We start from the raw sequence: 40,609 nt of genomic DNA, 5'->3' as shown, positions 1-40,609 counted from the left end.
CGAAGCTGGTGCCGGAGCCGAGGTGGGTGGCGATCGTGCCGTCGGTGCCCTGGATGACGAGGTCGGCCTTGCCGTCTCCGTTGATGTCGGGGAAGGAGAGGCGGCCCTGGCCGGGCTGGCTGAGGTAGTTCTGCCAGCCGGCGGAGAGGGGGAGGTTGGCGCCGAAGCTGGTGCCGGAGCCGAGGTGGGTGGCGATCGTGCCGTCGGTGCCCTGGATGACGAGGTCGGCCTTGCCGTCTCCGTTGATGTCGGGGAAGGAGAGGCGGCCTTGGCCGGCCTGGCCGAGGTAGTTCTGCCAGCCGGCGGAGATCGGTACGTTCGCGCCGAAGCTGGTACCGGATCCGTTGTTGAAGTGGACGCCGATCGCGCCGTCGGTGCCGTGGACGAGCAGGTCCTTCCTGCCGTCTCCGTTGATGTCGGCGTAGTACAGCCGGCCCTGACCGGCCCCGCCGAGGAAGTTCTGCCAGCCAGCGCTGACTGTGGTGCTGGCACCGAAACTTGTCCCCGAACCCGGACGGAGCCCGATCGTGCCGTCGGTGCTCAGCACCATCAGATCGGCCTTGCCGTCACCGGTGATGTCCGCGCGGGTGCTGGTGTCCTGGATGTTGTCGTAGCGGCGGGGGCTGAAGGTGCCGTGGCCGCTGTAATAGGGGTAGGGGATGCTGTGGTGGATGGCACCGCTGCTGCCGGACTCCTCCAACGCGTCGTACGTGGAGTGATCGGAGCTGGTCCATCCGTTGAAGATGACGACATGGCCGCTGGCGCCCGAGTCGGGGTTGAGGAGGATGTCGCCCGGCTTGAGGGACTCCTTGGCTATGGAGGAGGTGTAGTTCAGCAGGGTGCCGGTGGTCTCTCCCCAGTTGTTCCCGCTGGAGGAGCCCAGGTGCCAGGCCATGGAGACGAAGCCGGAGCAGTCCGTCCGGTACTTGCCGTTGGAGTCCGTGCGGTAGCTGGTCATGCTGTACGGCACGCCTGCGTCGACCCACGACTGGGCCCGGTCGATGACCTCCGCCCGGCTGATGCTGCCGCCTGCCGAGGAATCCGCGGCCAGAGTGGCGAACGCGCCGGCCGCCCCGGGTGCTGCGGCCAACTGCGCCGCTGAGGCGGTAGTCGGGTTGGGCACGGTCGGGGTGAAGCGGGTCAGGAAACCCGGGCCCGCCGTGCTGGATGCGGCGGTCGGCGGCGTTGGGGTGTCGGCGATGGCCTGACCGAGGGTCGTAACGGTGACCGCGCCGGCGACCGCGATGGATACGGCCAGACGAGTGATCATGTTCATGACAGGACTCCTTGTGAGGTGAAGCAGCAGAGGTTCTCCGGGTCCGGAGAAACCGCGAAGAGAGCGGGAGGGATCGCCGTCGTGCAGGTGCGGCGATCCGGAGGATCGAGGAGATCCGAGAAGAGGGGCGACGCGCTCTCTGGAACGAGGCGGTGCCCGGGGCATGGCCTTCAACACCAGCCCTGGGAGCGTCAGTCGGCAGTGAGCCCGCCGAAGCATCCGAGACAGGTGATGGGCGTTACCGCGTAGGTCAGGAGGCTGCAGGCCCAGTTCACTGCGACGGCTCAGGTGCCGGCACGCGAGCCCGAAGCGGTGCGGCGCGACGCGGGCGCAGGTCTGCCCGGATGAGGTCCTGGGCGTGGGTGCCCGCACTACCCGCCGCGTCGGGAAGGCGGGCTTGGGCAGTCGCGACAGCCTCAGTCCCAACCGGTGCGGTCGCCGAGGGATGTGCTGGCTGGTGAAACGCCCGACGCCCCGACGCTGTCCCAGTCGATGGCTCTGAGCGGCTGGCCGGTTGCGGAACCGGTTGCGGAACCGGTTGCCGCCATGGTGGACACCGGCTTGCGGCCCTGGTGGATTCCCGTGAGGCCGGTGGCGAGCGCTCCGTTCAATGCGACGGGCACCGTGGGCGCGGACGGGGTCAGCGGAAGGGCGTCAGAAGCGAGCAAGCGAATGGGCCTGGGCATGAGGGTCCCCCGTGATGGCATGCTGCGAGTGGGTGGAGAGCGGCAACTGCGGATCAGGGTCTGGTAGACAGGCAGACGGCCAGGTGGCTCGTACTCCCCGCCGTTTACGGTCCGTCCGTGTCCCAGCCTGCGGTGAGTGTGTACGGCAGGGCCGTCTCGAGAAGTGCCGGGGTGCGGCTGGCGTGCCGGACGAGGTGGGTGTTGGCCGGGCCTGCGGTGAGGTCGCGCCACCCTGGTTGTCGTTGGCGCGGGCCCTGCGGGTGAAGCTGATGGTGCGCGCCCGGCAGTTGCGGTACGAGCGGGCCGGTCCCCTCCAGCCGGACCCCGTGGGCCATGCCGTCGCCAGGGAACGAGTGCCGGCGGGCGGCGGCGGCCGGGTGGGGCCCGTTACGCAGGTACCAGCCGCGCGGCCCGTCCGGGACCTGCCCGGTGGCGGCGAGGTCGTGTGCGGTGATCTCCTCGCCGGGTGGAACGAGTTGTCCGGGAAGTGCCGGGGGTGCTCACCGGGTACGGGCTTTGGCTTTGGCCTGGGCGGCGGCGACGTAGCGGACGGTGAAGAGCATCGGGATGGCGAACCCCGCGGCCTGGACGAGTGTCGCCGCTGTGGAGTGGCCGTACCCGGCGTGGGCGAGGGCCGCGAGTGCGCCCGCCGTTACGGCGAAGGCAGCGGTCCACGCGGCGGTGATGACGACGTTGATCCGGACGAAGGGCTTGAGGCCCCAGACCTCGCGGGGGGTGGTGCGCTTGGCGATGCCCAGGGTGAATGGTTTGCGCACGAGCAGTGAGGCCCCGGCGATGAGGGCCAGGGTGGCCGAGGAGAGGGCCGCCGAGTAGGTGTGCACGGCCGAGTGGGGGTCGGCGTAGGCGATGGCCGTCAAGGCGGCGAAGAAGACCGCTGAGCCGGTCTCCATGATCAACGCGTCGAAGCCGGCCCCGGTACGGCGCTGCTGGACGGTCACCGCCACCGCCACCAGCAGACCGGCGAGCGCGCCCCACTGCCATTGGGCGGACGGGAACACCGCGAAGACGATCCACGGAAGAAAGGTGCGGACGTACGACATCGGGGCCCCCTGGTTGCTTTCATCCCTGCTCTGACATGTCAAAACTAGAAGGTCCACCATCGACATGTCAAGAGTGGAAGGTACAGTGGAGGCATGAGCCTTCGACATGCCCTCCTCGGACTCCTGTCAGAACACCCGGCCAGTGGCTACGACCTGCTGAAACGCTTCGAGACTTCGCTGGCCAACGTCTGGCCCGCCACCCAGAGCCAGATGTACACAGAGCTGTCCAAGCTCGCCGAAGCCGAGTTGATCAGCGTTTCGGCGCAGGGCCCGCGCGGCCGCAAGGAGTACACCCTCACCGACGAGGGGCTGACGGAACTGCGCCACTGGCTGACCGAGACCAAGCCTCAGCGCAACACCCGCAACGACATCCTCCTGCGGGTCTTCTTCCTGAACGTGATCACCCCCGACCAGGCGCGGGGCTACCTTACGGAGCTCATGGAAATGTCGGAGCACGAATACGAGGGCCTGTGCCGGCTGGCCGACTCCATCGACTGGGGCGACGACCCGCTGTCGGTGAACGGCAAGATCGCCCTCGAGTACGGCCGCCGCTTCAACGCGATGCGCCGCGAGTGGGCCGCCTGGGCAGCCGACCAAATCCGCTGAATCAGACACCCCTTCCGCGGGCAACTCGGAGCCGATGCAACAGGCGGCCGGCACGCCCCTGCCCCTGCGACCGGGCGGAGCCCTGAACCACCCCGCTACCCCCTGGGCTACGCCCGGCAGGGACTCACCCGGCCGCCCAGTCGATGCCGAGGTGCGCGAGCGCGTGCTACGCCCGCGCGACATTCTGACGTCTCACGTAGTCATGAGGGGTATGCACGGGGATCGCAGAACAAGAGAACAGGCGGGGACCGAGTGAAATCAGCACAGGAGGGTGAGTACCTGGAGTTCGTGACCGCGAGGGCGAAGGCGCTGTACCGCTCGGCGTACGTACTCGCGGCCGGCGACACGCATCTTGCCGAGGACCTGGTCCAGGAAGTCTTCAGCCGGGTGTACGTGCACTGGAACCGGGTGGCCGGTGCGGACAGCCCGGCGGCCTACGCCCAGACGGTTCTGGTCCGCACCTTCCTCAGCCTGCGGCGTCGGCGAAGCACCGGCGAGCGCCCCATCGCGAACATGCCCGACAGCGCGGCGTCGTCCGGCCCGGACGCCGCACTGCGGCTGACCCTGCTGGACGCGCTCGGCCAACTGCCGCCCCGCGACCGGGCAGTGCTGCTTCTGCGCTACTGGGAGGACCGCAGCATCGAGGAGACCGCCCAGATGCTCAAGCTGAGCAGCAGCGCGGTCCGTTCCCAGGGCACCCGTGCACTCGGCAAGCTGCGCGCGTTGCTCGGCGACAGCCTGTCCGACCTGGTTCCGCACTGAGCGCCGGTGTACGCAAGTCAAAACCGCAGCAAAGCCCTCATCAGCGACAGAAAAGGTGACGCCAGCATGCCGTTCGAAGCAGACCTCGCACATGCCCTGGACCGCACGACCGACTCCCTCGAACCCGATCTCACCGCGCTCCTGAGCGGAGCCGTCGAGCGCGGGCGGAGCCGTCGGCGTCGGCGCAGCGCCGGCGCCATCGCCGGGGTCGGCGCCTGCGCCGTGATCGCGGCAGCCGGCCTGGTGATCCCCGGCGCGCTCGCCGGGACCCGCTCCGCAGGCTCCGACATCGAGCCGGTGGCGCTGGCGATGCCCCGTTCTGCGATCACCGGCACCCAGATGATCCAGGCCCTGGAGATGACGTTCCCCGGGGGCCGGTTCAGCCAGGTGACCGGGCAGAGCAACAACCCCTCGGATCCGTCAGGCGGGTACGTCGCCAACGGTGTACTGGTCGTCGACGACGGGCACGGCGCCGCAAGTGTCGGCGTCTCGGCCGTGCGGCTCAAGCTGCCGCTCAGGGACGGCGACGGGCTGAGCTGCGAGCAGACGCCCGCGCGTGCCGCAGGCGACACCTGCACGCTGAGCGAGCTGCCGAGCAGTGCCTCGATTCCCGGCGGGGCCGTGGTGATGTCGGAGCAGAACGCGGCCAAGCACCCGGCTCGTGCCGACACCGCCCGCCGCTGGACGGTGACGGTGACCCTGAAGTCGACCGGCGCGCAGCTTCAGCTGGTGCAGTGGAACAGCACCGGCGGCGGCAGCGGCTCCGACACACCGAAGCCGACCCGTGCCGCTCCCCCTCTGTCCGAGCAGCAGGCGGTGGCCGCCCTCACCGGTGCCGCCTGGGCGCCTATCCTCAGCGCCGTCGGCTGACCGTTGCCTTGCCGAAAATGGCGGCAGAACAGGCCCTGACCCCGGATTTGGACACCGGGAGAGACTTGGATCTTGATGGTCCAGGAGAACGGAGTCCCCGTGGGGATGATTCCTCATGCTGTTTGTCAAGCCTCGAGAGTCGTTGGCGGCATGAGCTCGTAGCACCGACCGTCGCGCAACAGTGCCCGGAGAGCGTTGACGCGGCGAAGCGCAAGAGCGAGGACAGCCTGGGTATGGCGTTTACCCTCGGCACGTTTGCGATCGTAGAAGCGGACAGATTCGACGAACTCCAAATCGACCACATATGCGGGCAGTTGATGGCTGGACACCTGTCCCCTCGGCTGAGCACTCCCCGCGCTGGAGAACCTGGGCGCAGCGGCTCGGACCGCCCCGGCTTTTGTCCGCGGACAAAAGTCTGTCCCTCGACGTTCCAGGTCATGGCAGCATGTTTCCCATGACGATCATCAGAAAGGTCCATGCCGCGTAGGCGGCCAGGACACCTCCGGGCAGCGTTCCCGCAGCAGCGCCGGCCACATGCTGGAAGGTCTGGCATCGACGGTCTCTCCGGGCGCGCGGTGGCGGAGATCGCCCGCCTCGAATACATCCGGAACTACCTGGAGCCAGGAGACATCATCCTGGCCCTGGACCGGTGGAAGCAGTACGTGCACAGCCCCAAGCGCCGGCTGTGGGACGAATGCGAGTGGGGCAACGTGCACTGGTACTGCTGCGGCAACCCCTTGGAAGGCCGTGCGCTCCTCGACCGCGTGCTCCTGGCCATGACACCTCGGAGCGCCCGCGAACTCCGGGCAGTCCTCACCACGTACGACGCTCTCTGGATCACCCCGTACCCCCATCTCGCGGATCGGGGCTGAGGAGACGCTCCCCCGCGAGGATCCCCGGCTCTTGTCCGCGGACAAAAGCCGGGGCCCTTCCGGTGTCAGCAGCCGGGCTCCTCACGTTGTCGGCAAATGAGCTCGTCCGGCTACCCGCTCGAGGGCGTCGTAGTGTGCGCACGTCAGATGCCTCATGCTGACCGCCAGGCCGAGGCATCGAGGAACGGGATGTCCCCGACTGAGCCCTCCTACCGGGTACTCGCTCACGCTGGCGTGGCAGCGCTGTCGGGTCTTGCCTCGTTGGGTGGGTTCAGCCAGGGTGAGGACTGGTGCGGGGGTTGGCCTTGGTGTACCGGGATTGATCACGGGGGTGTCATGGGTTCCGAAACAGCTCGATCGGGTGGCCGAGTGGTAAAGATGCGGGTGCGCGATGTGGTCCGTGACGTGGTGGCTGAGGTGGCCCCGGAGGAATTGCCGCTGGTGGCGGCGTTGGCCGGATTCGACGATGCCACCGTCGTACGGCGGCTGAGCGGCCGTGGCCGGCGGCGCGAGACGTTGGGCTTTGGCCTCGGTGAGGTCGCAGCGCTGGTGACTCCCGTGGTGTGGCTGGTGGTGGACCAGACGGCGCAGCGGGTTGTGAGCGCCGGGGTGGACAGCGCGGCGAGCGGGGCGAGGTCCGCGATGCGCAGGCTTCTACGCAGGCCGACCGAAGCTGTGACGGTTCCGCCGCTGAACCGTGAGCAGCTGGCCGAGGTACGGAAGGCGGTTCTGGAGACGGCGGTACAGCGTGGCTTGGGAGAGGAGCACGCCTCGATGATCGCGGATGCCGTGGTGGCCAGGCTCGTACTCGCGGGGCCAGAGGAACCCGAGCCGGAGGACCCGGAGCCCGGGCCCGGGGCGGGCAGTCCGGCAGCTGGGCCGGACAGCCCCCCGATAGCAGGGGCTGGTGGCCCTGCCGGGCCGGATGGTCTGGCAGGTCCGGTCGGCGAGACCGGCGGTCCCGCGTGATGGTCGGCTTATCTGACGGGGCGGATCCTGAGGCCGGCGAGCGGCCCGCCGCCGTACGGATGGACGAGCGGGTCCTCGCGGCTGGTACGGGCCTGCGGTTCGTGCTGCTTCTGCTGCTGTTGGCGGGGGCTGGCGCGAGCATGGTCCCCAGGACCGTCCGGCACCTCCTCGCGTCGCCCGAGACGGCGGACAAGGAGGCGGCCTGCTGGCTGGCGGCAGGTATCGATCCTGCCCTGTCCAGGAACGTGAGCTTCATCCAGTACACCCAGAACGCCTCCGCGCTCAAGGCATGTACGGCGCAGTACCGGCAGGATTTCGATGGGGTGTCGCTCGGCGTGGGGGCCGTGGCGGTCGCTGCGGCATTCGCGGTGTACTGGCTGCTGCCGGTGTGGAAGACGCGGCGTTCCAGGGTCACACCCCTGGACGCGATGGATGTGCACGGCGAGCTGCGACCGCTGCTCGACGAGCTCGTGGGTGTTGCCGGGCTCAGCCGGCCACCCCGTTTCGTCGTCGATCCGTCGGCGTGGACGGTCAGCGCGGTCACGTTCGGCCGCTGGCGCGCGCCTACGGTCTGCCTGGACGTCGGTCTGGCTGTCACGAGTGGGACTCACCGGGACCGGTTCCGTGCCGTGGTACTGCACGAGCTCGCACACCTCCACAACCGGGACGTCGGGGTCACCTACGCCACCATCGCCCTGTGGCGGGTGTTCCTGCTGCTGGTCCTGATTCCTTGGGCCGCTGTGGGGGTGGACATCCTCTTCTTCGACGGCACGCCAGAGGCCCGGGACACCTTCGCACCGTTCAACACCCACGAACGGGTCCTCGGTGTTCTGATCGTGCTGGCGGTCTACCTCACCCGCGCGGGGATCCTGCGCAACCGGGAGGTCTACGCCGACCTCATGGCGGCGCGCTGGGGCGCGAGCCGGGCGCCCTGGGAGAGGACCGCCCCGCAGCCCGCCGGTGCGGGCCGGTGGCTGTTCACCGGGTTCGTCGAACTGTGGCGCACGCACCCGTCCTGGGCCCTGCGCCGGACATCGCTCACCGACCCGAGAGCGCTGTTCGCGCTGGAGGGGCTTCCCCTGTTCCTCACCGGCCTCGCGGCTGACATCCTCGTGTGGAACCTGGGGAGCCTGCCGGACCGTGCTCTTGCGGCCAAGGCAGTACTGATCGCGGTACTCGTCGTGGGCATCGGGGGCGTCGCGTTGTGGCGTGCCGTGCTGTACGCGCTCCTTACCGGTCAGCCGACGCCTGCGGGATGGCCCGTCGGGCTATGGCTCGGCTCCGGCATCGTCGCGGGTGAGTTGACCGGTCCGGGAGCTGCCTACAACCGATGGCTGCCGGCGCACCCAGAGGCCTTGTTGATCCTCGTGGCCGCTCTGGTGCTGGTGATGACGTGGACCGGGCAGAACGCCGCGTTATGGCTGCGGACGTGGCGTGGGCGCTCGCTCGCCCCGGCCATGCTCGTGGGTCTGGCGGCGCCCTCACTGGTGTTGGCCTCCGTGCTGTACTGGTGGTACGTGCAAGGCGAGGTCCTGACCGAGGGCTGGCCGTTCACCACGGCCGGACTTCTGGGCTCGTACGGTATGCCCGGCCTGCCACCAGCGCGCATCGGCCCGCTGCTGGAAGTCGTGGCGGTGGTAGGTGTCCTTCCAGGTACCTTTGCCTCGGCTGAGAGCCTGTGGTGGGCCGGGGTGCTGTTCTGGGTACTCCCACTACTTGTTCTTGCAATCCGCCCGACGGCGCGCCGCCCGAAGTGGCTTGCCGGAGCGCTGCCCGAGCAGGCCATGGTGCTCTCTCCGCACCCGTCCGGGCCGGGCCGGATCCTGGCCGCCGGGATGGGCGGCGGCCTCGTCTGCTGGGCCGGCCTGGCCATCGCACTGGCGCACATGCACACACCGGATCCGGCCGCGGTCCGTATGACGGGCCCATTCCAGCTCGCGCACCTGATGTGGCCCGTCCTGGTGATCTGCGGCGCGATGGCTCTCATCGCAGCCCTCGTCGCAGCCGTGACAGATTCGGGATGGCTGCTGGCCGGGCTGATCGCGGCGGGTGTCACCGCGCTGCTGGGTGCCAGTGCCACCTACCTCCTCATGAGGGTCGACGGTTGTCTTGGTCCGCTCAACACGATGACCGACACGTGCAGATGGTGGCCCGACTCGGTGTGGCCCCTGGTGAGGATTGAACTGGCTTACGTACTGACGCTGGGTACGCTGCTGGCAGGCTTGGCCGCCTTCGCGGGCCGGGGTGCCGGGCTGCTCTGGCGACTGCGCCGAAGCAAGCAGCAAGCAGCAACGCTACCCACCACGGACCGGCCGCTTCGCCCGCAGCAGCGCGGCGCCCGGGTGGCGGCCATCGCGGTCGCCGCCGTTACGGTCGCCGCGACCCTGCTCAGCGTCCAGGCTTCCGGTCCGGCCGCTCATGCCTCCCGCCCGCCGGAGCAGATGCTGGATCAGTCGACGCCTGCGCCCTCGGCGTCGATGGCCCGGCTCCAGGGCCAGGCGTGGGCGGCCGTCGGAGGCCTGGATCGCGTCAACGCACTTCGGGCAGCGGAGCGTGACTACACCACCGCGTTCAAGGCCGGAGCGAGCTCCACCTCCGATGCGGAGTTCCTCATGGCGATGGGGAAGCTGAACACCACTTGCACTGGCCTGGACCGGGCGGCGACGAGAGCCGGCACCTTCTTCTCCGTACCCGCCGTGACCGGGCAGCAGATGTGGGCCGAGATGCTGGACCGCTACCAGCAGTTGACCACCGCCTGCCGGGACCTCGCCACGAAGCCGAGCGCCGCGACCGCCCAAGCCGCCATAAATGCGCACCAGGAAGCTGTCGGATCGTCGGACGCGATGATCTACTGGCTCGCCGAATCCGGAGCAATCCGGCAAAAGTCCCCATGAACGTCCCCCACAGACGGCCGCCGAACCGTGGCGATCACGCGAAACTTCTGCCCTTCTCGCTCTCGTAGATGGCCGCTACCCTCGCCCCATGGCAAAGGGTGAAGGAAATCATGCCGGCAGGAATCGGCGCCGATTACGAGGCAGGGGCGGGCATGTGGCTGCTCTCGTGCTGAGCGGTGCACTCGCGCTGACCGCGTGTGGCAGCGACAAGAGCGGGAGCACCGAGAGCAAGGAACCGGTAGAGCGCCACACCGTCGTACTGGAGGCCATCTCCGACTACGGCCGGCCTATGGAAATCCACTACTTCGGTCACGCACAAGGCCCCAAAGGCATGGTCTTGATCGGAGAGAAGGACAAAGGACAACTGTCAGCGGAATCACCGTGGAAAGTCACGCTCACGGTGGACGGCAAGGAACCGTGGGTCAGCCTGATGGTCAACGGAACCGGCTGCATTGGCCGCGCGATCGGGGGCGATTCCTGCGAGACCGGATCCATACCTCGGCCCGGAGACTTCTCTGGGACCGGCACTTCCACCTGCCGCATCACCATCGATGGCAAAGTCGTCAAGGAAAAATCCTACACCTACCCCACGATCGTCCCCGTCAACTGCCTCGCCAGCACTGCGGACACGCCCGGTGAGGGCCAATGACCGACGACCTGACCCGGCCCATCCCACCAGAATCATCACCTCCGGCCGCAGGCGCGGACAGTGAAGGCCACGAGGAGAATGTCACCGAGCCCCCACCGCGCCGCCGTTCACGGCGGCGCGCCGTGCTCATCGCGCTGGGCGTCCTCGCCCTCATCGTCGCCCTCCTCGTGTGGTTCCTCAAGTTCATCGATACCGGGCCGGACAACCCCGCCTCCTCCGTGCGCACCGACCTGGCCCGCTCCGCAGCCCTGCTGCGCGGCGCCCCGGCCCTCCACTACAGGGGCACCATCCGTGTCAAGGACCGCGGCGATGCGCAGCTGGACCTGGTCGTCAGCAACCCAGGCGACGCACTGGGCACGTTGACGATGGCGGGGAGCCCTCCGATCGACTACGCGGCCATCGACGGCAAGTCGTTCCTGCGCGGGAACACCGAAGCGTGGCAGTCCCTCGGCATGGCCGAAAAGTCCTCGGTGGCTGCGGAGCACCCTGCGCTGGTGGCGCCCGGCCTGTTCTTCTCTCAGGACCTCGCCACGAGCTTGGCCCCGCCGGCACTGGCGAAGACCCTCCTGCTGGAGCAGGTTCCCGACGACAAGATCACCGTCGGCGCCCCGATCACCGTGGGTGATCACTCCTGCACCCCCATCCACGCCGACGACATGATCATCTGCCTGGGCAGGAAAATGGTGGGCGGCGCGCGCTTCGTCGACCGCGTCAGCTTCTCCGGCGGGTCGACCGTGATCAACATCGAGGCCATGTCTCGGGAGGAAGTGAACCGGTTCTCCGCCGACTTCCAGTCGAAGCTCACCATGACGCAGGAAGCGGTCAACCATCAGATCCGGGTGACCAATCAGATCCTGCGCGACTACACAGGTAACTGCGCGCCGACTGCCTGCACCTTCACCGCCCGGGTGAGCGTCACGTTCCTGGGCCCCACCTCGGCGGCCCAAGCCTCCGAAGCCGTCCAGGTGAAGTACGCGTGGGTCATGGACCGGGACGGAGCGCCGGTGAAAGCCAATGGGGACTGCTCGGGCACCATCCTGATCAAGCCGGGCCAGTCGACGAACCTGTCCTGCACCGCCACCGGCCCATCCGTACCGGTCGGGGGTCCCAGCAACGGCCAATACCGCGGCGAGATCCATACCTCCGATGTCGCACTCACCCAAGCCGAGTACGAACGTCTGATCCGCTTGGCAGCCGACAACAGCAAGAAGATCGCCGCCCTCCCCGATCTGCCACCGCCCAGCTGACCAAGCCTGCGCCGCTGATGCCGTCTGCCTGCAGGCAGACGGCATCACGAGCTGCAAGAGGTACTGAGTCACTCTGACTCGCACCACCGTGGCCTATTGAATCGTGCCCAGCTGGGGCTCCGGTCCGGCACTGCTCATGCGACCCGGGTGTAGCCGTGATGAGCCAGTCCTCGGCCGCCTTCTCGGCGTAGGGCCTGGAGGCCGCCCGCGCCCGGGGCCGCACCGGCGGTCAGAAGCCCAAGCTCGGCCCGCGCCAGATCCAGTTGGCACGGGAGATGTACGACTCCGGCGACTACACCGTCCAGCAGATCGCCGACGAGTTCGGCGTCACCCGCCCCACCATCTACCGGCACCTGGACAAAGCCCTGCCCCAGCAGGCCGCAGACACCCCGTAGCTCCAGGATCGCCGCAGCTCAGGGGCTGTTCCGTTGTTTTTTCGGCGAGAACTACTGGGACCCCTCCGGGGCGGGATGACGACCAGCGCACCTGGCCCCACGGTCTCCATCTCACCGTCCAGGGAAAACTGGACCGTGCCGTCCAGTACGTAGAACAGCTCCGACGACCGTGCGTGATAGTGCGGCCTGGCACCGTCGGCACCCTCGCCGAGGGCCAGGCGGTTCGCGCCCAGGGCGCCGCCGGTCGCGCCGGCGTCGGCCAGCAACCGAAAGCCACCGTCATGCGGCAAGGGGACGTACTCGGCCTCCTCGGACCGAACGATCAGTGCCCCTGCGCTCTCACCGCTGTCCCGCATCATCTTCTGGCTCCCGTCTCCCGAGTCTCTGAGGTCGGGCTCCATTCCAGCCGGGGAAGAATCCGCGCACCACAAGCAGTTGTCGCCCACAGAAATCACCAGTCGTGATCAATCGAGGGAAGAGGCGTATGGAACTGCGGCAGCTGCAGTACTTCGTGGCCGTCGCCGAGGAGGGCGGTTTCGGCCGCGCCGCAGGGAGGCTCGGCATCGTCCCCTCGGCGGTGAGCCAGCAGATCCGCCGCCTGGAGCGGGAGCTCGGGGTAACCCTGTTCGAACGCTCCACCCGCCATGTGCACCTGTCCGGTGCCGGCGAGCAGCTGCTGCCCCAAGCGCACGCCGTCCTCGCGGCGGTGAACCGCACACGGCAGGTGGCCGCCGACATCGACTCCGGGCACGAGGGCCTCCTGCGGCTGGGCACCGTGCACGGTCCCGGCGACCGGATCTACCGCCTCCTGGACACGCTTGCCGGCTCGGCCCCTCGGCTCCACGTCCGACTACGGCGCCTGCCCGTCGCCGAGCGGCTGACCGCCGTACGTTCCGGCGACCTGGATGCCGCCCTCGTACGGGCCCTTCCCGCCGCGCCGGAGCTGGAACTCCTGCCGGTGTGGACTGACCCGCTGTACGTGGCTCTGCCCGATGGCCATCCGCTGGCAACCGAGTCGGCCCTGCACCTGGAACAGCTGGCGCACCTCCCGCTGCGGCTCGCGCCGCGGGAGAACAATTCCCCGTTCCACGACCTGGTCACCGACGGCCTCCGTGCCACCGGAAGCGAACCCCTCCTGGGGCCGCCGTTTACCAACTTCCAGGAGACCCTCACCGCGATCGGGAGCAGCCCGCCCTCCTGGACGGTCTTCTACGAAGTGGCCGGCCTACCCCCAGTCCCCCGGGTAGCCCTGCGACCACTGACCGGCCTCGCGCTCACCACATCCCTGGCCGTACTCCCCGGACCACCCGCTCCGCCACTGCGTCACCTGCTCCACGCACTCGCCCATACCGACCCCGGCCGCCTCACGCACGCCGCCGGGTCAACCGGGCCTTGATCCGGGGTTTGGGTCTTACCTGATCGAGAGCTGCACCTCTGGCAGGTGCCTGCTCGGAGACCGGGCGGGCACCAGGCTCACTCCGGCGTGCGGGCCCGGTTCCAGGGCTGCCAGCACTTCGGCGGCCGGGTACCCGAACAGGTCGACGTCGTGCCGGACGACCGGTACGGCGGACGGCACGGTCGGCCTCGGCTCGCACCGGCGCAGGTGTACGGCTGCGAAACCATGCCTGTCACGATCGGTCCGGCCGAGGGGGCGGCAGCGCCGACTCGTACCGCCGCGCCGTATCGCTTCAAGCCGTACCTGCACCAGCGGTGGAACGAGGGCTGCACGAACGGCACCAAGCTCCATCGCGAGCTTCAGACGCTGGGCTGGCTCGGCAGTTCCCGCACCGTCCTCCGGTACGTGCGTGAACTCCGCGCCTCGAAGGCCCCGCCGAGCCCCGCGCCCGTACCGCCAAAACCCCGTCGGGTGGCAGGGTGGATCATGTCCAACCCGGACCACCTGCCATCAGGTGCCGCGGTGCAGCTGAAGAACATTCTCGCTCGCTGCCCGGAGCTGGAGGCCATGCACGGCCACGTGCGGAGCTTCGCCGACATGATCCAGAACCTGGGCGGAGCCCGACTGCCGCAGTGGCTCCAACAGGTCCGGGCCGATGATCTGCCGTCCCTTCACGGCTTCGCAGGCAGCCTCCAACGCGACCAAGCAGCCGTCACCGCTGGACTCACCCTGCCCTGGAGCAACGGGCCCACGGAAGGGGCCGTAAACCGGATCAAGATGTTGAAGCGCCAGATGTACGGCCGGGCCAAGCTGGATCTTCTGCGCCGTCGGATCCTATACACGTCATGAAGTCTTCACCGTCTGTCGTGAGCAGAGTAGATGTCAGTGCTGCGCTCAGTAGGTGTCAGTGACCTTTCGGCGCGCGAGGCGTTGGTCCTCGCGACAGTTACTGAGCTTTTCGGGTTGTCGTCGGGTGGTGACGGTTCATGATCCCTGCGGTATGCCGGTGGTATGCGCTATCCGGAGGGTGGGGGCCTGACCGCTGAGCGTCGGGCGTTTCGTGAGGGGATCCGGCTTGAGGCCGGCGTGCGGTTCGTGGCGGGTGAGAAGACCGCGGTGATCGCGAAGGATCTGCGGGTGAGTGTGCGGTCGGTGGAACGCTGGCGTCGTGCCTGGCGCGAGGGCGGCATGGAGGCCCTGCGTTCCACGGGCCCGGCGAACGCCCCGACCGTCACCGATGCCGAGTTCACGGTGCTCGAGGAGGAACTCGGCAGGGGTCCGTCGGCGCACGGTTTCGAGGACGAGCGCTGGACTCTGGCCCGGGTTCAGAAGGTGATCCGCCGCCGGTTGCGGGTGAGCCTGTCGGTGGCGACGGTGTGGCGGCTGCTGAAACGGCACGGCTGGTCCTGGCACCCGCCCGCAGAGCCCTCGAGCGTGACGAGCACGCGGTGGAGCTGTGGAAGAAGGAGGTGTGGCCGCGGGTAAAAACCTCGCGGCGGCCCACGGGGGCTGGATCGTCTTCGAAGACGAGGCCGGATTCTCCATGACGCCGCCCCGCGCCCGCACTTGGGGCAGGCGCGGACACACACCCGCCATCCGCGTTCGCGGCCGCTCCCGCCGCCGGACCTCAGTCGCCGCGCTGTGCTGCTACAAACCTGGCGAGCCGAGCCGTCTCATCCACCGGCCCCGCAGCCATCTCCTGCTCAAGGGCGCCCGCAAGAGCTTCTCCTGGCAGGACTACCGCGACCTGCTGGTGCGGGCCCACATCCAGCTCGGGGGTCCGATCGTCGTGGTCTGGGACAATCTCAACACCCATTTGGCCGCCGGACTCAAGCGGTATGAGGCCGAGCACGACTGGCTCACCACCGTCCGGCTTCCGCCGTATGCGCCCGATCTGAATCCCGTCGAGGCTGTCTGGTCGCTCGTGCGCAGAGCGATGGCCAACACCGCCTTCGGAACACCGACGACCTTGACCGCAAACTCCGCCGCGAGTTACGCAGGATCCAACTCCGGCCCCACCTTATCGACGGCTGCCTCACCGCCACCCGCCTGACCCACACCCCACCGACCCCACCCTGAAAACCTCAGTACACGGTCCTGACGCCCCACGCAGCCCGGGGCATCGCACGGTCCCCGGCCCCGCCGCCGCCGCAGGCCGCCGCCTTCCCGGCATGGGCGGCCCCGCTGCTGGGCCGCGTCAGATGACTGACCACCAGGACGGCGGTCGGCCGTGGAAGCAGGCGGCGGGGGCCGTGTGGGTCGTTGCCGACGTGGTGGCGACGGAGAGCGTCCGGTCTGGTCGGCGGGTCGCGGAAGACGGCCCAGTGCCGCGGCGGATCGGTGGCGCACGTGCATGCAGTCGGCCGGTGTCCCGGCAGGAGAGCTCCACGGCCTGGGTGAGGAACCCCTCGGGTTCCCGCCTTACGGGATCCGGATCCTGGTGCAGGTGGGCCCACGCTGGCTGCGTGATTCACACGCTTGATCGGTTCCGTCGCCCGCGTTGAGGGCGACGACGCTGATGCCCCCCGCCTGTGGTGGCAGTGCCATCGGCATGCTGACGCGTTGCTCGACCGCGCCTTCGTCGTCAGGTCTGAGCTCACTTGAGTAGTCGTCGACCGAGTCTCGGACGGGCGTACTCAGGTCAGCCCGCACGGCGGTCACGAACACCTGGAGAGTGGCCCACGTCTCCACGCCGTCGGCATGAACGTCGAAACTTAGTCGCAGATGGGACCGTGGGCCTTCGATCTTGACGTTGGTGATGGTGGGCCGTCCGTTCCCGCCGGCGGCCTTGGCCGCGCCGATCACTGCCACGCTGAGAGCCACCATGTAGAAGATGACTCCGAGGACGAGAACGCCGGTCTCCCACAGATTGCCCCGCCGAGTGGGGTGGACGAGCAGGGCGACGATGCTGCAGACGATGGCGAGGATGGCGCAGAGCGAGGCCACGTAGATCGGCCATGACTCGTTGTTGAGGGCGACGAACACGATGTCGCTGGACAGCCCGAGAGTTGTCATGATCCCGGCAACGGTGATCAGCGCACCGGCCAGGATCTTGGCGACGTCGTCCAGGCGCTTTCCGAGCTTGGCTTGGATTTCGTCGGGTGTCGGCGGAGCCTGTTGCTCGTCGCCCATGTTCGGCAGCCTCATTGTGGCCCTCCGCGGCGTAGGCCCACGCAGCCGAGGTCATACATGGCCGGGCGTCCCTGATGGATACGGCTCCCTCGGGAATGTACCGGGACGTTTCCCGCGGACAGCGAGGTTGGGCCGCTTGGTGGCGAGCCGTGGTTCGCTCAGGTGCCGGTGTGCAACTTGAGGGTGTGGTTGATGAAGCGGCGGCTGTGGTCGGGGCGGTTCTGTCAGCGCTCGTTGCTCAGCCGACGTCTGTGTGGTGCGCCGGGGCGCAATGCCCGGGCGGGAGCAGCCCGTGTAGCCGTCGACGTGACGGAACTGGGCCACGGATTCCCTGAAGCGGCCCTGGCGGAGCAGGAGTACCGGAGCGTGTGGCGAGCCCACGGCAGTTCCGGGTGGCCCACAGCCGCAGCGGCGTTCTCCAGCCGCGGCGTCGACCAGGGGAACAGATCGATCTCGAAGAACTCCCCGACCTCCCCGTCCGCGTCCTGCCCGAACTCGCCCAGTGCCTCGACATCAACCCCGCCGATCTGATGCCCGGCTCCGACGAACTCTTCGAGCGCCCCTGCCACCGCCAGGTCGTCGACCGCCGGCCGGTCGGCGCCGACCACCGCACGACACCGTCAGTCACCGCTTCACGCTTCCCGTGCCAGAGCCCGAGAACGTCAGTGGTGGGCGACATTGGAAATGTCGGTAGCTCGGACAATGTGAGGACAGGGGCGCTGCCGACTCAGACGGATTCCGCCCGCATGTAAGCGAAGACCCTGCCCAGCGCGGCGTCCTGATCCCTGGGCGCCCTGTCGGAGAATGCCGCCCGGGCCCGGTCGAGGTCGTCGCGCCGGAAGGGGCGGGGCACTTGGGGGGTCAGCCTGATGACCATCGGAGGGACCCCCGCCTGCTCGTACGCGGCGAGCTTGTGGTGCCCGTCGAGGAGGTAACCCACCCAGCTTTCGGCGGTAGGGAACAGCACGACCAGCGCCGGCAGGTCGCCCCCGGCGCGGATGCGGTCGCGGTAGCGGCGCACCGCCCTGTGGTCGTGGGGCGGCCACGCGTCGGTGGTCACCAGCGCGAGCTCCTCGTCGGCGTACCAGCCGTGGACCTGGAGGGCGCGCGGATGGACCACCCGCAGGTGGTGCGGAGCGACCGCGGCCGTCATCACGTACCGTCCGGAGGCGAGCAGCGACAGCAGCGGGCGCAGGCATTCCGGATCCGGTGGCTCGGCCTGGCCGGTGCGCGGATCGGGCACGAGGCCGGGGGCGCTGAGCCACTCGGTGAGGTACTTGACCTCGGAGAGCCCGGGGCCGTCCGTGCCCGCGCGGGCTGCCAGCCAGCCCACGCTGCCGCAACCGTCGTTGGCTTCCAGAAACACCGGATCGCCGGCCAGCAGGAGCAGGCTGCCACCCTCGTCGCCTGTCACTTCGATGACGCCGTGTCCGTCGGGCACGTCGAAGGACACGGAGGGGGGAGGCGGCGGTGGTCGTCTGATCATTTGCCGATCCTATGAGCGGCTGCCCGTGCCGCACCGGACAGAGAGAACGCCGGCCTTATCACCGTCACCGCCGACGGCAACACCGTCCTGGCCGACGACGTCCAGTACAGCCTCCGCGCCATCGACACCGATGACGTCAATCCCTACTGACATCCCTCGTGTCGCCGACCACTGCTGGCGGTCGAGGCAACCGACGACGATCGGCCCGACGGCTGGTACTCGTATCCATTGGTCGGTGAGCATCGACAGGTCGAGGTTCGGCTTGTCCGCGCTGTCGGCGGCGATGAGCTCATGGTGGCCGTGAAGGGAGCCTTGACGCCCGAACTGGAAGTCCGGGCGGACACCCTGCTGGCCGCATTCGCCGCTGGATGACCAAGGTCAACTTGACCCGTTACTGTAAGAGATCGCCCTTGGCTGTAACTGGCGCAGGGCCGGGCGGTTTCTAGGGTTCGCCTGGCGTTGCCGGTGACGGACTGCAACGTCTTCATTTGTGGTCGCGCAGAAAGGTAGGGACCTCGTCGCGGGTCGGGTAGTTCGGCAGGGGTGCTGGTTTGTCCTGAAGAAACGCAGTGATGACGGAGGCGGCTCGGTCGTCGTTGTCGTCCAGGCTGTTCCACATGTGATGTCCGACTCCGGGCATGTACTGCGTGCGCTGGATGGCGGGGTCATTGGCAAGGATGGCGGTCGCCCATTGACGGACCTGGGAGGAGCACTCGGCGATCATCAGCATCGCGGGGGTCCGGGACTGCCTCAGTTGCGGTGCGATGGCGGGTGAGTCCTTGACCGTCTGCTGGATGCGGAGGCTGGCGGCGGGGCTGAAGGAGAAGTTCTGTGCGGTGTCCTCGGCGGGGATGCGGTGTGCGTCGCGCGCACAGTAGGCGGATGCGGTGTCGCTGCCGAGGTCTGCGGCGGTGAAGGCGTTGTCGCCTTCGGCCTGTCCGATCAGTCCGGTGTCGGGGGTGAGGAGTCCCAGCCGCATGAGGCCGAATGCCACGGCGTACCGGGGGACGTGCGTCGATCGCGGTCCGGTCATGGCTGGGGCGAGGCCCCGTGCGGATTTTCGGCCCTTGTGCCCGGTGATGTGCGCGGTGGGGCCGTCCATGGGGCCGGGCTCGGCGATGATCGCCCGGTGCAAGCGTGCGGCGATGCTCGGGTCGGCCAGGGCTCGGGTGAGCACGACCCCGCCTGAGGAGAATCCGAGGATGTCGACCTTGCCCATGTTCAGGCGGTCGACGAAGGCGGCGAGGTCGCGGACTGACCTGGAGATCGTGTACTGGTCCATGGGGAGCAGGTCGCTTCGTCCGCCACCGGCCTGTTCGTAGGCGTAGACGTCGTAGCCCTGGCGTGCCAGGAGTTGCAGGAACCGGTGGTCGAGCACCGAGATGCCACGGACCGGTCCGCCGTTTAGGTACACGAACGGGATGGGATGCCGGGCGCCGGAGTTCGCGGGCGGGTAGTGATGCACCGCTACCCGGCTGCCTGTGGCCAGGCTCCAGTGCTGCGTGGCCACGAACGGCAGGGCGGGCGGGTACCGCCGGGCCGTCGGCACGGTCGGGATGCAGACCGCCGCCGTCAATGCTGCCGCGACAACCACCGGCAGGAACGGCACGAGCCGCGCCGGCCAAGTGCGGCGCCGACCCCGCCACATCGCGAGGACGGCCCCGGCTCCAAGGGTCGTCAACCATGCGGCGAGCCCCGAGCCTGCCCCGTCCGTGAGGGCGATCAGTGCGAGAAAGACGACGACCAGCGTCGCGACGGCGGCAAGGGCCAGCAGTAAGCGTCCGGTGAAGCGGGCGAGACGTATGGCGGACGTGGGCACGGCGAACCTCCGATAGTTTCAGAACGCTGTTTCAAAACGACGTTATCAGAGGGGGTAGGCTGCTGGTCGTGGGTAGACCGAGAACAAACGACGAGGCCGTCAAAGAGCGGCTTGTGGTGTGCGCGACCGAGATGCTCGCCACCCGTCCGCGGGAGTCGGTCACGGTCCGCGCCGTGGCCACTGCTGCCGAGGCGTCGACGGCGGCGGTGTACTCCTTGTTCGGTGGTAAGGACGGGCTGATCGGTGCGGTGCGTGACAGAGCCGTCGCTGGCCTGTTCCAGCACGTGTCGGCGGTGCAGACCTCCGCGGATCCTCTCGCCGACCTCCACGCGCTGGCCGTCGCCTACCGTCGTTGGGGGTGCGGGCACAGCCACCTGTACACGGTGCTGTTCGGTGGTGTGCAGTCCTTCGACCCGTCGGGGGAGGTCGGTGCCAGTGACCCGATCCGTCCCCTCCTCGCGGCGATCGATCGCGCCTTGACGGCGTCCGTCCTCGCCGGCGACGCAACGTCGATTGCCCTGTCGATCTGGGGAACCTTGCACGGGCTCGTGACTCTCGAACTGGCCGGGGCCCTCGACGCCACCACGGCCGAGGCCGCATTCCGCTCGACGATTCACGCCACGCTGCGCGGATGGACGACCCCGGCGGTGTTCTGCGGCCTTCGCCAAGCCGAACTCGCTCCTTGACAGGATCAGGGCCGGTATCCGGGCTCTCCCGGTCCTGGCTGGGGCGGTGGTGCGTGGTCGGTGAAGATCGGCATGCCAAGGTCAACCAGCTGCGGCGACGCGGGGGTTGAGGCCGTCGAGGTCGAGGATGTCGCGGGCGGCGGCCGGGGCGTGGAGCCGGTCGCGGACGTCCTCGATGCGGTCGGCGGCGGGCGGTACGGGGGAGCCGTCCGGGCCGGTGGGCAGGTGCAGGTAGCCGAACGAGATCAAGCGAATGGGATGCACGAGGACCTCCGGGTCACTGGCGAGAGAGCGGGAATGGGGGAGCGCCGCGCCCGGCCGGGATGGTCGGGCGCGGCGCTCCGGCGCCTGGTGGTGGTTCAGGGGGTGGGGGTTACGGCTGCGGCGAGGATGTCGGCGTGGTCGAACGCCAACTGTTCGGGCAGGTTGTCCAGGGGCCACCATCGGGCGGTGCGGGCGTCGTCTCCGGCGGTGATCGGGGTGCCGTCAGGGACGATGACCATGTACGCGAAGGTGGCGTACCGGCCACGCGGGTCGCGGTGGGGCTGGTCCCAGACGCCGATCTGGTGAAGCTCGCCGACGGCCACGTGGACACCGGTCTCTTCGGCCAGCTCGCGGGCAGCAGCCACGTGGGGCGCTTCCCCAACGTCAACATGACCGCCCGGAAGAGCCCATGCCCCTTCGAAGGGCGGCCAGCCGCGCTCAATCAGCAGGACGTCGCCGCTGCGGGTCAGGGCCACCACGTCGGCGGTGTATCGGATGATCTCGGACATCTCAGTGTCGGTCATGTTCGCCTCTCGGTCGGGCGGGGCCAGTGAGTGGTGGGGGAGTCGGGCGCGGGAAGTGCGGGCCGATCAGGGTCGTGCCCACATCCACTGGTCGAGCCCGTAGTCGGCGAGCTGGGTGACGGCGATGATGGACCGCTCGCCCCACTCGTCCTCGATGGTCAGGCGGCCGTGGTCGCCGCGCAGCCGGCGGACGACGTAGAGCATGCCGGGCCGCTCCTCGTGGTCTCGTGGACCGTCCGAGCCGTTGTCGTCGTGGGTGCTGGGGCGCAGGGCCCAGACCTGGCCTGTCTCGGCCAGGACGAACGGGTCGCTCTCGAGGACCGAGCGGCATACCGCGTCGTACGCGGCCGGCTCGGGAATGCAGTCCTCGGTGATGAGTTCGGTGACGCAGTCCGTGATGAACTGCGCGGCCCTGTGGGGGCCGATGAGCAGGTCGATAGGCAGGGCGGCATGCATGGCGATCCTCCGCTTTGGTCGGGCATGGGTGTGAGAGGTCCCCGCGTCCGCCTCGGCCCCGCAGGTGCGGGACCGAGGCAGCACGGAGATCCATCACTCGCTACGCCGTGGGCAGGGCCTTTTGCCGCTGCCCCGGCAGGGCATCGGGTCGGGGGCCGGAGTGCAGGTTCTGGGCGGAACGAGGGGAGCGGGTGCGGGGGGCGCGCAGGGCCCGGAGCAGCCGCTCGGCGTGGTGCTCGCAGAGCGCGCAGGGGCGGTCCTGCCAGCGGTCGAAGTGCTGGCTGTCACGCCAGTCGAGAAGGCCGCCGGGGGCCGGATCAGGCCCGGCTCCCACGACGGCTTCTTGCCTCGCATACGGGTCACGACCGCAAGTCGGGCAGCTGCAGGAGCACCTGCTCGACCAGGTCCTCGGTGGGCCGCCAGGGCCCGAGCTGTCCGCGTGCGGGGATCGGCAAGGCGAGAGCCTGGCCGTCGGTGAGCAGCAGATGCCAGGCGCTGGCCCCCTGCGCCCACGGTGTGCAGGGCGGGGACCCTTCGGGGTCCTGGTGGCAGTCGACCAGGCGGGCGACGCCGATCACGGCGCCGGTGGTCAGCTGCTGGACGGTGATGCCCCGGATCCAGTCGCCTTCGGGGAGGGCGGCGGTGGTCATGCTGCCCGCCCCCACGCTGCCGTGCCCGGCCAGCCCACCCGGCGGCCGTTGCTGGACGGCACCGTGGTGTGCGCGGCGGTGGCCTGGACCGCGCGGCCGGTGTGCTTGCCGTCGTACAGGGCAGCATCGGCCGCCCGCTGGAGCTTGGACAGGTCAGGGACGCCAATCGCGTCCAGAGTCGCGGCGCCGACCGAGGCGGCGACATCGATCGTGCGGCCGTCGTCCAGGACCACCGGCTTGCGCAGCAGCCGGACCAGCTGCTCCAGGCGCCACTCGCGCCGGTCGGCGGGCAGCCTCAGGACGACGGCGAACTCGTCGCCCCCGAGGCGGCCGACGGCGGCGCGAGGGCCCGCCCAGATGGTGAGCCGGTCACCGAACGCGGCGAGGACGGCGTCTCCGGCCGAGTGCCCGAAGCGGTCGTTGATCTGCTTGAAGTGGTCGGCGTCGGAAGCGCGCGGGTTCCCGGAATCCTGAACGTTGGTAAGCCGGAACCTGCGCGCCAGCTGATGGCTGCGGCGGTCCCACGCGCGGGTTCCGGCTTAGCTGACGGGACATGGTGAGCGAAGCCCGGTTCTGCCAGGAGGAATGGGAAGACCACGGCTGATCTGAAAGACACATCCCGCCTGGGACTTCCGACTTCGACAATGGCGACGAACTCACCTGGCGACTGCCATGACTGGCCGCTCTGTACGATCACCGAATACTGGGCACTGATCCGCCTGTCCTGTGCGGAGATCAGCAAGTGGTGTCCTGTCCGGATAGTTGAGGGAGCTGGCGGGTGTCCGCTTTGGACTTCTACGCTCACGTCGCCGTTTGCGGTGAGGTCCTGGGAGTTGGCCTCGATGCCGACCCGGAAGCCTGGGAGGCCGCCCTGGGGGCGACATGCCTCGATGTTCCCGGCGGTGGCCTACTGCGGCGGGACTACGGGCTCGTGGAAATCAACTTCTCGCCGGACCAGCCAGGACGGCAAGGGCAGATGTCGTGCTTCGGCTTCGGCGTGAAGATCCAACGACTGCTGTACGACCAGTCCCCGAACACCGTGCCGTCCCCGCTCTCGCGGGAGTACGGGGAATTCGCACCCAGAGTCCCCTTCAAGGAACTGCAGGCCGCCATCCTGGCCCTGGGCCACACGATCGAACTCGACAAGCACAACACGTCGAGTGACATGGACTGCTACCGCGTATCCGCGTCCGCCGCCCGCATCCACGTCGTCGCTGACCCTGACCCGTACGGGTCAGGCGACCCAGATCCAGACGGACATCAGAGGGGCGACGTCTGGTCCGTCGACGTGTGGTGACCGGCCGGCGCCCTCTCGGTAGCGTCCGCGATATCTCTTCGCTACGAGGAGCGCCGGGCAACGATCACCTGCGCGGCGGGCAACGATCTGAAGAGCGCGCGCCACCCCGCTAATCAGCCACACTCAAGCCCCCCGCGCCGCATCCAACCGGCTAGCCCGCAGGCCAATGTGGGTTCGGCATGCCGTCATCGCTCATGTGCGCCCGCTGCCAGATCCCTTTCCAGTTGAACGGGGTCTCCGGGACGAACCGGTGCCGCTGCCCGCACGGACATGGCGCCAGCACCCATGCGCATCCACGGCACAACTCCACCCAGCCGTGCCCGGTCGAGTTCAACCCCAGCGGTCTCTCGTCCCCGCAGGCGGGGCAGCCGGGGAGATCGGCGCCGTCCAGAATCACGTTCTGTCGTCGGACGTACTCGGGCAGCCGCAGCGACGGATGGCGAAACGGGTCTTCGTACCAGGCGCGGTTCGGGCCCTCCCACCAGCTCCGCAGCCACCACGGTCGCGGGTTCACTACAGCCCGCCGCCCGGTCCGCTTCTCTGCCCGGCGTTGCGCGGCGTACTCCTCCGCCCGCGCGAGCCACAGCACCCGCGCCTCATGCAGTTCCTCCACCGCCCGCACCAGGGCGTCCGGGTCCGCCTCCAGCTGCCGGGGGATCGCGGCGCTGAGCGTGAGGTGGTGGTACGTCGCCCGGAAGCCGTACGGCGCAAAGAGAGTGATACAGGTCCGCAGCGCGCTGTGCCGACGGCGAAGGGAGAGGCGGGCGTCGTGCACGCGCGTTCGATGGGTCAGGAAGCTGGTCATTGTGCAGGCCTCAGGTCCAGTGCCCGTGCCAGAGCGGCGATGACGGCGGCGGCGTGTGTCGGCAGGTGTTGTTCGGCCCAGGTTCCGGCGAGGCTAAGGAAGTCCTGCAAGTCCTGCTGGGCACCGGCCACGAGCGCGCGTACCTCGTCTACTGGCAGCTCGATCACCGGACTGCCGTCCTTTGCGTGGGCGTCGAGAGTCAGCCGGACGGTGTCGCCGACGCGTTCGGCCACCGAGGAGGGATCGTGGCCGAAGTAGGAGCAGCCGGTGCCATCGAGCGCCTCCAGCCAGTCCCGCCAGGTTTCCAAGCCGCTGCAGCAACCCGGCTCGACGAAGACGGTGTCGGTGGTGTTGTCGGTCACCCGGAACCCGCCGGCGGCGAACAGGTCGGGCATGGTGAGCAGCCCGTGCAGGAATGTGCCGAGCGGGTCGGTCGGGCACGGCCCGTGCTCCTCCTCCGGCTCGAAGTCGTTGCAGTCGGCGATCCGCATAACCGCCGTGCCGACCTGCGCCAGAGTCAGCTCCCCGTTCAGCACGAGGTAGCCATATGACTCGCGCTCGCCAACAGGCCAGAGCGCGAAGTCGTCGGCAGCGAAGATCTCCAGAACGGGTTGCATCACAATCACATGGGGATGATGCCGGACCCACTGCTACAACGCCACGGGCTTTCAGCTGCGGCATCGGGCTCGGAGCGGGCCCGCTACCTGGGCAGTTTCGCGGTGCCCTCCGGGCAGGCGGCGCCGACATAGCGCATGGCGGTCTGCGCGGTGATCCCGAAAAGCCGCATCAGCTTGAGGGGATCACCGGTGGCAAACGCCTCGTTGAGCATGCGGTCCTGCCGCAGGCCGACGAGCGTGACGTTCTTGGGGAGGGTCCTGCGAAGCAATGTTCTGCTGACCACCGGATGATCCGGGTCGAGGGCCGTCTTCTGACTGACGAGAAGATAGGGGTTCGTCGATGCTGGCCAGCGGTGGTAGCGGTAGGCGAGCCACTCGCTGGCGAGTCGGTGGCTGAATTCCTCCAGGTAGAGGGTGTGCCGCAGCAAGCCGCGGCGGACTTCGAGGGTGCCGCGGGCAAGGTCGAGATCGGTTGTCCGAACCGTGCGGAGTTCTTCACCAGGCAGAGCGTGAACGGCCACCAAGGGGATGACCAGGCGGCTTAGCGGAGACCGCGCGAGCGTCGACTTGCCTGCGCCACTGGCTCCAATAAGGACGACGAGGCAGCTGTCGGGAAGGTGAGGGTAGGTCAGCGAGGTCATGCGCGGGCTCCTTGGACATCGACGGCGGACCAGTTGAGGCGTGTGCGGGAGCGGCTGGTCACCGGGTGGTCGCCCGGGTGGTGGCGATGAGCGCGGCAACGGTCTCGCAGCCGTGATGCCACGCGCCGTCGAGGTGGAAGGCCCCGTTGAGGCCGAAGTCGGCCAGGCGGTAGAAGCCGCCCTTGCCGGTCTTGTCGGCGAGCTTCTCCAGCAGGCCCTCGCCGGGGACGCGGCGGTCCGCGGCGTAGTGGGTGCCGAAGGAAACCGCGAGCGCGGCCGCGGCCGCAGCGGGGTGGACCCGGATGCCGAGCGCGCGGGCGCCGAGCCCGGCGACGATCGCCTGCGTGGCCACATAGGTCAGGCAGTGGTGCAGGCACGCCTTGCGGCCGTCGGCGGTGCCGTGGGTGGTCTCCTTCTCGGTGAAGGGGTCCTGGTAAGTGACCGGGTGGTTGTCGGAGGCACCCTTCACGCGGGCGCAGCAGTCGTTCTGGACCCAGAAGTCGCCGATCGCGCTTCCGGCGCGGGTCAGTCCGAGCAGGGCGGCGAAGACGGCGGGGCGATGCGTCATGCTGGGGGTTCTCCTGATCTCGAATGGGTGAAGGAACGGGGCGCCGGCCTCTTGCCGATGCTGCGGTGCCCCTGATCTCGCCCCGGCCGATCCGGCCGGGGCGAGGTGCGTTCAGGCAGCCAGCCGGTGTACGGCCGGGCCCGGGGGAGCGATGTAGCTGGCGGGGTCTGCGGGCGTGCCGTCGTGGCACTCCAGGCAGCTCTTCAGGGAGGTCGGGAGCACGAAGAAGTAGCGCCGGCGGCAGGTGCCACATGTCTGCCGAGCAGCCATCGCCTTGTCGAGCGCGTACTCCTTGGCGAGGGTTCATCGGCCGCACCGGCCGGGCTTTCGCGATCTCGTACAGCAGCCCGTTCTTCGGGCCGCGGGTCTCGACTTCGGCAACCGGCTCCTGGCCGCCGGGGCGCAGCCCCATTGCCCTGAGTTGGCGCTTGGTCGCGCATCCCGAGGGCGCGCACAGGCGCTTGAACACCGAAACCAGCGGGTTCGCAGAATCTGGTGGTAGCCGTGGCAGGAACTCGCTGGTGGGTTGTGGGTTCTGTAGTGAGAGGCGCTCGGGTTCGTGCCCGACGCGTCAGGCAAGATGAGGGCTCCAATCGGTTGGGGAGGGGCCTGGGGTGGGATACGTACTGCAGGCGGTAATCGCAGGGGAGGAGCTGCTGAGTGCCGCGGCACGGGACGTTCCGGGAGCCCGAGTGGCGCCCCTTCGGCAGGGCCTGTCGCTGATGCCGATGACGGATGAGGTCTTCGACGGCGTCGCGGACGGCAGCGCCGCAGGGGATCTGGGTTTTGGGCGGCTGCCAGGTGGCTTCGAGAGACTGCTCGCTCAGTGGTCGGTCTCAGGGCCGGTTGCCTATGTGGAGGCTGAGTACTTTGGTGGCGTCGGCGAGCAACGAGCCGCCGTCTGGGCTGACGGGGCACTGGTGCTGGGGCCGCTGGATGTGCCAACGAAGAAGCGGTTCTCCCGAACGGTCAGCCCGATCTCCCAGTCGCTGGGGCGGCTGGGCGCGCGAAGGGGCCTGGGTGAGGACGAGTTCGAATCCGTGGGGCTGGACCACCACCGTGACGACGAAGGCTGGATCTCGTCCAGCGCCTGCTAGGCCGTCTCTTTCGGATCACCGACCGGCATACTGGGCGTCATCCAACGGTTGGAAGCAGACAGCGTGCAATTCGACATATTTCGCATCGGCGCAAGCCTTGCGACTGCCACCGTGATGGCATTCGCCCCGTCCGCTTGCGGGACAGCCAAACCCGCCCCCACTCCGAAGGCCGTCACTCATGCCGAATTGGTCGGCCGGTGGGACGGGGAGGGGGAATGCGGATCGCCGATCGTCCGGCTACGCGACGACTACACCTTCTCCAGCAAGGACTTTCCGGTCCAGTGGGACGGCCCCGGGCCGGACTCGCAGGTGACACGCCGTTCAAGCGACGGGAAATGGCATGGGGTCAACAACGACCCCGGCCTGACGCCTTATCTGGTGCTTAGTTTCAAGAATCACAACGACCACCAGTTTCTGTCGTTCTATCTGGAGCACGGAAAGCTGTGGATGGACGGGACTGTCTACGCGGACGGCGGGGACCCCTATCCCTACACATGTCACTACAAACGCACTTCCGCCGACCCTGAGGCCTAGTACTCCAGCCGTAGATCGTGATCTTCATGCCTGAGTGGCTTGTCGACGGTAGTGGCTGGCCTGGGATCGGGCCTGGTGGCGGCGCCGCCAGTCGGACCAACCGAGCCGGTGGGCGGCATCGTGGACGGGTCGGACAACGAGTGTGATGAACAGGCGCTGGATCTCGTTGCAGGTGAGCGGAATGAGGGCATCGGGTGTGGGGCGGGTGTGCTCGTCTGCGCGTACGACGGCGAGGAAGGCGTGCGCGAGCATGGCGAGGGTGACCCAGCGGGACCAGGAGGCATAGCGGCGGACCTGGTGCTCGTCGAGTGCGGCCAGGCCCTTGCCCGACTGGAAGAACTCCTCCACCCGCCATCTTGATCCAGCGACTCTGACCAGCACGGTCAGCGGCACGGGTGCGGGCGAGTAGCAGCGGTAGTAGGCGAGTTCGCCGGTGCTGCGGTTACGGCGGATCAGCAGCTGACGACTCCCGGGTCGGGGGTCGGCGAGGTCGATGACTGCCCAGTCGTAGAGACGGTGGCCCTTGGCCCCGGCCCCTGCGGAGAGCTTCTGCCAGGCCCGCTTGGGCACCTTCTCGGTCAGGGTGTCCAAACCTCCCCGCCCCGGTGGTGACTTCGTGCGAGCAGGCCACCGCGAGGAGGTAGCCGGTGCCGCGTTCCTCCAGTGCGGTTCGCAGCTTGGGGTTGCCGCCGTAGACCTCGTCGCCGGCGACCCATGCGGCCTGGTGGCCGGCGTCCAGGAACCGGGCAACCATACGAGTGGCCAGTTCCGGCTTGGTGGCGAAGGCGGTGTCCTGGTCGAGTCCGGCATCCCGGCAGCGGTCAGGGTCGGAGGTCCATGAACGCGGGACGTACAGTTCCCGGTCCACTGCCGCGTGCCCGCGCCGACCGGCGTAGACCAGGTAGACGGCGACCTGGGCATTTTCGATCCTGCCCGCGGTACCGGTGTACTGGCGCTGGACGCCGACCGTGTCGGTGCCTTTCTTCACGTCCCCGGTCTCGTCGACCACCAGTACCGCCTGGTCGTCGTGCAGGTGGTCCACCACGTAGTCACACACATCGTCGCGGACCCGGTCGGCGTCCCACTTGGCCCGCCCGAGCAGGTGCTGCATGCCGTCCGGGGTCCTCTCCCCGGCCCATTCGGCGATGGTCCAGCAGTTCTTGCGCGGCAGGTCCGACAGCAGTCCGAGCACCAACTTCCTGACTCGGAACCGGGGTTCGACCCGTGTGAACCGTCCCGCTATCCGGCTCATCAGGCCCTCGAACGCCTCCTGCCAGCGGGCAGGGTCTACGCTGTGACCTGCGGCCACCGCGTGATCGTTTGTCTTCACACACCGATGATCAACGGGTGGCCGCACCCGTCTCCACAGCGCGTCGGGGTCGCGCAGCGTCCGCCCGCCGTTCCTGTGTCAGGAGGACATGTGCAACGTGGCGAAGTCTGGTGGGTGGAGTTCGACGAGCGGCGGCCAGTCGTGCTGCTGTCGGGAGACGACGCGTCCGGGATCCGGGTGATGCAGGTCGTCGCTCGGGCGGGTGTCGACATCACCGGTCTGGGCGTCGAAGTGGCAGTAGGCGCCGTGGAAGGACTGCCCTTTGAAGGCGTGCTGCGGTTCGCGTTGCCGCGTCCGGGCTTTACCCCTTGCACGTGGCTGACCACCGTGTCCCGGGACGACCTGATCGAGCGAGCGGGCGTTCTGTCCTCCGCGAAACTCAGCGAGATTGAGAACGCCCTCCGTCTCGGTGAGCAGGCGAAGGAGTGGACCCCGGCGACGACCGCGAAGCTCAGCGAGATAAGGAACGCCCTCCGTCTCGGTGGACTCGGGTAGGCGGAGAAGGAACGGACGCCCGCGACGGCGTGGTCGGTCTCGTCCAGATGATCGACGCTGCCAGCTGCCTCCTCGGCGCCCCTCACGATCGAGATCACGAACTACGGCTGGAGTACTAGGCCGTGTTTTAGGAAGCGCGGGCGGCCAGCCACTTGGTGAGGTCGCCCGCGATGCGGTCGGTGCTGGTCTCGACGGTGACGTCGTGTTCGCGGCGGGTGGTGTCGCGGCGTACGACCTCGTATCCGCCCTCGTCCAGGACTGCGACGGAGGCAAACCAGGCGGGGTCGTCTTGGTCGGGCTGGATGACGATGAAGGTGTTGTCGGAGTCGTTCAGGTCGCCGATCAGCATGAACAGGGCGTCCTCGGACGGGTCGTCGACGTGGTCGCCGTTCTCGCTGTCGGCGCAGTAGTACCTGGCGGCCACTGAACCCTCCCCATGCGTGTGCTGCCCAATGCCGTGATCAGGATGGCACGGCTGTGCGGGCGACCGCTGGTTCACAGCCACGAGTGGATCGCCGCTATCTGCACGGTCGCCTCAAAGCGGCAGGCGAGCTTGTCATACCGGGTCGCGACCGCCCGGTGCTGCTTGAGGCGGCTGATCCCGCACTCAACTGCGTGGCGGGCCTTGTGGTCCTCCCGGTCGAAAGCCGGCGGTCGGCCACCGGCGCGGCCACGGCGCTTGCGGTTGCGGACCTGGTCGGCCGGCTCGGCGATGGTGCAGCGGATCCCGCGTCTGCGCAGGTAAGCACGGTTGGCACGCGAAGAGTACGCCTTGTCACCACGCACCCGCAGCGGCTTGCGCCTCGGACGACCACCGCCGACCCTGGGCACCCCGATCGCTTCGAGGACCGGCTCGAACTGCGGGCTGTCACCCCGCTGACCTGCCGTGACCAGCAACGACAGCGGCTTCTGACCCTGCTCGCACGCCAGGTGAATCTTTGTGGAGAACCCGCCCCGCGACCGGCCCAGCCCGTGATCCTCCGGCTCGGTCCCGACCCCTCCCGGGGGCTCCTTCTGCCCAGCCCCGTCCCGGCGGGCACCAGCAGCATGCTGATGGGCCCGGCAGACCGTGGAGTCGACGTTCACCTCCCACGTGATCAGCCCGGCCGCATCAGCCCTCGCCTGCAACAAGGTCAGGAGCCGGGCCCAGACGCCCTCGCGCTGCCAGCGACGAAAGAGCCCGTACACGGTCTGCCAGGGACCGTACTCGCGCGGCAGATCACGCCACGGAACACCCGTCCGCACCCGCCACCGAACTCCATTGATCAACCGCCGCCGGTTCCCGGACCTGCGGCTCACACCTGCCGCAGGCAGCAACGACTCCAGCACCGACCACTGCTCATCAGAAAGATCCCCACGCCCCACACCGTGATCATCACGGTGTGGGGCGTGGGGACGGAACCCCGATCTAAAACACGGCCTAGTCATCGCCGCCCGCCAGCCCTCGGCACGGCCCTGTCCGGCGCCGCCCCGGAGGAGCAGCGTTACCGGCCGAGGGTGGGCATCCAAGCCGGGTGACACCGTCGTACAGGCCGAGTCGCCGAGTCCGGAGCGGCCCCCGGCCCGTCGATCACATGGCCGTCATCCAGTTCTGGTGCCCCAGTATGTCAACTGCTGCCTCGGCTGTTGGCTGCCTAGAGACCGTTCGTGCCGGGGGCAGCGAGGCCGGGCAGGTAGCCCGTCTTCAAGTCCCCCATGACGGCACCCCGAGTGCGTGGCCCTGTCCCTTCCGCCTCCCGCAGGTATCGGGCGGTCTTCATGTCGGGCCCCGGCAACGCTCTCCTTGGTCGGAGCTCACCGTGCTGCAGATAACAGGGCGGATATCTGCAGCAAGGCCTATTGCCCGCCCGCAGCCGGGCCACCCCCGTCGGCGATTGCATCCAACATGGCGAGGTTGGCCCGGGTGGTGAGGGTGTGTGGCTGTTCGGGGCCCAGCAACCGCTCACGGTCGGCCAACACCTGAGCCAGCAGGACAGTGGTCCGTTACATAGGCGCGTACGCGGGAACCGAGGTCCGCCTGGCCGACATCGACCGCGATGCCACCAAGCACGTCGAGGCCAACCGGCTGGCCAAGACCCGCGACGGGTACGCCAACGACTGGCGCGTGTGGGAACGCTTCTGCGCCGAGACCGCCCTGCCCCCGCTCGCAGTCCGCTCCGGCACCCTGGTCCTCTTCGTGGAGTGGTGCTGGCTCCAGCCCGCCCGGCCCCCGCGGCCCGGCCAGCCCGCCGGGAAGCTGACCGCGCCGTCCACCATCGCCCGCCGACTCGCCGGAGTGTCGTCACCGCCCGCCGCGAGCACTGGCTGCAGCTGGCCGCCGACGTCGCCGAGGAGGCCCGCGCCCCGCGCAAGGCCAAGAACGGCCTTGGGGCACAGCGGTACAGCGGTTACCAAACCGGCCGTCACCACCCGCAGCGAGACCATCGCGCAGTGGACCGCAAAACCCTTCTGGCAACTCAACTACACCTCGCCCGACACCGGGAAACTCGATCCCGCCAACACCCAGGTCGTCACCGGGATGATCACCCTGGACATGCGGGTGTCCTCACCCACCGCAGTGCCCTGGACGGATCCCGTCATGGCCTACTCCAGCGTCCGCTTCGACTACGCCGGGCCGACCGCGGGCAAACACAAGGGCACCGTCTTCGCCGAAGCACGCGTCGAACTCGTGATGAGCCTGAAAGACCCTGCCGTCGACCAGAGCGCCCGGCACATCCTCGACGCCCAGCAGCTCCCCGAGCGAACCTTCCCCTCCTGGGCCGGCAAGACCGTGCCCGGAGCGGAATCGCGAGAACGCGATCGCCACATGCAACGATGTCTGGGGCGACTACAGCGGGACGAAGCTCCAATGCGACGAGTACCCCTTCGCCTCAACGAAGGAAGGCGCCGCCGCCCCGGGTAACCGATTCTCCGCCCGACTCATCGAGGGAACCGACAACGAGACAGGCGGCCGCCGCCTCAACGACATGTTCACCCTGAACCGCATCCTCAACGGAGACGCGTTCTACGTGAAGATCACTCCCTGAGAATCAACGGAGACCATGCATGCCGCTCCTTGCCGAGTACGCCACCCTCGCCCAGCCGGACCGAGGGATCGTGGAGGTCTATGACGCCGACGCCTACCTCGGTGACGGCGAGGCACTGAAGCGGTCGAGGGCGCAGGTTGTTGCCGGCAACGGCTACCACCTCTACCTGCACAGTCTCCAGTCCGACATCGAGGTGCAGGTCGCCATCCGGATCTGGGACGCCCCTCAGCCGCCCCCGACAGCGGCTGAGGGCACCGTCGCGCTATCGCTGGAGTCCGAGACAGGACTGCTCGTGGTCAACCAGCTCACGTACGGGCCAGCAGGGGAGATAACCCTGCCCCGCCCAGGTGTCTACGAAGGCCACGCCGCGTGGACAGGGCGAGAGGCGGCTGCCACCTACTACAACACGTGCATTCAGCGTGCTGCTGAGGAGCAATGGAGCCCGGAGCGGATCGGCGCATCGTGGCGACAGTGCCCCGCTGCCGAGGAGTACACCCTCGACCTCTGGTTCGTCAGGGAATCCGAACCCGACGACGATGACGACTAACCTGCGGGAACCCTGCGCAGCATGACCAGCTGGTCCCGTGCCCCCGCCGCAGCGTCAGGGGCACGGGATACCAGGGCGCCATCCAGTGCGCGGGGTCCGCTGAAGTGGGCTCTCGGCCACCGCGCTCAGCACGTCCAGCTCACGGGCCGTCAGCACCACCGGGGCGGGCTGCCGCATCCTGGCCACCAGCCGCCGCGCCACCCGCGGGGCGAGGACCGTCTCGCCGAGCGCCGCCGAGCGGATGGCTCTCACAAGCTGATCGCGGGTGGTGCCCTTCACCAGGTAGCCGGTCGCGCCGCCCTCCACGGCCCGTTCGATCCCCACGTCCGTGTCGTACGTGGTGAGGACGAGCCCCCTTTGTCCCGCTCGGCCCGCCGACGATCTCGGCGGTGGCCGAGCCCCCGTCCATGACCGGCGTCCGAAGGTCGATCAGAGCCACGTCGGGGCGCCGACGGCCGCGACCTCGGGGAGCCCGGCCATCCGGTCGCCGACCTCGCGGGCGGTGGTGCTCGCGCCGACAGGCTCGACGGGTTGAACCCCGCTTCCACCGACCGGTGGACGCGGCCGGGCCGAGCGGGAGGAGTTGACAGGCGACCCACCCTTGCACCACCCTTTCACTACTTACCTAGTGAAAGGGTGGTGTTGGCGTGCTGGAATACCGCATCGACCGGCGTAGCGGCATCGCCACGTACCTGCAGATCGTCCAGCAGACCAAACAGGCCCTGCGCCTGGGCCTGTTGGAGCCTGGCGACAAACTGCCGACCGCACGCGAGGTCGTGGAGGCCACCGCCATCAACCCGAACACCGTCCTCAAGGCCTATCGCGAGCTGGAACGCGAAGGGCTCGTCGAGGCGAAGCGGGGCCTGGGCACCTTCATCCGGAAGTCGCTGGGCAGCGCCCCGGCCGACTCCCCGCTGCGCGACGAACTCGCCGACTGGGCACAGCGGGCCCGGGACGCCGGGCTGGAACGGGACGACGTGGCCGCGCTCTTCACATCCGTACTGGAACGACACTTCAAGGGGGACGGCGACGCATGACGCAAACCGTGATAGAGGCGGAAGGCCTCGGCCTGCGCTACGGACGCCGGGGAGGCTGGGCGCTGCGCGACTGCTCCTTCCGGCTGCCCGAAGGCCGGGTGTGCGCCCTCGTCGGCCCCAACGGTGCCGGAAAATCGACCCTGCTGATGCTCGCGGCCGGGCTCGTGCTCCCCACGGAGGGCACCCTGCGCACGGCGGCGTCGCGCGAGACGCTGGCCTACGTGGGCCAGGACAAGGCCCTCTACCCGCAGCTCACCATCGGCGAGACCCTGCGCATGGGCCAGGAGCTCAACCCCGGCCGCTGGGACGCCGAGGCGGCGCAGCGGATCGTCGACGCCGGGGCACTCGACCCGCACGCGAGGGTCCGTACGCTCTCCGGCGGCCAGCGCACCCGCGTCGCCCTGGCCCTGGCCCTCGGCAAGCGCCCCGACGTGCTCCTTCTCGACGAGCCGATGGCCGATCTCGACCCGCTCGCCCGGCACCAGCTCATGGGCACGCTGATGGCCGACGCCGCCGAGAACGGCACCTCGGTGGTGATGTCCTCGCACATCCTCACCGAGCTGGAGGGCGCCTGCGACCACCTCCTCCTCGCCGACGGCGGCCGGATCCGCCTCTCCGGCCCCATCGACGAGGTCAGTGCGGCCCACCGGCTGCTCACCGGCCCCGTCACCGCCTCCGCCGAACTTGCCGCGCACACCGTCGTCGAGTCCCGTACGACGGGCCGCCAGCTCACCGCACTCGTGCGGCTGCGGGGCCCCGTCGACAGCGGGACCTGGCAGACGATGCACCCCTCCCTGGAGGAGCTCTTGCTCGCCCATCTGCGTTCCCCCGACGCCCCGCCGTTCGACGCCGAGGGCTCCCCGGCCACCGCGGAGGTGCGGGCATGAGCGCGCTCACCCTGAAGGGCCCGTGCTGGGTCACCGTCCGCCAGCACCGGCTCGCACTGTGGACCGTGCCCGCCCTCGTGGTGGCCGGCCTCGCCGCGGTGCTCGCCCTGCGCGCCTGGGCCTCCGACCCCCACGACGGCGCTCTGTACTCGAACCACGCCTACAGAGCCCTGCGCCTGTTCATGGAGTTCGCAGGCAAGGGCCTGGTGTTCCTGCCGCTGCTGGTCGGGGCTTTCGTGGCCGGCCCGATGACCGCCCGGGAGCTGGAGAGCGGCACCTGGCGGGTCGCCCTCACCCAGTCGTTCACCCCGAAGGCCTGGCTCGGCGCGAAGGTCCTCGTGGCCGCGACGGCGGTGGTGCTCGGCTCGGCTGCGCTGGTCGGCGTCTACCGCCTCGGCTGGGTCCGGGTGTCCATGACCTACCAGTTCCACTGGGCCGACCGCGGAGCGTACGAGGCCACCGGCCCCGTCCTCGTCGGATACTGCCTGCTCGGCGTGGCCCTCGGAGTCCTCGTCGGCCAGCTGGTACGGCGTACCCTCGCCGCCATGGCGGTCACCGGTCTCCTCACCGGCCTGACCCTGCTGGCCCTGGGCGCCCTGCGGTGGTCGTTCCTCCCCACGGAGACCGGCACCGCGCCCTACCCCGGAAGTCCCGTGCACCTGATGCCGAACTCCGCCCTACTGATGGACACGGGATACCTCACCGCCTCGGGCGAGCGCCTGCCCTATGACGCCTGTTTCGGGCGGGCCCAGAGCGGCGGCGACTGCCCGGCGGACATGAACATCATCGCCCGGTACACGGATTTCCACCCGGCCTCGCACTACTGGCCGACGCAGCTCATCGAGACCTCTATCGTCCTGGCCCTGGCCGCCGCCGCCCTCTACGCCGCCTTCCGGCTCGTACGGGTCCGCCGCGGCTGACACCCACCGGCACCGCGGACACAGCCGAGGCCGGCACCCTCTCCGGGTGCCGGCCTCGCGCCGTGGAACAGTGTGTGGAGATGTCGCCCGGATGCTCTTACGGATGTCAAGCAGCGATAGTTGACGGGTGGCTGTGCGCTGCTGCGTGGGTGTTTTGCCTGGTGAGGTGTTGGCATTCGCTGAGCTCCCGAGGGGTGAGCCGGTACGTCGGTGCCTGGTCAGGCGAGGGGCCGGGCCTGGGTTTTGATGAGCTGGAAGGCGATGAATCCGGGCTGTCGGCTCAGTTTCTCGTACGTGGCCGGGTGCTGGTGGGGCATTGAGGCGGCGGGTCGGTGTTCGACGAGGCGGTCGATGGCGAGGCCGGCTGCGGAGAACTCGGTCACCCATGCAGGGCCTCCTGGGACTGTTCGGTTGTTCCTGTATCCCCGAACTACCAGGAGGCCCTGCCCTCATGCGCGCGCCATTGGAAGATTGCCCGGCCAGGATCCCTGTTCGACCCACACGTTCCGTGAGCGGTCGAGATACGACTGACCGGCGTTCGTGTGCTGGCTGGGACTGGCGACGGCCGACACCTATTCGCCAACGCCGGAGCCCTCAAGGCTTGCGCGGGGAGCCTTCGGTCACCAAGGCCGGCGGCAGAAGCTGCATGGCTATGAGTCGGAAGGTCAAGAACCGGCGACGTGCCTGCGTCGTTGCAGGATCCACCGGCAGGGCTGATTCAAAGTCACCGGCCAGCCGCATCGTCGCAGGTCAAGGCGTTGAGCCCAGGCACACCATCGACGCTGAGCTGATGCCAAGTCAGGTGATGTCATGCAGCGAGGCAACGTTGAACTGCATAGACGGCGACTTGGCACATGTCCGGCCCAGCGAGACGAGTCGGCTCGCCGCGACTTTGAATCAGCCCTGGATCCACCGGTGTACGGGCGGTGTCAGGCTGGCGCCCACGAGGAATCCGAGCACGACGCTCTGGCTCGCGAACGCGATAAGCCCGATTACTGCGCACAGAACCAAGCCGGTCACAACCAGGCCCGTGGCCTTAACGCGCGGGGTTAGCTGGTTCAGCCATTTCACCGTCGAGAGAGTCGTGAGATATGCGGTGGAGCCGAAAGTGGCCGACGCCAGAGCGGTTAGAGTATTCATTCCGCAGCCTTTCAGAATCGGAAGCCGAGATGTGTCTCTTCGGCCGCCAGGGTCAGCTGTGTTCCCTATTCGGGATCACTTGGCTGCCGGTCTGTTTACCTGCAGTATCCGTAGTTTTACGTGATGTTCCCTGATCTGCATAGTGTCGTGTTGGTGGAGCAGAATGAACACTAGCGATCCTGACGGGGTGATCAACAGAATTTGAGCAGTTGCTGAGGTTTCCCTGCCCAAGCGCCCGCCAGGCGAGGGTGAAAAGGTGAGCGATTTCAGGCCGTTGTGGCGTAATGAATACCGCTGCACCCGCCATAATTCGGCGGATCCTGGCCTGATTTGCTCCAGCGGCCCGGTCGACCTGCCCCCGAGTCGGCGTTTCAAGTCATTTCGAGAATCGTTTCAGCCCCGGTGAACGACGTGATTGTGCCGCCGACTCGACGGCTTCCAGAGAGAACCGCGATCCCTGTCATGGTTTGACCACATAACAGGAGCGCGCCGGCTCGGGCGGTTCGTCGAGGCCGCGCAGCTGCCTCGTCACGATCGGCCATCGCTGTTCCAGACCTGATGTGCAAGCACCTCGGCAGGAAGGCTCTCGTCCACGACCATGCTGCAGTCGTCGCGTAGGGTTCGATGTGCTGGTCGTGAGCAGCACGCCGGTGGTCGAGGTAGTTCCGAAGGAGGGCTTCAAGAGGGAAGCCGTCCCGTAGGCACTTGCGCTCGATCTTCCGGGCGAGGCGGAAGTCGGCGGGCAAGCCGACGAAGACATCGAAACGCATGGTCGCCGTCCGCGTGCGACGTGGCGGGCGAACAGCCCGTCAACGATGACGACGGGCGAGTCGGCCTGCGCCGCGCCAGTGTCCTGGACGAGACGTTCGAGGTCCAGTGAGCGCGGGTCGCCGACGCGAACGGCTGCTCCCGGGCCTCGTCGAAGCTGACAGAGCCGCCACCAGCCTGCAGGACTTCGCCGAGCACGGCTGGCCCACGAGGTTCCTCGCCGGCCAGCTGCGCACCAGCACGCAGACTCTCGCTGCGATCCGAAACCGGGACCGCCGGCGCCTGGCCCTCGCTCTGGACCGCAAGATTCAGCGCCTCGCCACGCTGTTGTTCGCCAGCGATCCAGTCGACCACGGTATCGCCGCCAACCGGAGCCGCCGCGCCGCCGCCCGCCACCGAGCCTTGTTGATGACCTCCGCGGTCACGGTTTCCCGGCAGATGCCCTGACCGTTCGTCCGACGTTTCGGTCAGCGTGCGGTGCAGCCGCGTAGCTACTACCTCCCAGTCTGTCCCCTGCCTGATGGCAAGGGAACCGGCGGCGCTACTTGCCGCAGTTCGGCGCGATGACCTCGGCAGGAACGCGTGCACGAATCGTTCCAGCCTGCCGCTGGCCGGTCGCGCCCTGTCCGCTGTAGGCGCTGAGCCCGATGCCGCACCCGTCGGGATCGCCCAGCTCCACGGCGTCCGCGAGGATCAGCGCGGCGGCCCGGCTGGTGCCGCCCCCGTTGTAGCCCCACCCAAATCCTCCGTCGTCCGGCTCGGGCAGCTCGCGGAGCAGCTGCGATCCTGCCTTCCACGTGTTCGACAGCCGCTTCACTCGTGCCCGTCTCCGCAGCCGCGACTGGTGGTGGAAGCGCCGGCGGAACCGTTTGTCGGGCGCGGTGGAGGCGCTCCTGCAGTTGAAGGAGGTCGTTGGGGCGGATGGGACGACCTCGCCTCCGCCGGCCTGACCTGAGCGAGGCAGCTGAGAAGACACAGATCAGCCGGGGTCGGACATGCAGGACAGCAGGTACAGCCAGTTCATCAAGGCAGCCGACCCGCGGACCGGGCAGATGACGACGGACGCTCTTATCTTTCACTTAGAACGTTCCCCTAGCGTCTCGTTCATGATGATGCAACGTGGTGCAGTCGGATCTGTTGTCCTCACGGCCGTGGTCTTGACGGCCACCGTCGGGGTGGCCGTCGCGGCTTCCGCCCCAGACAAGGCCGCCTCGGTGTCCCACGGCAAGGTGACGGACAATCTGTACATGTCGCTCGGTGCATTCGAGGATGCCGCGTCCGGCGAGGACCCTAAGGTCAAGGCCATGATTGACCGTGCGGACATCGGCGGCGTACAGGTGGTGGTGCCCTGGAAGGCCCTTGAGGGGAAGAAGGGGGAGTACAAGTGGTCGCGGCTGGACAATGCCCTGAAGTATCTCCAGGAACGCCACAAGAAATTGTTCGTCCAGGTTCAGGATCGGTTCTTCGATGTAGCCATGACGGACGCCAACGTTCCCCAATATGTGAAGGACGCGGGCGGGGTCGCGCCGACGGTCGATGAGAACCCTGACAACCCCACCACCCATGGGGCCATGGCCGCGCAGTGGAACAAAGAGGTGCGAGCAGACTTCCAGGCCATGCTGAAGGCGATGGCGGAGAAGTTCGACGGCAAGCTCGCCGGGGTGAACCTTCCGGAGACCGCGGTCGAGGTGGACACCAAAAAAGATCAGACCAAGTACTCCTCGAAGTCCTACATCGATGCCGAGATCGACAACATGCGCTACGGCAAGAAGGTATTCACCAAGACGCAGTTCATCCAGTACATCAACTTCCTGCCGGATGACGACGACCACAAGCGCATGAAGGAGATGTTCGACCTCGCCAGGGACAAGAAGATCGGCATCGGAGGACCGGACACCCTGCCGGACCGAAAGTACCAGATGGAGAACTCCTACAAGTTCCTCCACGAATACAAGGATGCCCTTCCCCTCGTCGCGATGGCCGTCCAGGAACCCGACATCAACGCCAAGGACCTCAAGACCGGTAAGCCGTACACCCGCGAACGGTTCACGGACTTCGCCCACGACTACCTCGGTGCGCGCCAAATGTTCTGGACTACCGAAGCGGACTGGCTGCAGAAGCCCCCGGCATGACACGTGCACGAGTGCGGCCACTCAGACCCGTGTGAGTGACCGAGCGCTCCCTGGGGGCACCTCGCGAT

At 68.4% G+C, this 40,609-nt stretch carries 49 protein-coding genes and 3 pseudogenes; 26 read left to right on the top strand and 26 right to left on the bottom strand.

Translation table 11 applies throughout. The annotated features are described in order from the left end of the window. The 4 genes from AB0M76_RS22285 to AB0M76_RS22270 form a co-directional block, all read right to left on the bottom strand. Positions 1–1,276: FG-GAP-like repeat-containing protein (locus tag AB0M76_RS22285; protein ID WP_365954526.1), on the bottom strand; the 1,276-nt coding region annotated here is incomplete at its 3' end. 416 nt (positions 1,277–1,692) lie between these two features. After that, positions 1,693–1,944 (bottom strand): hypothetical protein, encoded by a 252-nt coding sequence (locus AB0M76_RS22280; protein ID WP_365954525.1) that lies wholly within the window; start codon positions 1,942–1,944, stop codon positions 1,693–1,695. 122 nt (positions 1,945–2,066) lie between these two features. Then, positions 2,067–2,417, bottom strand: coding sequence for a carotenoid oxygenase family protein (locus AB0M76_RS22275; protein WP_365954667.1), 351 nt, complete (start codon positions 2,415–2,417; stop codon positions 2,067–2,069). Between the two features lie 45 nt (positions 2,418–2,462). After that, on the bottom strand, positions 2,463–3,023 hold the full coding sequence (locus tag AB0M76_RS22270; protein WP_365954524.1) for a hypothetical protein: 561 nt from the start codon (positions 3,021–3,023) through the stop codon (positions 2,463–2,465). Between the two features lie 93 nt (positions 3,024–3,116). Here AB0M76_RS22270 and AB0M76_RS22265 point away from each other — a divergent pair, with 93 nt between their 5' ends. The 3 genes from AB0M76_RS22265 (at position 3,117) to AB0M76_RS22255 (ending at position 5,261) form a co-directional block, all read left to right on the top strand. After that, positions 3,117–3,629 carry a PadR family transcriptional regulator gene (locus AB0M76_RS22265; RefSeq protein WP_365954523.1) on the top strand — a complete coding sequence of 171 codons (513 nt, stop codon included), beginning with the start codon at positions 3,117–3,119 and terminating at the stop codon, positions 3,627–3,629. 252 nt (positions 3,630–3,881) lie between these two features. Continuing rightward, positions 3,882–4,391 (top strand): SigE family RNA polymerase sigma factor, encoded by a 510-nt coding sequence (locus AB0M76_RS22260; protein ID WP_365954522.1) that lies wholly within the window; start codon positions 3,882–3,884, stop codon positions 4,389–4,391. Between the two features lie 66 nt (positions 4,392–4,457). Further along, a complete protein-coding gene (locus tag AB0M76_RS22255; protein WP_365954521.1) occupies positions 4,458–5,261 on the top strand; it encodes a hypothetical protein in 804 nt (267 codons plus the stop codon). A gap of 125 nt (positions 5,262–5,386) precedes the next feature. Here the strand turns inward: AB0M76_RS22255 and AB0M76_RS22250 are convergent. Continuing rightward, positions 5,387–5,530, bottom strand: a pseudogene (locus AB0M76_RS22250) (IS110 family transposase); the annotation flags it as partial. Between the two features lie 306 nt (positions 5,531–5,836). On the opposite strand from AB0M76_RS22250, the gene AB0M76_RS22245 reads away from it, so the two are divergent. The 6 genes from AB0M76_RS22245 (at position 5,837) to AB0M76_RS22220 (ending at position 12,287) form a co-directional block, all read left to right on the top strand. Then, on the top strand, positions 5,837–6,133 hold the full coding sequence (locus AB0M76_RS22245) for a hypothetical protein (protein ID WP_365954520.1): 297 nt from the start codon (positions 5,837–5,839) through the stop codon (positions 6,131–6,133). 378 nt (positions 6,134–6,511) lie between these two features. Continuing rightward, positions 6,512–7,102: a hypothetical protein gene (locus tag AB0M76_RS22240; protein ID WP_365954666.1), complete on the top strand. Its 591-nt coding sequence runs from the start codon at positions 6,512–6,514 to the stop codon at positions 7,100–7,102. After that, complete coding sequence (locus tag AB0M76_RS22235; RefSeq protein WP_365954519.1) at positions 7,102–9,996, top strand: M48 family metalloprotease; 2,895 nt, start codon at positions 7,102–7,104, stop codon at positions 9,994–9,996. Before AB0M76_RS22240 ends, AB0M76_RS22235 begins: the two co-directional genes overlap by 1 nt. Positions 9,997–10,084: 88 nt before the next feature. Then, complete coding sequence (locus tag AB0M76_RS22230) at positions 10,085–10,645, top strand: hypothetical protein (protein WP_365954518.1); 561 nt, start codon at positions 10,085–10,087, stop codon at positions 10,643–10,645. Beyond that, entirely contained in the window at positions 10,642–11,892 is a 1,251-nt protein-coding gene (locus AB0M76_RS22225) for a hypothetical protein (RefSeq protein ID WP_365954516.1), read from the top strand. The genes AB0M76_RS22230 and AB0M76_RS22225 overlap by 4 nt, the downstream gene beginning before the upstream one ends. 194 nt (positions 11,893–12,086) lie before the next feature. Continuing rightward, a complete protein-coding gene (locus tag AB0M76_RS22220) occupies positions 12,087–12,287 on the top strand; it encodes a helix-turn-helix domain-containing protein (protein WP_365954665.1) in 201 nt (66 codons plus the stop codon). On the opposite strand, the gene AB0M76_RS22215 is transcribed toward AB0M76_RS22220, so the two are convergent. After that, on the bottom strand, positions 12,236–12,643 hold the full coding sequence (locus AB0M76_RS22215) for a cupin domain-containing protein (protein WP_365954664.1): 408 nt from the start codon (positions 12,641–12,643) through the stop codon (positions 12,236–12,238). The two genes, AB0M76_RS22220 and AB0M76_RS22215, sit on opposite strands and share 52 nt — an antisense overlap. A 128-nt stretch (positions 12,644–12,771) precedes the next feature. On the opposite strand from AB0M76_RS22215, the gene AB0M76_RS22210 reads away from it, so the two are divergent. The 4 genes and pseudogenes from AB0M76_RS22210 (at position 12,772) to AB0M76_RS22195 (ending at position 15,762) form a co-directional block, all read left to right on the top strand. Further along, positions 12,772–13,683 (top strand): LysR family transcriptional regulator, encoded by a 912-nt coding sequence (locus AB0M76_RS22210; RefSeq protein ID WP_365954514.1) that lies wholly within the window; start codon positions 12,772–12,774, stop codon positions 13,681–13,683. A 150-nt stretch (positions 13,684–13,833) separates the two neighbouring features. After that, positions 13,834–14,532 carry a transposase gene (locus AB0M76_RS22205; protein ID WP_365954513.1) on the top strand — a complete coding sequence of 233 codons (699 nt, stop codon included), beginning with the start codon at positions 13,834–13,836 and terminating at the stop codon, positions 14,530–14,532. Positions 14,533–14,799: 267 nt separating this feature from the next. Next, a complete protein-coding gene (locus AB0M76_RS22200; protein WP_365954512.1) occupies positions 14,800–15,168 on the top strand; it encodes a winged helix-turn-helix domain-containing protein in 369 nt (122 codons plus the stop codon). A gap of 58 nt (positions 15,169–15,226) precedes the next feature. Next, positions 15,227–15,762: pseudogene (locus tag AB0M76_RS22195) on the top strand (transposase). Between the two features lie 342 nt (positions 15,763–16,104). Here the strand turns inward: AB0M76_RS22195 and AB0M76_RS22190 are convergent. The 4 genes from AB0M76_RS22190 to AB0M76_RS22175 form a co-directional block, all read right to left on the bottom strand. Next, the gene (locus AB0M76_RS22190; RefSeq protein WP_365954511.1) at positions 16,105–16,815 is read right to left on the bottom strand and encodes a hypothetical protein; all 711 of its coding nucleotides are present in this window, start codon (positions 16,813–16,815) and stop codon (positions 16,105–16,107) included. Between the two features lie 224 nt (positions 16,816–17,039). Further along, positions 17,040–17,423 (bottom strand): hypothetical protein, encoded by a 384-nt coding sequence (locus AB0M76_RS22185; protein ID WP_365954510.1) that lies wholly within the window; start codon positions 17,421–17,423, stop codon positions 17,040–17,042. 119 nt (positions 17,424–17,542) lie between these two features. Next, positions 17,543–18,301 carry a hypothetical protein gene (locus AB0M76_RS22180; protein ID WP_365954509.1) on the bottom strand — a complete coding sequence of 253 codons (759 nt, stop codon included), beginning with the start codon at positions 18,299–18,301 and terminating at the stop codon, positions 17,543–17,545. Positions 18,302–18,785: 484 nt separating this feature from the next. Continuing rightward, complete coding sequence (locus AB0M76_RS22175) at positions 18,786–20,120, bottom strand: alpha/beta hydrolase (RefSeq protein WP_365954508.1); 1,335 nt, start codon at positions 20,118–20,120, stop codon at positions 18,786–18,788. Between the two features lie 68 nt (positions 20,121–20,188). Between AB0M76_RS22175 and AB0M76_RS22170 the strand changes: the two genes are divergently transcribed. Further along, complete coding sequence (locus AB0M76_RS22170; RefSeq protein WP_365954507.1) at positions 20,189–20,806, top strand: TetR-like C-terminal domain-containing protein; 618 nt, start codon at positions 20,189–20,191, stop codon at positions 20,804–20,806. Positions 20,807–20,887: 81 nt separating this feature from the next. Here AB0M76_RS22170 and AB0M76_RS22165 read toward each other — a convergent pair whose 3' ends face one another. The 6 genes from AB0M76_RS22165 to AB0M76_RS22140 all read right to left on the bottom strand — a co-directional run bounded on the left by AB0M76_RS22165 (position 20,888) and on the right by AB0M76_RS22140 (position 23,203). Further along, positions 20,888–21,070 carry a hypothetical protein gene (locus AB0M76_RS22165; protein WP_365954506.1) on the bottom strand — a complete coding sequence of 61 codons (183 nt, stop codon included), beginning with the start codon at positions 21,068–21,070 and terminating at the stop codon, positions 20,888–20,890. Positions 21,071–21,165: 95 nt separating this feature from the next. Continuing rightward, positions 21,166–21,594 carry an NUDIX hydrolase gene (locus AB0M76_RS22160; RefSeq protein WP_365954505.1) on the bottom strand — a complete coding sequence of 143 codons (429 nt, stop codon included), beginning with the start codon at positions 21,592–21,594 and terminating at the stop codon, positions 21,166–21,168. Between the two features lie 66 nt (positions 21,595–21,660). Beyond that, positions 21,661–22,050, bottom strand: a complete 390-nt coding sequence (locus AB0M76_RS22155; RefSeq protein ID WP_365954504.1) for a hypothetical protein — start codon at positions 22,048–22,050, stop codon at positions 21,661–21,663. 100 nt (positions 22,051–22,150) lie between these two features. Next, positions 22,151–22,384: a hypothetical protein gene (locus tag AB0M76_RS22150; protein WP_365954503.1), complete on the bottom strand. Its 234-nt coding sequence runs from the start codon at positions 22,382–22,384 to the stop codon at positions 22,151–22,153. A gap of 25 nt (positions 22,385–22,409) precedes the next feature. Further along, positions 22,410–22,700, bottom strand: a complete 291-nt coding sequence (locus AB0M76_RS22145; RefSeq protein ID WP_365954502.1) for a hypothetical protein — start codon at positions 22,698–22,700, stop codon at positions 22,410–22,412. Beyond that, positions 22,697–23,203 (bottom strand): GGDEF domain-containing protein, encoded by a 507-nt coding sequence (locus AB0M76_RS22140; RefSeq protein WP_365954663.1) that lies wholly within the window; start codon positions 23,201–23,203, stop codon positions 22,697–22,699. The genes AB0M76_RS22145 and AB0M76_RS22140 overlap by 4 nt, the downstream gene beginning before the upstream one ends. Before the next feature lie 275 nt (positions 23,204–23,478). On the opposite strand from AB0M76_RS22140, the gene AB0M76_RS22135 reads away from it, so the two are divergent. After that, on the top strand, positions 23,479–23,997 hold the full coding sequence (locus AB0M76_RS22135) for a hypothetical protein (protein ID WP_365954501.1): 519 nt from the start codon (positions 23,479–23,481) through the stop codon (positions 23,995–23,997). Between the two features lie 151 nt (positions 23,998–24,148). Here the strand turns inward: AB0M76_RS22135 and AB0M76_RS22130 are convergent, their stop codons facing one another. From AB0M76_RS22130 to AB0M76_RS22115, 4 genes are all read right to left on the bottom strand, one after another. Next, positions 24,149–24,802 carry a hypothetical protein gene (locus tag AB0M76_RS22130; protein ID WP_365954500.1) on the bottom strand — a complete coding sequence of 218 codons (654 nt, stop codon included), beginning with the start codon at positions 24,800–24,802 and terminating at the stop codon, positions 24,149–24,151. Next, entirely contained in the window at positions 24,799–25,419 is a 621-nt protein-coding gene (locus tag AB0M76_RS22125) for a hypothetical protein (protein ID WP_365954662.1), read from the bottom strand. Before AB0M76_RS22125 ends, AB0M76_RS22130 begins: the two co-directional genes overlap by 4 nt. A gap of 83 nt (positions 25,420–25,502) precedes the next feature. Next, positions 25,503–26,060: a hypothetical protein gene (locus AB0M76_RS22120; RefSeq protein WP_365954499.1), complete on the bottom strand. Its 558-nt coding sequence runs from the start codon at positions 26,058–26,060 to the stop codon at positions 25,503–25,505. A gap of 58 nt (positions 26,061–26,118) precedes the next feature. Continuing rightward, complete coding sequence (locus AB0M76_RS22115) at positions 26,119–26,628, bottom strand: hypothetical protein (RefSeq protein WP_365954498.1); 510 nt, start codon at positions 26,626–26,628, stop codon at positions 26,119–26,121. Positions 26,629–27,242: 614 nt separating this feature from the next. On the opposite strand from AB0M76_RS22115, the gene AB0M76_RS22110 reads away from it, so the two are divergent. Both AB0M76_RS22110 and AB0M76_RS22105 read left to right on the top strand, forming a co-directional pair. Then, the gene (locus tag AB0M76_RS22110) at positions 27,243–27,725 is read left to right on the top strand and encodes a hypothetical protein (RefSeq protein ID WP_365954497.1); all 483 of its coding nucleotides are present in this window, start codon (positions 27,243–27,245) and stop codon (positions 27,723–27,725) included. 63 nt (positions 27,726–27,788) lie between these two features. Continuing rightward, positions 27,789–28,259, top strand: coding sequence for a hypothetical protein (locus tag AB0M76_RS22105; RefSeq protein ID WP_365954496.1), 471 nt, complete (start codon positions 27,789–27,791; stop codon positions 28,257–28,259). 24 nt (positions 28,260–28,283) lie between these two features. Here the strand turns inward: AB0M76_RS22105 and AB0M76_RS22100 are convergent. Then, positions 28,284–29,511: pseudogene (locus tag AB0M76_RS22100) on the bottom strand (IS701 family transposase). A 168-nt stretch (positions 29,512–29,679) separates the two neighbouring features. Here AB0M76_RS22100 and AB0M76_RS22095 point away from each other — a divergent pair. Then, positions 29,680–30,084: a type II toxin-antitoxin system PemK/MazF family toxin gene (locus AB0M76_RS22095; RefSeq protein ID WP_351408166.1), complete on the top strand. Its 405-nt coding sequence runs from the start codon at positions 29,680–29,682 to the stop codon at positions 30,082–30,084. Positions 30,085–30,211: 127 nt separating this feature from the next. Here AB0M76_RS22095 and AB0M76_RS22090 read toward each other — a convergent pair whose 3' ends face one another. Then, on the bottom strand, positions 30,212–30,508 hold the full coding sequence (locus AB0M76_RS22090) for a hypothetical protein (RefSeq protein WP_365954495.1): 297 nt from the start codon (positions 30,506–30,508) through the stop codon (positions 30,212–30,214). Between the two features lie 71 nt (positions 30,509–30,579). Beyond that, the gene (locus tag AB0M76_RS22085; RefSeq protein WP_365954494.1) at positions 30,580–31,449 is read right to left on the bottom strand and encodes an IS5 family transposase; all 870 of its coding nucleotides are present in this window, start codon (positions 31,447–31,449) and stop codon (positions 30,580–30,582) included. A 610-nt stretch (positions 31,450–32,059) separates the two neighbouring features. Between AB0M76_RS22085 and AB0M76_RS22080 the strand changes: the two genes are divergently transcribed. The 3 genes from AB0M76_RS22080 to AB0M76_RS22070 are packed head-to-tail and all read left to right on the top strand — an operon-like array spanning position 32,060 to position 33,657. Continuing rightward, on the top strand, positions 32,060–32,986 hold the full coding sequence (locus AB0M76_RS22080; protein ID WP_365954493.1) for a hypothetical protein: 927 nt from the start codon (positions 32,060–32,062) through the stop codon (positions 32,984–32,986). Then, positions 32,883–33,110, top strand: a complete 228-nt coding sequence (locus AB0M76_RS22075) for a NucA/NucB deoxyribonuclease domain-containing protein (protein ID WP_365954661.1) — start codon at positions 32,883–32,885, stop codon at positions 33,108–33,110. The genes AB0M76_RS22080 and AB0M76_RS22075 overlap by 104 nt, the downstream gene beginning before the upstream one ends. A gap of 19 nt (positions 33,111–33,129) precedes the next feature. Further along, on the top strand, positions 33,130–33,657 hold the full coding sequence (locus AB0M76_RS22070) for a hypothetical protein (protein WP_365954492.1): 528 nt from the start codon (positions 33,130–33,132) through the stop codon (positions 33,655–33,657). Between the two features lie 54 nt (positions 33,658–33,711). Here AB0M76_RS22070 and AB0M76_RS22065 read toward each other — a convergent pair whose 3' ends face one another. After that, positions 33,712–33,981, bottom strand: coding sequence for a hypothetical protein (locus AB0M76_RS22065; RefSeq protein ID WP_365954491.1), 270 nt, complete (start codon positions 33,979–33,981; stop codon positions 33,712–33,714). A 323-nt stretch (positions 33,982–34,304) separates the two neighbouring features. Here AB0M76_RS22065 and AB0M76_RS22060 point away from each other — a divergent pair, with 323 nt between their 5' ends. Genes AB0M76_RS22060 through AB0M76_RS22050 form a run of 3 tightly spaced genes read left to right on the top strand, consistent with a single transcriptional unit; the run spans position 34,305 to position 36,501 of the window. Continuing rightward, on the top strand, positions 34,305–34,694 hold the full coding sequence (locus AB0M76_RS22060; RefSeq protein ID WP_365954490.1) for a GntR family transcriptional regulator: 390 nt from the start codon (positions 34,305–34,307) through the stop codon (positions 34,692–34,694). Then, positions 34,691–35,581 carry an ABC transporter ATP-binding protein gene (locus AB0M76_RS22055; RefSeq protein ID WP_365954489.1) on the top strand — a complete coding sequence of 297 codons (891 nt, stop codon included), beginning with the start codon at positions 34,691–34,693 and terminating at the stop codon, positions 35,579–35,581. Before AB0M76_RS22060 ends, AB0M76_RS22055 begins: the two co-directional genes overlap by 4 nt. Further along, positions 35,578–36,501, top strand: a complete 924-nt coding sequence (locus AB0M76_RS22050; protein WP_365954488.1) for an ABC transporter permease — start codon at positions 35,578–35,580, stop codon at positions 36,499–36,501. The genes AB0M76_RS22055 and AB0M76_RS22050 overlap by 4 nt, the downstream gene beginning before the upstream one ends. A gap of 218 nt (positions 36,502–36,719) precedes the next feature. Here the strand turns inward: AB0M76_RS22050 and AB0M76_RS22045 are convergent, their stop codons facing one another. Continuing rightward, on the bottom strand, positions 36,720–36,884 hold the full coding sequence (locus AB0M76_RS22045) for a hypothetical protein (RefSeq protein WP_365954487.1): 165 nt from the start codon (positions 36,882–36,884) through the stop codon (positions 36,720–36,722). Between the two features lie 1,633 nt (positions 36,885–38,517). Here AB0M76_RS22045 and AB0M76_RS22040 point away from each other — a divergent pair. Beyond that, positions 38,518–38,856 (top strand): hypothetical protein, encoded by a 339-nt coding sequence (locus AB0M76_RS22040; RefSeq protein WP_365954486.1) that lies wholly within the window; start codon positions 38,518–38,520, stop codon positions 38,854–38,856. Positions 38,857–38,950: 94 nt separating this feature from the next. On the opposite strand, the gene AB0M76_RS22035 is transcribed toward AB0M76_RS22040, so the two are convergent. Continuing rightward, positions 38,951–39,226, bottom strand: a complete 276-nt coding sequence (locus tag AB0M76_RS22035; RefSeq protein WP_365954485.1) for a hypothetical protein — start codon at positions 39,224–39,226, stop codon at positions 38,951–38,953. 289 nt (positions 39,227–39,515) lie between these two features. Here AB0M76_RS22035 and AB0M76_RS22030 point away from each other — a divergent pair, with 289 nt between their 5' ends. Next, on the top strand, positions 39,516–40,541 hold the full coding sequence (locus tag AB0M76_RS22030) for a hypothetical protein (protein WP_365954484.1): 1,026 nt from the start codon (positions 39,516–39,518) through the stop codon (positions 40,539–40,541). Positions 40,542–40,609: the final 68 nt, after the last annotated feature.

Origin of the sequence: Streptomyces sp. NPDC051364 (genome assembly GCF_040682115.1) — a bacterium.
Taxonomy (GTDB): Bacteria; Actinomycetota; Actinomycetes; order Streptomycetales; family Streptomycetaceae; genus Streptomyces.
Note: the sequence above shows the minus strand (reverse complement) of the source record. Positions and strands in the feature narration are given on the sequence as shown.

Bases quoted from the DNA above. Each gene is read 5' to 3' on its own strand.
- AB0M76_RS22210 (WP_365954514.1), top strand. From the start codon at position 12,772: ATGGAACTGCGGCAGCTGCAGTACTTCGTGGCCGTCGCCGAGGAGGGC.
- AB0M76_RS22030 (WP_365954484.1), top strand. From the start codon at position 39,516: ATGATGATGCAACGTGGTGCAGTCGGATCTGTTGTCCTCACGGCCGTG.
- AB0M76_RS22240 (WP_365954666.1), top strand. From the start codon at position 6,512: ATGCGGGTGCGCGATGTGGTCCGTGACGTGGTGGCTGAGGTGGCCCCG.
- AB0M76_RS22180 (WP_365954509.1), bottom strand. From the start codon at position 18,301: ATGATCAGACGACCACCGCCGCCTCCCCCCTCCGTGTCCTTCGACGTG.
- AB0M76_RS22235 (WP_365954519.1), top strand. From the start codon at position 7,102: ATGGTCGGCTTATCTGACGGGGCGGATCCTGAGGCCGGCGAGCGGCCC.
- AB0M76_RS22155 (WP_365954504.1), bottom strand. From the start codon at position 22,050: ATGCATGCCGCCCTGCCTATCGACCTGCTCATCGGCCCCCACAGGGCC.
- AB0M76_RS22225 (WP_365954516.1), top strand. From the start codon at position 10,642: ATGACCGACGACCTGACCCGGCCCATCCCACCAGAATCATCACCTCCG.
- AB0M76_RS22145 (WP_365954502.1), bottom strand. From the start codon at position 22,700: ATGACCACCGCCGCCCTCCCCGAAGGCGACTGGATCCGGGGCATCACC.
- AB0M76_RS22215 (WP_365954664.1), bottom strand. From the start codon at position 12,643: ATGCGGGACAGCGGTGAGAGCGCAGGGGCACTGATCGTTCGGTCCGAG.
- AB0M76_RS22230 (WP_365954518.1), top strand. From the start codon at position 10,085: ATGGCAAAGGGTGAAGGAAATCATGCCGGCAGGAATCGGCGCCGATTA.
- AB0M76_RS22255 (WP_365954521.1), top strand. From the start codon at position 4,458: ATGCCGTTCGAAGCAGACCTCGCACATGCCCTGGACCGCACGACCGAC.
- AB0M76_RS22055 (WP_365954489.1), top strand. From the start codon at position 34,691: ATGACGCAAACCGTGATAGAGGCGGAAGGCCTCGGCCTGCGCTACGGA.
- AB0M76_RS22160 (WP_365954505.1), bottom strand. From the start codon at position 21,594: ATGACCGACACTGAGATGTCCGAGATCATCCGATACACCGCCGACGTG.
- AB0M76_RS22270 (WP_365954524.1), bottom strand. From the start codon at position 3,023: ATGTCGTACGTCCGCACCTTTCTTCCGTGGATCGTCTTCGCGGTGTTC.
- AB0M76_RS22125 (WP_365954662.1), bottom strand. From the start codon at position 25,419: ATGCAACCCGTTCTGGAGATCTTCGCTGCCGACGACTTCGCGCTCTGG.
- AB0M76_RS22050 (WP_365954488.1), top strand. From the start codon at position 35,578: ATGAGCGCGCTCACCCTGAAGGGCCCGTGCTGGGTCACCGTCCGCCAG.
- AB0M76_RS22265 (WP_365954523.1), top strand. From the start codon at position 3,117: ATGAGCCTTCGACATGCCCTCCTCGGACTCCTGTCAGAACACCCGGCC.
- AB0M76_RS22115 (WP_365954498.1), bottom strand. From the start codon at position 26,628: ATGACGCATCGCCCCGCCGTCTTCGCCGCCCTGCTCGGACTGACCCGC.
- AB0M76_RS22120 (WP_365954499.1), bottom strand. From the start codon at position 26,060: ATGACCTCGCTGACCTACCCTCACCTTCCCGACAGCTGCCTCGTCGTC.
- AB0M76_RS22130 (WP_365954500.1), bottom strand. From the start codon at position 24,802: ATGACCAGCTTCCTGACCCATCGAACGCGCGTGCACGACGCCCGCCTC.
- AB0M76_RS22070 (WP_365954492.1), top strand. From the start codon at position 33,130: ATGCCGCTCCTTGCCGAGTACGCCACCCTCGCCCAGCCGGACCGAGGG.
- AB0M76_RS22190 (WP_365954511.1), bottom strand. From the start codon at position 16,815: ATGGGCGACGAGCAACAGGCTCCGCCGACACCCGACGAAATCCAAGCC.